This is a genomic window from Xenorhabdus sp. NBAII XenSa04 (assembly GCF_963866145.1).
GTDB lineage: Bacteria > Pseudomonadota > Gammaproteobacteria > Enterobacterales > Enterobacteriaceae > Xenorhabdus > Xenorhabdus indica.
Genome location: NZ_CAWMEB010000398.1, coordinates 57,672 through 104,426, shown reverse-complemented (window position 1 = coordinate 104,426; position 46,755 = coordinate 57,672). Strand labels below are relative to the sequence as shown.

Genomic DNA, 46,755 nt, shown 5'->3' with positions numbered 1-46,755 from the left:
AAACTATTGCCTGCTGGTTCAACGATACCATCGGCACAACACAATCAGCGAATTTCGGAGTTATCACGTTCACCTATGGGTTTCGGCTCGAATGTTTCGCTGTCTACGCTTCATCTCCTTTTATACCTGCTGATCTCCGAGGAAAAATAATTACTATTGTAAGAGGGTCTGGATTAACTGCACCTCAACAAGCAATAGCAGTACCTCTTATTAATGGTACAAGCGAACAGAAACTAACGGGTTTAGCTTGGATATGGTTAAAATTCAATTTTTCCAGTGATTCGACAACCATTGAAGTTGCAGATGGTAGCTATGCTAGTTTTACGCAATTATTTTATAAAATATAAGCAAAAGCCCTCTTTAAGAGGGCTTTTGCTTATCTTCTCTTTTACAAAAATAAAGAAGCCAATACTTTCAATATTTCTTTAACATCTAATTATTTTGCTAACTTCCTATTTCTCTTTAATCTTTTTTTCTTAAATTGAACTCCTGCCGTTTTTTTCTGATCTTTGCTATACATTTTTTACAACATACCATTTTCTGCTATTTAATAGCAATTAAATCACAGCCAACCAAAAATTATCATACCATTAAAAACCAATAATATTTATTATTTAAAAAAGTTTATTGTTAGTGGAATATAAAATTTAATCTATCGACATACCCTTTGCTATTTTACTGTTTAAGATATTTTTCTTACTAAGGAAAGAAATATGAAAAATAAACAAATAACGATTGATAAGGCAAAGGAATTTTTCTGCGATGGGATGACCATTATGGTGGGTGGATTTATGGGGGTGGGCACCCCTCCACGTTTAATGACAGCGCTATTAGAAACCGGTGTAAAAAATCTAACCCTTATTACCAATGATACAGCCTTTGTTGATACCGGTCTGGGGCCATTGATTGTTAATGGCCGAGTAAAAAAATTAATTGCATCCCATATCGGTGCCAATCCAGAAGCTGGCCGTCGCATGATCTCCGGTGAAATGGAAGTACAACTGGTGCCACAAGGTACGCTGGCAGAGCAGATCCGTTGCGCCGGTGCTGGTTTGGGTGGTTTTCTGACACCAACCGGCGTGGGCACCGTGGTGGAAGAAGGCAAAGAGAAAAAAGTCATCAATGGCCGGACATACCTTCTCGAATTGCCGCTGTATGCCGATCTGGCACTGATTCAGGCACACAAAGCAGACACTTTCGGCAACCTGACCTACCACCTCAGCGCACGTAATTTTAACCCACTTATTGCACTGGCCGCAGGTATCACGCTCGCTGAACCGGATGAAATCGTACCGGTTGGTTCACTCGATCCTGACTGCATTGTTACACCGGGTGCTATCATCGACCATCTCATTGTTCAATAAGGATAAAATTCCATGAACGCTAAAGAACTTATCGCCCGCCGCGTAGCCCTTGAATTGAATGATGGAGATATCGTTAATCTTGGTATCGGCCTACCAACTCAGGTAGTGAACTACCTGCCTGAAAGGGTACAGATCACCCTACAGTCTGAAAACGGCTTTCTCGGTCTGGGGCCTGTCACACAGCCGGATAAAGATCTGGTGAACGCTGGAGGACAACTTTGTGGTGTACTACCGGGCGCGTCTATGTTTGATAGTGCGTTCTCCTTTGCTCTGATCCGAGGTGGTCACGTTGATGCTAGTGTGCTAGGCGGATTACAGGTAGACCAGAATGCCAATCTGGCTAACTGGATGATTCCAGGCAAGATGGTGTCGGGCATGGGTGGCGCGATGGATTTGGTGACCGGCGCCCGTAGAGTGATCATTGCAATGGAACATTGTGCAAAAGATGGCTCAGCCAAAATTCTACGTCAATGCACTATGCCGCTGACAGCAGTGAATGCAGTAGATACGCTGGTTACTGAACTTGCGGTATTCCGTTTCGAAAACGGTCAGATGGTGCTATTTGAATACGCACCGGGTGTAAATATTGACACCATCAAGGCGAAAACCGAAGCCAAATTTATCGTTTCTCCACACGTGAAAGTGATGTCTCTTAATGTGACTGAGGATAGCGTATGATAGGCCGCATTTCTCGTGTAATGACACGGTTTGTGAGCCGCTATCTGCCAGATCCGCTGATTTTTGCAATGCTGCTCACCATGCTCACATTTATGCTCGCGCTGTCGTTGACATCCAGCACATCAATGGATCTGGTTAAAATGTGGGGAGACGGATTCTGGAACCTACTTGCTTTCGGGATGCAGATGGCGATGATTATCGTCACTGGTCACGCGCTGGCGAGCTCTGGTTCTGTTAAACGTATTCTGAGGCTATCAGCTTCACTGGCAAAAACACCCACACAGGGTGTGATGCTAGTAACCTTCTTCGGCTCCGTGGCTTGTGTCATTAACTGGGGATTCGGGTTAGTTGTAGGAGCTATGTTTGCCCGTGAGGTCGCCCGTAAAGTTCCCGGTTCTGATTACCCGCTTCTGATCGCCTGCGCCTACATCGGCTTCCTGACGTGGGGTGGTGGTTTTTCCGGCTCAATGCCGCTGTTGGCAGCAACGCCTGGCAATCCGGTTGAGCATATATCAGGTCTGATCCCTGTCAGCCAGACTATCTTTACCAGTTACAACATCTTTATCACTCTCTGTCTTATCGCCGTCATGCCGTTTGTTACCCGTATGATGATGCCGAAAAAAGAGGAAATTATGATTATCGACCCGGCTTTGCTGGAAGAAGAGCCGGATTTCCAGAAAAAACTGCCGAAAAACGCTCCTCTATCTGAACGCATGGAAGAAAGCCGTATTATCGCGTGGATCATCGGAATACTAGGATTCACCTACCTCGGTATATACTTTGCCAAGAACGGGTTCAACATTACCATTAACACCGTCAACATGATTTTCCTGCTGACCGGTTTATTACTGCATAAAACCCCAATGGCATATATGCGTGCAGTGAGGGCTGCGGCGAAAAGTACTGCGGGTATTCTGGTGCAGTTCCCCTTCTATGCAGGTATTCAACTGATGATGGAAAGTTCAGGGCTAGGCGGGCTTATCACGGAGTTCTTTATCAACGTCGCGAACAAAGACACTTTCCCAATTATGACCTTCTTCAGTTCCGCACTGATTAACCTTGCGGTGCCATCTGGTGGTGGTCACTGGGTTATTCAAGGGCCGTTCGTCATGTCTGCTGCTGAAGTGTTGGGCGCAGATTTAGGTAAATCAGTTATGGCTATCGCTTATGGTGAGCAGTGGATGAATATGGCACAGCCGTTTTGGGCATTACCGGCGCTGGCTATTGCAGGGCTTGGGGTACGCGATATTATGGGCTACTGCATCACGGCACTCTTTTTTTCCGCTCTGATATTTATTATCGGCCTCCTTCTATTTTAATGATAATAAGAATTAAGGATTTATTATGGAAAATATTGTGATTATCGGCGCTTAATGTGCCGTTATCGACAGTCGACCAATACATCAATAAATGAGAAACATCACCAGTCACAACAGAGTACAACCTTGAATTCAATTATAAATATAATCCAGTTATATCCACTTCATACAAAGACGCTTAGTCTCACCCGATTTTTTCAATTCAGTACCAAATTTTAATGAATCGTAACCTTCATACCAACTGATAATTTCATAGGGGACTGTACCAACTAAGCTACGTATACGTTTACCAAGGTTATATTTTTCATCACCGATTGTTATATGAAGCTCTTTATTTTTAAAGCAATTATCAATATCATTGTAATTTTCTTGACTATTATAAGTAAGAACAGAAAAGACAAGTTTCGGCGTAGTAAAGACATTTTGAAGCTCAGGATGTTCATTATTATCAAATTTAACATACTCATTCCATCCAAATATCATAACATAAGCAAATCCTGTGCTATTTTTTATTACATTGAAAGAACCATAATCTGGTACTGTTCCCTTTATTGGAACTTCCATCCTTGGTTTATTCAAGTATCCCCAAGAAATATTATCAACAAAACTATTTATCTTATACACTTTAATTCCTAAAGTAATATCAGCAACCAACATATAATCTGAAAAAGCAATTTTTTGAGCATTAATTTCTGACATAAATTCCTCACTTATGATTATTAAAATTTAAAGTAATTTCATCCTACCGTTAATCCAACAGATAATTTGACTTTACTGATATAAAAAGGCCGCGCGTCTGCGCGACCTAAAAGGTTTAAATTTAATTCAGTTTTTTTACCTGATAAAAATTATCTGTTATCCAGAACAAGGCCAGGCTCTGCGGCAATGTAACCCTGCAACATGCCTTCTTTATATATTCCCAAAATACACTCATAATACATTACACGCATAGTGCCCATAGGAGGCATCATGTTGACTCTGGTCATCAAATAGCAACTTTTCACTTTCTGCATATCCACATCCATTGGATTTCTTACGTCAACAACAGGCATGTATTTTGTGCTGGCAACCATTTTGTGTGGCTCCAGCATTTGAACCATGTCACCCTGCATGACTTTCATCATCGGATCCATTTTCATCATGGAGTCCATTTTCATCATAGAATCCATCTTCATCATGGAGTCCATCTTCATCATGGAGTCCATTTTCATCATCGGATCCATCTTCATCATAGCAACAGAATAGTCAGGATTATTATTTAATGTTATTAAATTCATGCGAATGACATCTCCCACATCGCATTTAACCATTAAATTACCTGAGCTATCAACAGAAGTCATTGTTTCATCTTCATGGATGTAAGTAACATATTTTTTGAAAACATCCGCAGACCACATTGAAACTGGACTATTAATATCTTTGCTAAGTTTACCAAAATCATTCATAATATCTTCGGTTCTTACACCCATTAATACATCAATCATTTTAGACATTATAGTACCCTCATTTGTTTATGGTATTAGTATGTTTTGCTACGCGACCAACATAGCACTGGGTCTGCGTTTTATTTATAAGCTTCTTACAGAACATATCATAACAAAATAATATAAAAGCCAAGTCTCAAAAAGTGTCCTTATAAAGAATTTTTTTATCACAATAAAGAAATGTTAAATTGTATTTTATATAGATTAATCACCAATAATATGCTGCTTAACTGCTAAACATAATAATTTACTTTACATGTTATAATGATGATTATTTATCAAAACATTTCAAAATAATCATGGTTATAAATTTTTAATTAATTTGTCATCATTAACTCGTTGACATTCCGGATTTAAAAAAAACAGATAAAAATAAATTCATCATAAAAATGATAACATAACCTCATTGATAGTTTTTTCGTAAAATAAAACAGAATAATTTTTCTCTTACCCGTTTCCTTTTAATATCTGACCGTCGAAGTTACATAGATATACAATTCTATTCGATGTATAATTACTGATTATCATTCCACCAGCTAAATTAAGCTAAATCTGGAGAAAATATGTTTGGTAAAAGTATCGTGATCAAAAATTATGTCAGCGCTTATCCAAATCCAATTCGCTTACAAGCTGGCGATGTTGTTGTAATCAGTCACAGTGATATAGAGTATCCTTACTGGGTTTGGGCGACAGATACATCAGAAATAAGTGGTTGGGTTCCGCAACAAATCCTCTGTTTCATCCAAACTAATCAAGCGATCTGTACAGAAAACTACATCGCTCACGAATTAACTGTACAAATCGGCGAATGTCTATATTTGGAAAAGTTATTAAACGGTTGGTTTCTGGCACATAAAAGATGTGGTGAAACAGGCTGGATACCGCAAGGTTGCGTGGAATTTTAAAAGAGTATTACTTCCCTATTCCGGTGGAAATTTCAACTTACAGTCATCTTTCTAACCGTAAATTAACAAGTAAATTAAGTAATTAGTAGAAAGATGAGGGTCTTTTCAGTTAATTTTTCCCCTGCGTCTGTTTCAGTCTCCGCCATAATGTTGTACGGCTAATCCCCAAATACTCTGCTGCTGCCTGACGGTTGCCTGAAAAACGTGCCACGACGTCATGTACTGAAATATCATGCTCTGACAACAATGTTTCCTTAAAGGGGAAAGCGGCTATCTGCGTTTGCAGGTTATTGTTTGTTGGACCAATATCAACCTGACGTTCAGGCGAAAGTGACAGTATTAATGCAGGAGTCAATACCTGCTCAGGATTAGCACTTATGTAGAGAACGATTCTCTCCATCAGGTTACGCAATTCCCTCACATTTCCCGGCCAATGATAAGATTGCAATATCTCATCGCAATGAGAAAGTTCATGTACTCTTGAAGCAGAAACAGGTAAATTGAGTGTCGCAAATGCCCGCCGTAAATATTCCAGCGCCAGCATACTTATATCATTTCCCCGCTCCCGTAATGCTGGAAGATTAATCCGCAATACGTTTAAGCGATAAAATAGATCGACACGAAAACGCCCTTCGCGTACCCATTGATCCAAATCACAGTGCGTTGCACAAATGATGCGGACATCAACCGAAATTGGACGATATCCCCCAACTCTGACGACAGATTTCTCTTCCAATACCCTTAATAAACGTGTTTGTAATGGCAATGGCATTTCACCAATTTCATCCAGAAATAAAGTTCCTCTGTGCGCAATCTCAAATAATCCTGCACGCCCACCCCGTCTGGAGCCGGTAAATGCACCTTCTTCGTAGCCAAACAATTCAGCCTCTAATAATGACTCAGCAATCGCCCCACAGTTGACGGCAACAAATGGCCGTGGATGCTTTCCCTTTAACTGACCATAACGCAAGGTATATTCATGATGAATAGCTTGTGCAACTAACTCCTTACCTGTACCACTTTCTCCCTGAATCAATACGGTAGCCGTTGAACGGGCATATAGCATAATTGTGCTGCGTACACGCTCTATTGCAGGGGAATTTCCCCGAATGTCATTGATAGTATGTTTGATCCGCAGTTTATCTTTAGTAGGATAAGGTGAAATCACGGCTTGATTAAGTTTGGCCATTTTAGCCATATCTAAAGCATCATGAAATGCCTGCCGGATAGAAGCAGCAGAATAGACAAATACACCCACCAGCTCAGCTTCATAAGCCAGATCGGTGATCAATCCGGCACCTACAATCACTTTAATTCCAATCGCTTTCAAGGCATTAACCTGTGCTCTGGCATCTTCTTCTGTCGCATAACTACGTTGTTCAATGCGCAGATTAAAACGTTGCTGAAATTCCTCCAAAGCAGGCAAGGTACTCTGATAAGTGATCACCCCAATGCGGGAGCTAATTTGTCGGGCACGAGCCAGTGCCTGCATAAAATCAAACCCACTGGCTTTGGCTATGATCACCGGCACTGATAAGCGGCTTTTTAGGTATGAGCCATTAGAGCCGGCACAAATCACGGCATCACAATGTTCATTTTCCAGACGTTTGCGAATATGTTGCACCGCTTGTTCAAAACCAAGATGGATTGGTGTGATATCAGCCTGATGATTAAACTCTGGTGTGATATCTCGAAAAAGATCAAAAAGGCGGGAGATGGAAACTGTCCAGATAACCGGCTTACTACTATCACGTTCTTCGATTTGTATCGGTATCATATCTTTCCCCTTCTGCGTTTTCTGCCCGTCCTTTCTTTACGATGTTTCATTTCCCCATAATGAAACAAAATTGAAACATCATCAGGTTCATTTTAAAACAAGTATATACTATACCTCATAGAAACTCAGAAACCACAACATAGGAAATACCAATTAATATATTGATTGTAAATATAAAATAAAAACCCACTCATTATCTGTCTCAATTACCCCCCCATTTTTACTTTTTGGCACAAACTTTGCTTTGCTAACAATTTAATACAAATTAGTTTCATTTTTATAATAATGGGGTTATACATGGGATTTTATTCTGCTGGTTTGACTTTTCGTCAGGCAATAAAAGAAGAATCTCCGTTACAGGTGGTAGGAACCATCAATGCGAATCATGCATTGCTGGCAAAACGAGCAGGCTATAAAGCTATCTACCTTTCCGGTGGCGGCGTATCAGCCGGTTCATTAGGTCTGCCGGATCTTGGCATCTCAACACTGGATGATGTGCTGACCGATACCCGGCGCATCACCGATGTATGTGATTTACCACTGCTGGTAGATGCAGATATCGGATTTGGCTCATCAGCATTCAATGTTGCCCGTACAGTTCGGTCTATTATTAAAGCAGGCGCTGCCGGACTACATATTGAAGATCAGGTCGGTGCAAAACGTTGTGGTCATCGGCCAAACAAAGAAATTGTCTCAAAAAATGAGATGGTAGACCGTATCAAAGCCGCCGTTGACGCCCGTAGCGACGAACATTTTGTCATTATGGCTCGTACCGATGCATTGGCAGTAGAAGGATTGAGTGCTGCCCTTGATAGAGCCGAAGCCTATATTGAAGCAGGAGCAGATATGCTGTTTCCGGAAGCAATGACTGAGCTACAAATGTATAAAACGTTTGCTGCAATAACTCAGGTTCCAGTACTGGCAAACATTACTGAATTCGGCGCCACTCCACTCTTTACTCTCGAAGAGTTAAGAAGCGTGGATGTCTCTATCGCCCTCTATCCCCTGTCAGCTTTTCGCGCCATGAACAAGGCCGCAGAACAGGTCTATACCACACTCCGTCGTGATGGCACTCAAAAAAATGTGCTCGGTATGATGCAAACCCGTAATGAACTGTATGAAAGCATCAACTATTACGATTTTGAACAGAAACTGGATGCCCTGTTTTCCCAGAAAAATAACAGAGGTGATACACATGAATGAACAAAATACAAAGATTGAAGCTACCCCATTTAAACCGAAAAAATCTGTTGCCTTATCGGGTATTACTGCGGGTAATACCGCACTTTGTACTGTTGGAAAAAATGGTAAGGAGTTACATTACCGGGGTTATGATATTTTCGATTTAGCAGCCCATTGTGAATTTGAAGAAGTTGCCTACCTGTTAATCCATGAAAAACTCCCTTCCCGTGCGGAGTTGGCCGCTTATAAAACCAAACTGAAAGCATTGCGCGGTTTGCCAAGCAGTGTTAAGGCTGCGCTGGAAGCCCTGCCCGCAGTCGCCCATCCAATGGATGTCATGCGTACGGGTGTCTCCGTTCTTGGTTGCACTCTACCGGAAAAAGAAGATCATAATCTCCCAGGTGCCCGTGATATTGCTGATCGTTTACTTGCTTCCCTCAGCTCCATACTGCTTTATTGGTATCACTATAGTTATAACGGACGCCGTATTGATGTTGAAACTGATGATGATTCTATCGGCGGCCATTTCCTTCATCTTTTGCATGGCAAAAAATCCCCCCCATCTTGGGAAAAGGCGATGCATACTTCTCTGATCTTGTATGCAGAACATGAATTCAATGCTTCTACTTTTACCAGCCGCGTGATTGCCGGTACAGCCTCAGATATGTACTCCGCCATTATTGGAGGCATCGGTGCCCTGCGAGGGCCAAAACATGGCGGTGCCAATGAAGTTTCATTCGAAATTCAGCAGCGTTATGACACACCAGATGAAGCAGAAGCCGATATTCTCAAGCGATTAGAAAAAAAGGAAGTGATCATTGGCTTTGGACATCCGGTTTATACCGTTTCTGATCCACGCCATAAAGTGATTAAAGATATAGCCCTGACCCTGTCCAAAGAAACAGGCACACTTCAAATGTTTAATATTGCGGATAGAATTGAATCTGTGATGTGGGATAAGAAAAAAATGTTCCCAAACCTTGACTGGTTTGCAGCCGTATCGTATCACATGATGAGCGTTCCCACCGCTATGTTTACTCCACTGTTTGTTATTGCCCGTACTTCCGGTTGGGCTGCACACATTATTGAGCAGCGTGTTGATAACAAAATTATTCGCCCTTCTGCCAATTATACCGGCCCGGAAAATTTGTTCTTTGTTCCAATTGAACAGCGCTGACACTGACTGATAATTACCTTTTAAATAGTACTAATTCATACCTTACATGCAATTTTTCGAAAAGGATTGATTATGTCTACCTCTATTCCTGCTTCTACACTAACTCCCGTTGTTAATGATCGTCCCGAATATGATCAGGTGATTGTAGATATCGTGGATTATGTCATGGATTACACCATCGTCTCCCCTATTGCCTATGTCACAGCCCAACACACATTTTTAGATGCATTAGGCTGTGGGTTAGAGGCATTGGAGTATCCCGCCTGTACCAAATTATTGGGGCCGATTGTGCCGGGTACAGTTGTCCCCAATGGTGCACGAGTGCCGGGTACTCAGTTCGAGCTTGATCCGGTACAGGCTGCGTTCAATATAGGTACTCTTATCCGCTGGCTGGATTTCAACGATACCTGGCTGGCTGCTGAATGGGGACATCCGTCTGACAATATCGGCGGAATACTTGCTGTCGCTGACTGGCAGTCAAGAAATGCTGTAGCCCGTGGGGAACAACCACTCACTATGTGGGATGTATTTTCCGCCATGATTAAGGCATACGAGATCCAGGGTTGCTTAGCACTGGAAAATGCTTTCAATAAAGTCGGGCTGGATCATGTCGTTCTGGTCAAAATTGCTTCAACCGCAGTGATTGCTCAAATGTTAGGGCTGGATCGTGAACAGATATTAAGTGCCGTTTCACTCGCTTGGGTAGACGGTCAATCCTTAAGAACTTATCGTCATGCTCCCAATACAGGTTCCCGCAAATCCTGGGCAGCGGGAGACGCGACTTCCCGTGCTGTGCGTCTGGCCCTGATGGCACAAAAAGGTGAAATGGGTTATCCCTCTGTATTAACAGCTAAAACCTGGGGATTTTATGATGTCTTGTTCAACAGCGAGCCATTTCAATTTCAACGCCCCTATGGCAGCTATGTGATGGAAAATATACTGTTCAAGGTTTCTTTCCCCGCTGAGTTTCATGCACAAACTGCGGTTGAAGCCGCCATGCAGTTGCATAATCAGTTGAAAAAATTCGGTAAAAATATCGAAGATATCGCCAAAATCACTATCCGTACTCATCAGGCTTGTATCCGTATTATCGATAAACAAGGCCCGTTACATAATCCGGCCGACAGAGATCACTGCATTCAGTATATGGTTGCGATTCCATTGCTGTTTGGTCGTCTCACCGCTACGGATTATGAAGATGATGTCGCTAAAGATCCGCGTATTGATGCCTTACGGGGAAAAATAGTCTGTGTTGAAGATCCTGATTTTACGAAAGATTATCATGACCCGGAAAAACGCTCGATTGCCAATGCCCTGACTATCTCCTTCAACGATAACAGCCAGTTTGATGAAGTCATAATCGAGTTTCCAATTGGGCACAGACGACGGCGTGCCGATGGTATCCCCACTCTGCTGGAAAAATTTAAAACCAATCTGGCCCGACGCTTCTCAGCAAAGCAACAACAAAAAATACTGTCAGCATCCCTTGAACTGAACGATATCAAAGACACCCCGGTAAACGAATATCTTGATTTGTACGTTGTTTAATCTGCCTATTTTCAGCGGTTCTTATTTCAGGAACCGCTATCCTTACGTTATGTTAGGAAAATACTGCGTTAGGAGAAATTATGTCATTCAAAGATTTTTACCAACGTTCGATTAATGAACCCAACGCCTTCTGGGTAGAACAAGCCAAACGAATTCATTGGCAGCACCCTTTTGCACAAGTTCTGGATCACAGTAATCCGCCTTTTGCCCGCTGGTTTTGCGGTGGAAAGACCAACTTATGTTACAACGCATTGGATCGCTGGTTGGAAAGACAACCTGATGCTAAGGCACTGATTGCGATTTCAACAGAAACGAATACTGAACAAGTCTTCACTTACCAGGAGTTATATCAGGAAGTTAACCGGGCCTCCGCTATCATGCTTTCTCTCGGTGTCAAAAAAGGCGATCGTGTTGTGATATATATGCCGATGGTGGCAGAAGCCTTATTTATCTTACTTGCCTGCGCCCGTATCGGTGCTATCCACTCTGTGGTTTTTGGCGGTTTTGCTGCCCATAGCCTCGCTACCCGATTAGATAATGCTGAGCCAGTACTAGTCGTTTCTGCTGATGCAGGCTCTCGTGGAGGAAAAATCATTCCCTACAAGCCATTGCTGGATGAAGCCATTGAATTAGCAGTACACACACCACGTCATGTATTGATGGTCAACCGTGGCCTGGCAGAGATAAATTGGGTCAGAAACCGGGATGTGGATTTTGCCACCTTGCGACAATCCTATCTGGATGCAAAGGTTCCGGTAACATGGCTGGAATCCAATGAAGTTTCTTGTGTTCTCTATACATCAGGAACAACAGGAACACCCAAAGGTGTACAACGTGACGTTGGTGGTTATGCAGTAGCACTGGCAACATCAATGGAGATTATTTTTGGCGGTAAAGCTGGCGGTGTATTCTTTTGTACATCAGACATCGGTTGGATCGTCGGGCATTCCTATATTGTGTACGCTCCGCTGATCGCGGGTATGGCAACTATTATGTATGAAGGTTTGCCCATCCGGCCAGATGCCAGTATTTGGTGGCAAATTGTGGAAAAATATCGGGTCAACAGGATGTTTTCCGCACCAACGGCCATTCGAGTTCTGAAGAAATATCCTACAGATAATCTCTCTCAATACGATATTTCTTCTCTTGAAACACTCTATCTGGCAGGTGAACCACTTGATGAGCATACTGCACGTTGGGTGACTGAAACCATTAACGTACCTGTGATTGACAATTACTGGCAAACAGAAACGGGCTGGCCAATTATGGCGATAGCACGAGCACTGGATGATAGACCAAGTCGTTTTGGCAGTACGGGATTCCCGATGTATGGTTTTAACGTCAAATTGATTAATGAACTGACCGGACAGGAGTGTGATGACAACGAAAAAGGCATGTTGGTCGTCAAAGGCCCTTTGCCTCCCGGATGTATCCAAACTATTTATGGTGATAATAACCGTTTTGTGAATACTTACTGGAAGCATTTTGATCAGCAAGTTTACTCCACTTTCGATTGGGGGATCCGTGATCGTGATGGTTACTACTTTATTTTGGGACGTTCAGATGACGTGATTAATGTTTCGGGGCATCGTCTGGGCACCCGGGAAATCGAAGAGTGTATCGCCAGCCATGAAGATGTTGCTGAAGTCGCGGTTATCGGTATCAAAGATGATGTAAAAGGACAGGCCGCAGTTTCCTTTGTCGTCCTCAAAGAAGGACGTGAAATTCAGAGTGCGGACCATTTTGCCACTTTGGAAAAATCACTGATGAGTCTGGTCGATAAGAAAATTGGCAGTGTTGGACGTCCGGCACGTATCTATTTTGTCACGCAATTGCCAAAAACACGTTCTGGGAAAATGTTACGCCGTACCATGCAGGCCATTTGTGAAGGTCGTGAACCCAGTGATATTGCTTTAATTGAAAATCCTGCTTCATTGGACGTAATACGAGATGCGGTATCTCATTAAAAATGAGATTAATAAAAGTGAAATTCATTCCAATAACCAACTTATTTTGTGGCAGGAAGCGAGATATTTACCTCTTTTCTGTCACAAATAATAAGGCTGATATTTTTTAGTTAAAACACTATAAGAGATAAAAATCCCCCATAATAAATATACACGATATTTTCAAAATCACTTCCTTTGTTGGTTACTTTCATTTATCTCTTTCATAAAAATCGATATTCATTGAATATATCATATATATTATGATATATTTTATGAATTTTAAAACTAAATATGTAGAACAGCATGAGTAAAATCATTATCAATGGCATTTCAGATAAAAATTTCATAGAAAAATATGCTTACGATTTTCAATATATAATAAATAGAAAAACAGATCTCGACAGCCTCTCAGAAAGATATTATCGTAAAGGAAAATCTTGTTGGGTCATGCAAACTTTAATTAACCTTAATTATTATTATGGAGATTGTCTAGACATTAGATTAACCAATAAAGCCCAAGATAATGCCATTAATATATTACACTATGATAACTTTAGTTCTAAGACTAAACCATGGAGAGGAAATACTATAGTTTGCCAGGCTGATCGTCCATCCGTTCACGGTGCTGATTATGTGATTGTGCAAAATCCCCTACAGGCTAAGAATGGAAAAATTTTCATCCCTCATTGGCCTCAGCCAGGATTAAAACCAAGGGCAAAAAATAATGGTGAAATAAAAACTATTGGTTTTTTTGGACATGAAGATGCATTACCCGATTTCTTTTCAGACAAAACATTAGAAAATGAGCTAAATTCAAGGGAAATTACTTTTATAAAATCGAACAAAGATTGGACTGATTATAGCAATATAGATATTGCTATAAGTTTTAGACGCGATTATACAAATATCATAAGAAAACCAGCCAGTAAACTCATCAATGCATGGAATGCAGGTTGCCCTGTTATTTGCGATGATGAACCCTCAATGAGAGCAATAAGGTTAAGTGAGTTAGATTATTTGATAGCAAAAACTCCAACAGAATTTATAGATGCAGTGGATAAATTAAGAAATCAGTCAAATTTATATTTATCGATGGTATCAAATGGAAAAAAAAGATTTGAAGAATATAACCGAGAATCTACTGCTCAAAAATGGTTTCGTTTAATACAAGAAGTTTATAACAACAATCAAAATTCCAAAAAAGCTTCTCGATTCATTAAGTTTTACTTTCACAAATTAATATCACGTTAAAACAAATAAATCAGAATAGGCTATTTGAAACTTTAACGATAAAAATGAATAAAAAAAGAGGGTTACCATATAACCATAGTTGAGGTTACCTTTATTCTTCTCATTTTAGCTTTTGTTTAATCGATGTTTAGCAGCACAGTATTACTATGCTCTTGTACTACATTTTCCCAGCTACTTTTACCCATTCCTGCTCCGTGCCAATGCGGAGCTTTTTTTTGATTCGCATCACGTTTAAGCCTGTCATCCTGGCATGCAAGCGCGGATCATTGATATGGCGATGAATAACGTCGGTGTCAGAGATACCGCTCGCGTCCTGAAGGTCGGCATTAACACGGTCATTCGCACACTAAAAACCTCACTCCCAGACAGATAACCACACTGCCTCTGGCAGGAAGTGATATCCAGATTATCTGTGAACTAGACGAGCAGTGGTCATTTGTCGGTCACAAGAAAAACCCACGCTGGCTCTGAATAGGAACATTCATTGAACGTGAATACTACTTTCTCTAAACGATCTAACCATTGGGTTCATGACCTTTTAAAGTTAATTTAAATTGAACTAATGATAAATTACTTAGTTATTAGTTGAAACATATTACTCACAAATAAATTAGCATTAACCTATAACTAATAAATATATAATGAAATGCAAATACCATTTGCAAAATTAATTCACCACCATAAAAGATTGAGAAATATGTGATAACGCTTAAATTATTTCACAATTAAAACTAACAACAATTTAAAGAAAATTTAACAGCATATGCGCCAACATATTTGTCAGAAATTCCATACAATAATGATGGAAAAAAATTAATATCAAAACTACATCGCGTAATTTTATCTGTTTTACTTTCTTCTCCATTGTCATTAGAGATAACACTAAAACAAAATATATAGAGATAATGCTGTTTCATTCGCTACAGTTGTCTCTAAAAGAGTCCTGATAAACTGGCTCAGGCTACAGAGATTTAATTAAAATCAAATCACTCATGCCTATAATATAATCAAAATTAAGTCACTTAGCAGTGCTTGACACCATAAAATTGCTATGTTATCTATATATCCATCAGTCACATAAACACATGTTTTTTATATTAAGTCATAATCATAAAAAAATGATTATCTAGTTACTTATTATTAAAATATTAGCACCTCAATTATCCGAGGTGTTTGTAAGGATATTATAGAGAGAAAATAAACTTGATAATTTAATTAAAGCAGTCAAAAAACCGTAACAGCGGAAATCAACGCTGCAATTTATATTAGTCTTTATTTCAATAAACGCCAACATAATGGGAAAGTACAATGGTTGAAAATACAATGGTTATAAAATCCATAACAACTTCGAGTGTAATACAATTAACGCCTGATGCTAGAGGTGAAGGTTATCCATCCGCTGAAAAACAAATAGCGGGAGATATAATACGTATACTAAACTTTAAGCAAACAGATGAAGGTCATACAGCAGCGTATGGAATTGAATATCGAGCTAAAAAAGTAATATTAGCTTACGCTTTAGCGGTAAGTGGTATTCATAATGTCTCTCAACTTCCAGATGACTATTATAAGAATAAGGATACCGCGGATAGCATTTATCAAGAATACATGTCTAATCTTTCATCTGCACTATTGGGTGAGAATGGTGATCAAATTTCTAAAGATATGGCAAATGGATTTCTCCAGAACGAACTGGATTTTGAAGGTGAATATCCTGAAAATACCTGGGATGTTCCTGGTCTTGAAAATAAGCCATTGAAAGATTATTTAGATGAAGATAAATTATTAGCGCTCTATTTCTTTGCTTCACAAGAAATCCCTCTGGAGGAAAATCAACAATCAAACGCGGCAAGATTTTTTAAATTAATTGATTTTTTATTTATCTTATCTGCTGCGACATCACTAGGAAAAAGGATTTTTTCAAGAAGTTTTTACAACGGACTAGAAACTAAATCATTAGAGAATTATATTGGGAGAAAAAAACTTTCTCAGCCTTTCTTTCGACCACCTCAGAAGCTACCTGATGGCAGAATAGGTTATCTGGCCGGTCCAACAAAAGGGCCTAAATTGGGTCCAGTAGCGTCGTCCACAACAGCACCGTCTAAATGGAAAGTTAGTTTGCAAAAACTTAGAGATAACAAATCCAAAAATGGATTTGCTAATATGGACGATGCTGCAAAGCAAAAATATAGCTCATTTATAAAAGAGGTACAAAAGGGTAATGATCCAATCACAGCAGCAAAAAATATTGGTACAGAAAGCGGCAGTAACTTCGAAAATTTGCAAGGTAGAAATTTATCTAGTATAAGGCTAAGCCAAAAACACAGGGTAACATTCATCAAAAATGATGATGCCAAAATAATCGAGATTCAAAGTGTTGGTACTCATTATAAAAATTTGTAGCCTGATTTATAGATGGTGATAAGAGAATACCTTTCATCAAAGGTGACCGTCCAGGCGGTCACCGAATTCGCTAATAAAACAGCTTATTGCCATTCGCCAGTTCAGTAGTGATATATCTATTTCTTAGCCACAACAGATTCTCCACTCAGGAATAAGTCTGTCAGATTTTCATGATCTTTCTGCCTTTTCTTTCCACAATTCTGTACTACGCATAATCTGGCTAAAACTACGCCAATCTTTAACCGACATACTATCCGATGCCACCCATAATCGAATATTAGGCCGATGGCGAAAACTTTCCGCTTGCTCAAAGGCACGTAAGGTGAGCATTATCCCATAACGGCTAAGCCACGGTGGTTGAGTCATTTTCCATCTTTCTTTTTGCCAGTATACCTTATTGCCACAAAACAGTATTAGTTTCCCCTGATACTGCATGATATTTCTCTGGCTCCTTATCCAACTCGCTACGATGGAGATAATGATCAACGGCAGAAGCCAGACATAAAAACTATTGGCAAACCACGGTGTTAATAGAGCAACCAGAAGAATAATTCCATGCACGCCAGAGGAAAACAGGCGGGTTCGGAGAGATACTCTCAGTTCACTGTGCCACAGGACCACGAGCTTGGTTTCTGCGTTGAATCAATTGCACCATGTTGAAAAGCGCCTCATCTTCCGGGCGGCCATGATTCATCAGCCAATTGAAAAGATCAGGATCTGAACATTCCAGCAAACGAACAAAAATGCGTTTTTCATTATCATTTAACGAGTCATATTCATATTCAAAAAATGGCATAATAGAAATATCCAGTTCACGCATCCCACGACGACATGCCCAGTGAATACGCGCTTTATTGTCAATATCCATGTTTAAAAAGCCTCTTGATTATTTTCATTCGTGCCATAGGGACGGCAATACCTATCATTGTAAAAACTTGTTACAGTAAGAACCTGTAATTATCAATGATTCTGGGCTGTTTTTCATCATTGGCAACGATTGAGCTGTTGGTAACTTTATAATATGCGAAAAGTATCGCAATAAAAGGTATCACACCAATCTGCCAATAAACCTTCAACCAGCAAATAACAAAAATAACTCCTTTGCATTGAGCTTCATCTCTTTTACCATTAACGTTATTTCTCAGATAGTTTATGGCAGGAGCTGTTATGGCTTACCAAATTCCGTTTTCTGCACAATCTCCATTATCTTCCACAACACTTCCACTGACATTAATTTCCCTTGATGATTGGGCAATGGCCACCGCAACCGGGACTGATACAGAAAAATATCTGCAAGGTCAGGTGACCGCAGATATTAACTCCCTGGCTGCAAATCAACATGTACTATGTGCTCATTGTGATGCTAAAGGAAAGATGTGGAGCAATCTGCGGCTGTTTCATCGTGGAGAAGGTTTTGCCTATATTGAACGCCGCTCAGTATTGGATACGCAACTGGCTGAATTGAAAAAGTATGCTGTATTCTCCAAAGTGTCCTTTATCAAAGACGAAAAAAATATCTTGCTTGGTATCGCCGGAGTGGGAAGCCGGGAAGCACTGGCAACACTTTTTCCCATTTTACCTGATGCAGAAGCAACCGTTATCCAACATGAAACAACAACTATTCTTCATTTCTCTCTCCCTACAGAACGTTTTCTTTTAGTTACAGATAACACGACTGCAACCAAATTAGCCGAAGTGTTAGTTGAAAAATTTCAGGCACAATTGAACGATAGCCAGCAGTGGCTGGCGTTGGAGATTGAAGCAGGATTCCCCGTAATTGATGAAGCAAGCAGCGCACAATTTATTCCACAGGCTACTAATCTTCAGGCCATCAAAGACAGTATCAGTTTCAAAAAAGGCTGCTATGCCGGTCAGGAAATAGTAGCACGTGCTAAATATCGTGGTGCTAATAAGCGGGCAATGTATTGGCTGGCAGGTAGCGCTTCTTCTCTTCCTGTGGCAGGTGATGAACTGGAATGGCAGTTAGGCGATAAATGGCGTCGGACTGGCTCAGTTCTCGCTGCGGTCAAATTGGCTGATGACTCCGTTTGGGTACAGATCGTTATGAGCAATGATATGGAAACAGATAATGTATTCCGTATTCGCAACGATGAAGGGCATTCTCTCTCTATTCAGGCACTACCTTATTCATTGGAAGAAAAATAATATTTGAGGTTTAGTTTCTTATGTCATCGACTGTATCTCCTGTTAATTTCGGCCCGTTTACCGATGTTATCTCCTTTATCATGGAGCTGGATAAATTAAAATATGTTCACCGTAAAACGAAAATTCTGAACAATCAGCGCAATGAAAATTCTGCGGAACATAGCTGGCACTTTGCTCTTGCAGTTATCAGTTTTGCTCCTTATGCCGGAGAGGTAAACATCAGCCGTGTTATACAGATGGCATTGATTCACGATATTGTGGAAATCGATGCCGGGGATGTTATCGCGTTTGATTTAGCTGCTCGTGAAGCTATTCATGAACAAGAAGTGCAAGCTGCCAAACGTATTTTCGGCTTGTTGCCAGAAACGCAGAGAGATTATTTTCTCGCCCTTTGGTACGAGTATGAAGACGGAGAAACACCTGAAGCACGTTTTGCCAAAATGCTCGACAGGGTTATGCCAGTATTTATGAACTTGCATAATAATGGGCAGAGTTGGGTAGAAAATGGTATTCGTTTTGAACAAGTCTTTAACTTGCTCCAGTTTATTTCTGAAAGTTACCCTGAATTTTGGAAATATTTGCTACCACAACTGGAAGCAGCAAGAGAAAAAGGTTGGTTAAAAGTGTAATTTTCTATTTCCAATTAAAAGCGTTCAGTTTATCGTCACGACTTAAAAACCGTCGTGACGATTATATCAATCAATTTAACTTCATATATTGGTTAGCCAATTTATCGAGAAAAACAAATAAATTATTATTCATCTCACTATAATCATGGGAACGTAATATTTCCGGTGTTTGAACAAAAGTATACTTATCCGCTTTACTAAGGTCTTTTTCTGAATTTTGGATAAGCAATTCAACTACCTCTGTAGTCAGTTCCATATGACACTGGAAAGCATAAACCAAACTTTGGTATTCAATAATCTGTCTGGGGCAACCTTCACTATAAGCAATAATTTTTGCATCCTGAGTCAAACCCGGCATATCGTTATGCCAATGCCCAACTTCAAGAAGTTCACCGAAATGAGTAAATTTATCATTTTTTAAACCCTCAGCAGTAAGCATAATTGGATACTTTCCTATTTCTTTCTCAGGACTATGCTCAAAAGCAGCCCCTAATGCTTCTCCAATTAACTGTGCACCAAGACAGACACCCATAACGACCTTATCTGATGCAATCGCTTTTACAATAAGTTGCTTTTCCGCTGCTGCATCAAAATGCGCACAGTCAGTCGTTGTGGTTGCAGGGCTTTGAGGCCCTCCCATTACTATCAGAAAATCAATACCCTCAACTGAATCTGGTAATTTATCGCCGAGATAAACCCGTGAAAATGTAGTCTGATATCCTCTTGCGTTAGCCCAATCTTCATATGCCCCAGGTGCTTCAAAATATTCATGTACCACAAAATGGATTCTTATCACTTTATCACCTTAGAAAAGGATTGAATTATTCCAACGGATGCCTCTAGCTGATATAAAAAAGCAGTGTGAGATGGCTCTCAACACTGCTTTTATTTCATTTTATTCTAAATCAATTCACAACACCATGATCCATGCTTAACGATAATCTTCAATTGGTGCACAAGAGCAATGCAAGTTACGATCCCCATACACATCATCAAGGCGTTTCACCGTCGGCCAATATTTATTTGCTTTTGTCTCTGCTGTCGGGAAAATGGCAATTTCACGGCTGTACGCATGGTCCCAGTCAGCAATCAGCTCAGCCTGAATATGTGGTGCATTCACCAGCGGGTTATCTTCCAGTAACCAATCACCTTCCGCCACTTTTCTGATTTCGCCGCGGATTGCCAGCATCGCATCAATAAAACGATCAATTTCAATCTTACTTTCTGATTCTGTTGGCTCAACCATCAGAGTTCCAGCGACAGGGAATGACATAGTTGGCGCATGGAAGCCATAGTCAATCAAACGTTTAGCAATATCCATTTCACTGATGCCGAATTCTTCTTTCAGTGGGCGAATATCCAAAATACATTCATGGGCAACGTAACCACCACGGCCGGTATAAAGGATTTCATAAGCACCTTTCAGACGAGCAGCAATGTAGTTTGCATTCAGGATCGCAGCCTGACTGGCTTGTTTCAACCCTTTTGCCCCCATCATGCGGATGTACATCCAGCTAATCGGCAGAATAGATGCACTGCCAAATGGGGCGGCTGATACGGCACCCGATGTGGTTAATGATCCCATTTCCACCACGGAATGCCCCGGAAGGAAAGGAGCAAGATGTTTTTTCACACCAATCGGTCCCATACCCGGACCACCACCACCATGCGGAATACAGAAGGTTTTATGCAGATTCAGGTGTGAAACGTCAGCACCAATAAAGCCCGGAGTTGTGATCCCAACCTGAGCATTCATATTTGCACCATCAAGATAAACCTGCCCACCATTTTGATGAATAATGTCGCAAATCTGGCGGATAGTTTCTTCATATACACCATGGGTTGATGGATAGGTAACCATGATACAAGCCAGTTCATCACGGTGTTTTTCCGCTTTTTCACACAGGTCCGCCAGATCGATATTGCCTTCTTTATCACAATTCACCACAATCACAGTCATGCCTGCCATATGTGCAGAAGCAGGGTTTGTGCCGTGGGCTGAGCTTGGGATCAGGCAGATATGACGGTGTTGTTCACCTCGGCTGGCGTAGTAATGACGAATTGCCAGTAAGCCAGCATATTCTCCTTGAGCACCAGAGTTTGGCTGCATAGATACCGCATCATATCCCGTCAGTAATACCAACCAATGTGAGAGCTGACTAATCAATTGTTGATAACCCTGCGCTTGTTCTGGCGGGCAGAAAGGATGCAGGTCAGTAAATTCAGGCCATGTGATCGGTATGATTTCAGCTGCTGCATTCAATTTCATTGTGCATGATCCTAATGGGATCATGGCCTGATTCAGTGCCAAATCTTTACGTTCCAGACTATGCATATAGCGCATCATATCTGTTTCGCTATGATAACGGCGGAAGGTATCATGTGTCAGAATTTCATCACTGCGCAGCATTGAAGCCGGTATGGATTGGCTGTTCTCTGATACTTCACTATCAAGAACATCAATATCTAACACAGTCTCAGAACCAGTTAAAACCTGATACAGGGTTATCAAGTCTTCACGGCTGTTTTTTTCACTCAATGACACGCCAACGGCACCAAGAATATCAGTCCGTAAGTTGATTTGTGCTTTTTCCGCTCGTGCCAGTACTAATGCCTTATCAGCGACTTCTACAGCCAATGTATCAAACCATGTTTTGTGACGTAGCGTTATACCCGCTTTTTGTAGACCCGCAGCTAAAATATCGGTTAATCGGTGAATGCGCCCCGCAATTCTTTTCAGACCTTCAGCGCCGTGGTAAACCGCATACATACCAGCAATATTTGCCAGTAATACCTGTGAGGTACAGATATTGGAGTTCGCCTTTTCACGGCGAATATGCTGTTCACGTGTTTGCATTGCCATACGTAATGCCCGGTTGCCAGCGGCATCGCGGGAAACACCTATAATACGGCCCGGCATTGAGCGTTTATATTCGTCACGGCAAGCAAAGAATGCAGCATGTGGGCCGCCGTACCCCATTGGGACACCAAAACGCTGTGCTGAACCAAAGACAATATCAGCGCCCTGTTTACCCGGCGCAGTCAGCATAACCAGTGCCATAATATCAGCGGCAACACTGACAATAATTTTTTGCTGTTTCAGTTTTGCGACAAGATCACTGTAGTCATGGATCTGACCTGTAGTACCAACTTGTTGCAGCAAAACACCAAAAATACCCTCTAGTTCCAGTACTTTTTCTGCTTTATCAACAATGACATCAAACCCGAATGTTGCCGCTCGCGTACGCACTACATCTAATATCTGTGGGTGAATATCATCAACTACGAAGAAACGCTCCGCATTTTTCAGTTTACTAACCCGTTTTGCCATTGCCATCGCTTCGGCTGCTGCGGTGGCTTCATCCAACAAGGATGCTGAAGCAAGATCTAATCCGGTCAGATCGATGGTGACTTGCTGGAAATTCAGCAAGGCTTCTAATCTCCCTTGAGAAACTTCAGGTTGGTAAGGCGTATATGCTGTGTACCAACCGGGATTCTCCAGTAAATTACGCAAGATAACTGGCGGTAGTATTGCGGGAGCATATCCCATACCAATGTAAGATTGATAACGTTTGTTCTGACCCGCTATTGCTTTCAGTTCAGCCAGTGCCTGTTGTTCTGTCGCACCTTCGCCTACTGCTGGTGGCTCTGGTAATGCGATATCGCGGGGAACAATTTTATTAGTGAGATCGTCAAGAGAGTTCGAGCCAACCATTGCCAGCATTTCTTTTTGCTGTTCAGCAGAGGAACCAATGTGGCGACGAATGAATTCACCTTGATTTTCAAGTTGGATTAGAGTCTGGATCATTGATAATAATTTCCTGAAACTAGCTAAAAACGGCACACATAAAAAACGCCCCACTCACTGTATGGCGTTGGCAACGTAGGTGATGTGGGGCGGTGATTACTACTCTTCTTCTTCCAATAGTGACCGATAACTTTCTGCATCCAGCAGGTTGGTCAATTCACTTTCATCAGTAACTTTGATGCGGAATAGCCAGCCTTCGTTATAAGGCTCGCTATTCACTAATTCAGGCGAACCTTCTAAAGCTGGGTTGACTGCGATAACTTCACCACTCAGTGGTGCGTAAATATCAGAAGCCGCCTTGACTGATTCAACGACTGCACAATCATCACCACTGTTTATGACCGCTCCGATTTCAGGCAAGTCAACGAATACCATATCACCCAATAACTGCTGAGCATGTTCGGTAATACCCACGGTATATTCGCCATTTCCTTCAGAGCGAATCCATTCGTGTGATTCGGTATATTTTAATTCAGTTGGTACATGACTCATCGGTTCCATCTCCTTATTTTTATTCATTAAAATGTTGCGACCAAAATCATCCTACAAGCGATTTTCCCATCCTGACAAAACCCGGCTTAACAACCTGAACCGGCATCTCGCGATTACGGATCTGAACAATCGCCTGCTCTCCAACCCCTTGCGGCACCCTGGCAAGGGCAATACTGAATCCTAATGTAGGTGAGAATGTTCCACTGGTAATAACACCAAAACGGACTTCACCCGTTTTATCTGTGAAACTAACTGTTAACCCACTGCGCAAGACGCCTTTTTCACGCATGATTAACCCAACCAATTGTTCTGTCCCTGCTTCACGCTGTTTCAACAGGGCTTCACGGCCAATGAATTGTCGCTCTTCCGGTGCCCATGCAATCGTCCAGCCCATATTCGCAGCCAAAGGTGAGATGGATTCATCCATTTCCTGACCATAAAGGTTCATACCGGCTTCAAGGCGCAGTGTATCCCGTGCGCCTAGTCCCGCTGGTTTAACACCTTCTTTCAGTAACTGCTGCCAAAAATTAACAGCTTGTTCGTGAGGCAATGCAATTTCATAACCCGCTTCACCGGTATAACCAGTAGTTGCGATAAATAAGTCACCAGATTGCACACCAAAGAAAGGTTTCATACCTGTAATGGATTGGTTTTGCTCATTATTTAACAAAGACTGAACTCTGGATTGTGCGTTAGGACCTTGAACTGCAATCAACGCCAAGTCATTACGAACAGTGACCTCAACAGGGTATTTTTCCGCATGTCGTTGGATCCAGGCTAAATCTTTTTCACGTGTCGCCGAGTTAACGACCATACGATAAAAATTATCAGTGAAAAAATAGACAATCAGGTCATCAATAACACCACCGGAAGCATTAAGCATACCGGTATAAAGCGCCTTGCCTTTTTCAGTCAGCTTAGCAACATCATTTGCCAGAAGATAACGGAGAAAATCACGGCAACCTGTACCGTGTAAATCCATAATGGTCATATGGGAAACGTCGAACATACCTGCGTCAGTACGCACGGCGTGATGCTCGTCGATTTGTGAACCGTAGTGAAGGGGCATCATCCAGCCATGAAAATCCACCATGCGCGCCCCGCATGTCAGATGCTGATCATATAGTGGGGTGTGTTTTGACATTATTTCCCTCTTTCCATTTTTAACATGAAAACGTTCTTGATCTGAGTAACATACATACGGCGTATTAACCGGCAAATGTTGGATCATGAAGCAAAGAAGCGGTTAATGACGCAAACGATACCTTGGACTAGAAGTTATCACTGAAAATAGAAATGAACCATAAAATAAATTATCAACATAACAATGACACCTTCAAAAACCCTTCACTATCATGCGGAATTTTTTTCTATTTTATTGTGTGGGAACGCTAAAAAATGGCAGTAATATGTAAAAAATATTCTTTTTTTTATTACAAATAGACTAAAGTGTGAAGCAAACCAACTGAATACACTTTAGCCTGTTATAAAAAAAACTAATCCCAAACAAGAGGAAGAATTAGATTTTTTCAACTGAGGAGGTTTGAGTAATCAACCAATCCGGCAGATCATGAAGCCCCATCGCATGACGGAGTAATTGTGGCTTTACTCCGGGGAAACGGTTAGCCAAAGTCAGCCCTACATCACGAAATAATTTCTTGACAGGATTATTCCCATCAAATAGCTGCCGAAACCCCTGCATACCAGCCAGCATGACAGCCGCACTGTGTTTACGGCGACGCTCATAACGACCAAGATAGAGATATTGACCGATATCTTTGCCTTGCTGGTTCAAACGAATCAATTCTCCGATCAACTCTGCTACATCCATAAACCCCAGATTAACTCCTTGCCCGGCCAATGGATGGATTGTATGGGCTGCATCTCCCAATAAAGCTAACCGATGTGCAGCAAAATTACGAGCATAACGTCCCATTAACGGGATAGTCTGACGGTCACTGATCAACTCACACTGCCCCAATCGCATGTCAAAAGTGGCACTCAATTGCCGATTAAACAACGCAGTCTCCATTGTCTTGCGCTGTTGCGCCGCTTCCGCAGGCAATGACCAGACAATAGAACATAGATGAGGATCAGAAAGTGGCAGGAAAGCAAGAATACCATCTCCATGAAAAACCTGGCGCGCAACCCCTTGATGAGGCTCCACAGTACGAATAGTAGCGACCAATGCATACTGTTCGTAATCCCAGAAAGTCAGTGGGATATCTGCATGCTGACGTAACCATGATTGGGCACCATCTGCACCAACAACTAGCCGTGAAGTCAGCATTCGCTCATCGGACAGGGTAATAAAAGCTTCGTTTTCTCCCCAGGCAACATGCTTAAGAGAAGCAGGGGTAAACATAGTTACATCAGATAAACTTTCAGCCTGTTGCCAAAGAGCCTGCCGGATCACATTATTTTCGATAATATGTCCAAGATGATTGAGGCCATTTTCCGCCGCATTGAACTGAATACGACCGAAGCTATCCTGATCCCAAACTTCCATCCCCTGATAAGGGCTGACACGCATTGCGAGGAGTTTATGCCAGACACCGAGATGGGTTAATAACCGTTCACTGGCTGCATTGATGGCAGAAACACGCAACGCATGTTCATCATCGGTATGAAAAATACTGGTTGGTGGATACTCTTCTACAATCGCAATGCGCAAGCCACTACCATGTAAACCACAGGCCAGCGCAAGGCCAACCATACCGCCTCCTGCGATCACCACATCAAATGATTGCATGTTTTTAATTCCTCTTAATCTGACTTATTCTGCCGTTGAACGATGGGCGCCCCAACCCAATGTCTGACGGGCCAGTGTGCCCTTTATCAGTGGCAACATTTCCATCACCATCAGGCCAAGATTGCGTCCGATTCTCAACGGAAAGTAGTCATTGGCAAACAGCCGAACCAACCCATCAGTAATACCGATAGTTGCCTCACGATCTGCAAAACGTTGCTGTTGGTAACGAGTCAGAACGTTATAAGAGCCGATATCGTGCCCATCAATCGCAGCAGCTGAAATAACCTGAGCTAATGCCATTACATCACGCATACCTAAGTTAAAACCCTGTCCTGCAATTGGATGCAGAGTTTGGGATGAATTACCTACTAATGCCAAACGATGGCTGATCTGCTGATTGGATGTAGATAAGGCCAGCGGGTAACTGTGCCGTTGACCTGTTTCCAACATTTTTCCCAGACGCCAGCCAAACGCTTTTTGCAGTTGATGGAGAAACTCGGCATCTTCCCACTGATTAATCTCCGCCCATTTATCTAATGAGTGACACCAGACTAACGAGCTACGCCCTTCTGACATTGGCAACAGTGCCAACGGGCCATGTTCAGTAAAACGCTCAAATGCCCGGCCTCGGTGATGTTCAGATGTCAGGACATTGGCAATGATGGCAAACTGACTGTAATCCTGCCGCTGCCACGGGATATTACAGGCTTTTGCTACGGAAGATTGGCTTCCATCCGCAGCTATCAACAGTTTTCCCGTAAGTTTTTTGCCATTATTCAAGGTAATAGAAACTGCAGTGTCCAGACGCTCAACAGCATTCACTTTAGCCGGACAATAAAGTTTGATATCCGGTGCTTGTTTTAATAAATCAAACAGACGGCTTCCGGCATCGTGCAACTCAATCACGTTACCCAATACCGGAATGTCATAATCGTCAGCCCGGATATTGACAAAACCGCTACAACCGCGGTCACTGACATGAACGTGAGTAATTGGGGTCACACAATCTCTAAGTGCAGGCCAGACACCAATCTGACTCAAACGCTGACATGTGCCATAAGCTAAAGCAATCGCCCTTGCATCAAAACCCGGATGTTCTTGTGTTGGCTCTGCTGCTTCAACTAAGGAGATTTGCAACTGCCCCCGGCTCAAAGAAGAAATAGCAAGCGCTAATGTTGCACCAGCCATCCCTCCTCCCACGATAATCACGCTCATTATGACTTGGCTTCCTGATGACTGTAACCCGGTTTTGCCTGTGCCATCAGTGCTTCAATTTCATCAGGATCTTTAACAACATACTCCGTCAAATTCTCATTGCCTGATTCTGTAATCACAATATCGTCTTCAATACGGATACCAATACCACGGTATTCCGACGGCACATCAGCATCCGGTGCGATATACAACCCCGGTTCAACAGTGAGTACCATACCAGGTTCCAGAATGCGATCACGATCAATACCGTAATGCCCCACATCGTGGACATCCAGCCCCAACCAATGGCTTAAACCATGCATGAAAAATTGGCGATAGGCATTGGTCTCAATCAAATATTCTACTTCACCATGCATAATGCCTAGTTTAACCAGCTCTTCAACCATGATGCGAACAACCTGCTCAGTCACTTCACGAATGCTAGTACCCGGCTTATAAAGTTCAAGGGAAACATTGATGGATTTCAGCACAATGTCGTAAATTTCTCGTTGAGGACGGGTAAATTTGCCATTGACCGGAAACGTCCGTGTAATGTCCCCCGCATACCCTTCATATTCACAACCTGCATCGATCAACACTAAATCACCATCTTTCATACGACGGTCGTTTTCTGTGTAATGCAGAATACAAGCATTTTCTCCTGCACCAACAATAGTGTTATAAGCAGGATATCGCGCACTGTGATAGGTAAATTCATGGTGAATTTCAGCTTCAAGCTGATATTCAAACATATTCGGACGGCAGCTTCGCATAGCTCTGGTATGTGCTTGAGCACTGATTTTCCCAGCTTTGCGCATGATTTCCAATTCAGCTTCTGATTTAAACAAACGCATTTCATGCAGCCACGGACGCCAGTCTGCTATTATTGACGGAGCACTGAGATTACGGCGGCTATTCTTACGCAACTTATCCAGAGCACTGAATACGATCTTATCAGCATATTCAAATTCCCCCTGAGAGTGATAAACCACATCTAACCCATTCAGCAAGAGGTAGAGTTGTTCATCAATATCATTAAATGGCAAAGCACGATCCACTGCCAGTTTTTCTGGAGCGGCTTCCTGCCCAAGCCGACGACCAAACCAGATTTCTGCAGTAAGATCACGCACTCGATTAAACAACACACTGTGGTTGTGAGTTTCATCGCTTTTGATAAGAATAAGAATAGCTTCTGGTTCATTAAATCCAGTCAGGTAAAGAAAATCACTGTGCTGACGATAAGAATATTCACTATCTGAGTTGCGTGTCGCAGGCGGGGCCGCAAAAATAATGGCCGCACTGGCCGGTGCCATTTTTGACAATAATACCTGACGACGGGATAAATATTCTTGTTTAGTCATACCCTCTCCTGCAATCTCGTTATTATTAATAATTAGTTAATTACCAATCAATGCAGCGTTGGTTTTTCATCTTTTTTCGTTGTATTACCTGCTTTTTTGGACGTCGCCAATGCAATGTAACAGAGCTGCACTGCAACACGGACATATTCCAATACTTCTTCCAGTGCCTGAGATAGCTCTTCTTGATCTTCGCCTTCGTCGTATCCCAACATACCTATATTGCGTAAATCAGTAATAACTTCCTGAATTTCTTTTTTTTCTGTTATTTTTGGATCTGCAACTCCCAATCCCAACAAGAAATGGTTTACCCATCCTGCCAACGCGTCAGCACATGCAAAAACACCAGCTTCATCATCAGGAAGCAGTAAATTAAAATTAAAGTTACTATCATCTAATGATTCGAAAGTGACTTCATACAATTCTCTGATTGACTGTGCGAGTATCTGTGAAAATGCAAGACCATCATTAGCGAGATCATGTACAAGAGTCTGCCAGCTACTGTCGTGATTTCCACCACATAATAAACCACTTATTAAGCCATGCATCTCTGCGGCTGTCAGTGCAACGGACTGTTGATGCAAAATTTCATCAAATGATTGATAATTAGGTAATGAGTTTTGTATAGACATGTATATTGATCATCGTTGGCGATATAAGTTCATGCTATGCTACCATCAAGGGGAGTCGCTATACCAGACAACATAATCAGGTTGTCTTTTGGTATTGTACGGTAATGATTGGTGTCGGCCTTATTTTTATACCAAAATATGTTTTTTTACCCCCAATAAATTTCGAGTTACAGCTAATAACATATAGCAACTTGAAAGCTAAAGGGTGTATATCAGAATTAAGGTATCAACAAAGGTTCGATACAGTAATAAATCAGGAAGGTGTCATGTCTGCACAACCAGTAGATATTCAGATTTTTGGGCGGTCATTACGTGTCAATTGTCCACCAGAGCAGATAGAAGCATTGCAAGCTGCGGCGGAGGAACTTGATCAGCGTTTGCATAACCTCAAAGAACGCACCAGAGTGACTAACACTGAGCAACTGGTTTTTATTGTGGCACTGAATATCTGTCACGAGTTAGCACAAGAAAAAATGAAAACCCGTGATTATTCCTACAATATGGAACAGAAAATTAAAATGCTCCAGCAGACTATTGAGCAAGCCTTATTAGAGCAAGGTAATAAAATTAGCTGACCATCTACCTGTCAATAAACAGATCTTTGTTGATAAATCAGGCAGTAGTCACGATAGATGAATATAACCAGTTGCTTTCTCCATTTAGTTACATACAATAGGTCACATGATGTTACTTAAAACCAAATAGGTAGGCTCCTGATTTAATGGTTCTCTGCCAATGGTTTAAGTGATAAAAAATTTTCTCTGAGGTGTTCGTGTGCAGGGAAGTCCCCTGAGCCGATATTTCATATCTATAGAATGTGGTGCTCCGTTTCTTGTGAGCATGCTTGGCCAGACCAAGAAGCCTAATAGGGGCGACTCCACGTTCACCTTGAACCAAGGGTTCAAGGGTTACCACCTGTAACGGCATCTTGGAGAATCCTATCTATCTGTTTTGTATCCTTTTCTGCACTACTAAATAGGCAGGTATCATGCAATCAGATTCTTTTTTTTCTCTCCGAAAAAGTATCAGACAAAAAATACGACAACTACGTAAAAACCTTTCTCCTGAACAACAACTGCAATTTGCTCTACAGGCTGCCGAGCGAGTCATGGCTCATCCCAAGATCCTTCAAGCGGAGAAAATTGCCCTGTATCTCTCTTTTGACGGAGAATTAGATACACGTCCATTGATTCAACAACTTTGGCAGCAAAATAAACAGGTTTACTTACCAGTATTACATCCTTTCAGTCAGAATCACTTATTGTTCTTACGTTATCAACCTGAAACTTCTCTTGTCCGCAACCACTTTAATATAGAAGAACCATCACTGGATGTCAGGCAGGTTTTACCTATCTCTGAACTGGACGTTATGTTTATTCCTCTGGTTGCTTTCGATCTTACAGGACAACGCTTAGGCATGGGAGGAGGGTTCTACGACAGAACGCTTGCCAAATGGCAACAGAAAAATTTTTATCCGATTGGGCTGGCACACAATTTTCAGTTAATTAATGCACTACCCAGTGCAAGCTGGGATATTCCATTACCAGAAATTATCACACCAGAAAAAATATGGCATTGGCCGGGATAATTGTAGAGGACTGAGTTTAGCAGATTAGTTTGAGGGCTATTGTTTCTTCAATAGCCCTTATTTTATTTGGTTACGTGTTTTTCACCTAATTCACTTGTTCATTCAATTAAGTACAGCTCGCCTTAGTAAAGCAGACGGGAGCGGATAGTACCTGGTAAGGCTCTGAGTTGTTGTAAAACTAATTCAGCCTGAGCCGGATTTTGCGTCATGATATCGATAACCACATAACCAATATCACCTTCAGTACGCAGGTATTGTGCTTCAATATTGATTTCCTGATCGGTGAAAACCTGGTTGATGCTGGTTAAGATACCCGGACGGTTTTCGTGGATGTGCAGTAATCGATTAGTATCCTTAGCGTGCACTGGCAGTGAAACTTCCGGGAAATTAACCGCTGACAGTGTAGAACCGTTGTCAGAATATTTGACCAACTTTCCAGCGACTTCATAACCGATATTCTGTTGCGCTTCTTGCGTGGATCCACCGATATGTGGCGTCAGCAGTACATTATCAAATTTAATTAATGGGGAGACGAAAGGCTCGTTGTTGGTTGCCGGTTCCACGGGGAATACATCAATCGCAGCACCGGCAATATGCCCAATTTCTAACGCATTAACCAATGCAGGAATATCGATAACAGTACCGCGTGAAGCATTGATTAAAATTGAACCCGGTTTCATCAGCTCTAATTCTGCCGCACCGATCATATTTTTGGTTGAAGATGTTTCAGGAACATGCAGACTCACAACATCACTCATATTTAACAATTCAGATAAATGATGAACTTGTTGAGCGTTCCCCAGTGGTAATTTATGTTCAATATCAAAGAAGTAGACATTCATACCGATGCTTTCAGCCAGGACACTAAGTTGTGAACCGATATGACCGTAACCGATAATGCCTAATTTTTTGCCGCGTGCTTCATAACAACCCGCAGCCTGTTTGTGCCATTCCCCTTTGTGAGCTTTGGCATTGACTTCTGGAACACGACGCAATAACAGCAGCAACTCTCCCAATACCATTTCAGCTACTGAGCGTGTATTGGAAAACGGCGCATTAAATACGGGAATACCGCGTCTTGCTGCGGCGTTCAGATCAACCTGATTAGTGCCAATGCAGAAACACCCAACTGCAACCAATTTTTCAGCAGCAGCAAAAATTTCTTCGGTTAACTGAGTACGGGAACGGATCCCCACAAATCTGGCATCGCGGATCGCTTCTTTCAGCGCTTCCGGTTCTAATGCGCCTTTATGATACTCAATATTGCTGTACCCTGCTGCCCGCAAATTGTCTACTGTGCTTTGATGAACGCCTTCCAGCAGCAGAAACTTAATTTTATCTTTTTCTAAAGATACCTTAACCATTTATCCGCCTTATTTGTACTAATTTTCGTAATGCCGATAGGTTTCACTAAAATAACAAAAAAAACGTCAACAGCAATACAATCGTTTGCCTGTAAAACAGCATAAGAAACAATAAAAAAGTTGTTACGCAAAGTAAAACTTTTAGTTACGAGATAAATATAGAACTTTGAGTAATAATTAAACAAATATACAATATATATATCTGAATTTTATTTTTTGAATATAAATCAGAAAATTTTTTAAGGGCAGAATATTCTGCCCTCAACTAATAATTACTCTGCAACCGTTTTTACACCATTAGCTGTACCAACCAGTACGACATTCGCACTACGGTTAGCAAATAAGCCAACAGTTACCACACCAGCAATAGCATTAATTTTGTTTTCTAATTCGATTGGGTTAAGAATGGAAAGATTATGAACATCCAAGATGACATTACCATTATCAGTGACAACGTTCTGACGGTAAACCGGAGTTCCTCCTAATTTCACCAACTCACGGGCAACATAAGCACGTGCCATCGGAATAACTTCAACCGGTAACGGGAATTTACCCAATATATCAACCAGCTTGGATTCATCAATGATACAAATGAATTTCTTTGCCACAGCAGCAATGATTTTCTCTCTGGTCAATGCTGCTCCACCACCTTTAATCATTTGCATGTTGCCATTAATTTCATCAGCACCATCAACATAAATATCCAAAGAATCAACTTCATTACAGTCAAACACAGGAATGCCAAGACTTTTCAATTTCTCCGTTGATGCTTCCGAGCTGGATACTGCACCTTCAATTTTGTCTTTCATCGTCCCCAACGCATCAATAAAATGAGATGCTGTTGAACCTGTACCAACCCCAACAATGGTTCCCGGTCTGACATACTCCAGTGCTGCCCAACCTACCGCTTTTTTCAATTCGTCCTGTGTCATATCAATTACTGCCTATAATTAATTACAAGAAAAATCCAGCCGCCAGTATAAACAATATTTTATCTTATCCTGTGAAAAAATATGGCATAGTGCTACCTAGACCCAAAAATCTTTTGAGCACACAATATATTTTTGAATCAACGACAATTTCTTAACACTCAATTTTAAACACACAATCTAGTGACCAGATATTCAAAGAGAAGAGTAAAAACGGAGAACCTGATTTTCGATGAAACGCCCTGATTACCGATCCCTACAAGCGTTGGATGCCGTGATCCGTGAACGCGGTTTCGAACGTGCAGCACAAAAGCTTTGTATCACTCAATCCGCAGTATCCCAACGTATCAAGCAATTAGAAAATTTATTCGGTCAACCGTTATTGGTTCGTACCGTTCCCCCGCGCCCTACAGAGCAAGGGCAAAAACTGCTTGCGTTATTACATCAGGTAGAATTGCTCGAAGCACAATGGCTTGGTGATGAAAATGGTAATGATACTCCTTTATTGCTCTCTCTTGCCGTCAATGCGGATAGTCTGGCAACCTGGCTCTTACCGGCACTTCATCCTGTGCTTTCCGATTTACCTATCCAGCTCAATATTCAGGTGGAAGATGAAACACGTACACAAGAAAGCCTGAGACGTGGGGAAGTTGTTGGTGCAATCAGTATTCAATCACACCCCCTACCAAGCTGTCTGGTAGATAAGCTAGGTGCTCTTGATTATCTGTTCGTCTCCTCTCCTAAATTTGCTGAACGTTTTTTCCCCAATGGAGTAACTCGCTCAGCTTTATTGAAAGCCCCTGCTGTTGCATTCGATCATTTGGATGATATGCATCAGGCCTTTTTGCAACAATATTTTGATTTATCACCGGGCAGTGTGCCTTGCCATATCGTTAACTCGTCCGAAGCGTTTGTTCAATTGGCAAAACAAGGATCGACATGTTGCATGATCCCCCATTTACAAATCGACAAAGAATTGAAGGCAGGTGAATTGGTTGATTTAACCCCCGGCTTGTGCCAACGCCGTATGCTTTACTGGCACCGTTTTGCCCCGGAAAGCAGCGCGATGAGAAAAGTGACTGACGCCCTGTTAAAACTAGGACGCCAGATGTTACGTCAGGAAGATGATGAAACTAATTAACGCTGTAACTCAAAAACTGCATCAACATGATCAGAAAACTCTATGCTCTGCGGTTCATAAGTTTCATCAGATGAATTTTCCGCAGAAGCCGCAGATATTAAAGCTGATTTGAATTGCAACCGACTCATTGGAAAAGGCACCGCTTCAGGCGGACGATAAGTGATGCTATATACGGAACCTAACTTACTGTTAAAACCTTTTGCTAATTCAGTTGCCTGTTGAATCGCATTCGCAATTGCTTTCTGTCTGGCTGCATCACGATAGCGCTGAGGATCGGCTACGCTGAACTGTACGGAATTAATTTCATTTAATCCCGCTTTCAAGGCTCCATCCAACAGTGTATTCAGTTGATCCAGCTTACGAACTTTGACTTCAACTGAGCGGGAAGCGTCATATCCCGTAAGCGTTGATTTGCCTGTTTTCTGATCATACTGATATTCTGGCTGAGTCCGTATATTGGCTGCATTAATATCTTTCTTTTCGATACCATTCGTTTTCAAAAAATCAAAATATTTTGCAACACGCTCATCCACTTTTCTCTTCGCATCTGCTGCACTTTTCTGACTCACTTTCACATGGATCAACAAAGTCGCCATATCTGGAGCCGCTTTGATTGTCGCATTACCAGAAGTTGATACATGCGGGGTGGACGGTAATTCCGCAGCCGAAGCTGTCATACATGACAAACTGCCTGCAGCTAACATAACAGCAAATATCAGTGAGTTACGTTTCACTAAAACCTCCTTTCGGATATACCCTTTATCTATTAGGTACACAGCAAATAAATAAGTATTTTCTACAGAATTCTCATATTAAGACAAGCTGCTTTCAGAAACATTAGCACACTATATTTATAAAGAACCATATTTATAAAGAACTATATTTATAAAAAACGGTTTGAATTATAAAGAAGTATTTAAATTATAAAGAAATGTTTAATTTAATTAAAAATTTGTAATTCTTGCTTAAACAAATTCCATGCGATATACCACATCACACAACCAACAAATAAGTTAATGATGCGCTGAGATCGTGGCTGATTAAGAATTGATGAAAACCATGCAGCCAGAATAGCCAATGCAAAGAACCAACTGATGGATGCGGTAACTGCACCGGCAGTAAACCACGGTTTGTGTTCCGCTGATAATTGTCCTCCAATGCTACCTAATACAACGAAAGTATCCAGATAAACATGAGGATTCAACCAGGTTACTGCAAATAATGTCACAATAACCCGCCAGCGGCTTTGAGCCAGAGTTTCTGTGCTGGAGAATGCAATATCCGTTGATAATGCCAGCCGAAAAGCCCCCCATCCGTACCATAGCAAAAATGCAACGCCTCCCCATGTTACAGCTTGCAACAGAAATGCTGACTGCCCAAGCAAGGCACTACCCCCAAAGACTCCTGCCATGATAAGAATAATGTCACTGATAGAACATAATGCGGCACTCATCAAATGAAAGCGTTTTTTACTACCCTGCTGCATCACAAAAACATTTTGTGGTCCAAGTGGAATAATCATTGCGGCACTGAGAAAAAAGCCCTGAATCAATGTTGAAAACATGCAAAAATTCCTAATATTTATTCAATCAGATAAGTTCTATCTGCATATTAGGAAAATTCATTCATTAGCAGAAATAAATATTTCTTATCTATCATTAAAGAAACTTATAGAGTAATTAAAAGGTATTGGGAGAAACAGAGTGGAAAGAGTGGCAAACCCAAGCTATTTAAGCAGTGCTGACTTGGTGTGAGAGTACTTCTACTTTCTCACACCAAGATTTCTCACACCAAATATATTGATTATTGCTCCGTTTTCTTCTGTAGAGCAACTTGCTGCTGATGCAGATAAACATCCATTTGTGGGAAAGGAATACCAATATTGTGTTTATCCAAATCTCGTTTGAAATTTTCCATCAGATCCCAGTAAACGCTCCAGGCATCTCCATTAGTTGTCCACACACGTACAATAAAATTGAGTGATGAAGGCGCCATTTCATGCAACCTAATAGTGACACCTTTCTCATGCTGAATGCGCTTATCCGCTTTGATAACGTCACCCAACACTTTCTTTACTTCATCGATATCAGCGTCATAAGCAACTCCGACCATTATCTGAGTACGGCGGTTTGGTTCACGGCTGGTATTGATAATACTGTCCGCAATAATTTTTCCGTTAGGGATCACAATAATACGATCATCCGCAGTACGTAATGTTGTGGAGAAAATTTGTACTTGTACAACCGTCCCTTCCACTGCACCAATAATGACATATTCACCAGTGCGGAGCGGACGGAAAACTACCAGCAACACGCCAGCAGCGAAGTTTGACAGTGAACCCTGTAATGCCAAACCGACAGCCAAACCTGCGGCACCAATAACGGCAATCACAGAGGCGGTCTGAACGCCTAATTTTCCAAGCACCGCAACAATAGTAAAGGCGATGATGGCATAACGAATTATTGCTGACAAAAAGTCAGAAATAGTCGCATCAATACCACGTAGCGTCATAACGCGTTTCACAGCTTTATTTGCCAGTTTGGCAACAGCCAAGCCTACAATCAGAATTAAAATGGCAAACACAATATTCACTGCATACTGGATCAGTAGATTTTGATTATTGACAAACCAATTTGCTGCCTTATCAATCTCACCTGATAGATTGATCTCTTCCATAAAAGCCTACCTTTTTTGTTGGAACCTGCCGGGAAGACACTCCCAGCAATATAGGCTCCTGTTTATAAATAAAAAGCCAGTACAATGTCACACAAATATGTTACACAAAAATGATGGAATATCGATTATGGCAGAAATCTGCCATTGGTTGAACATAAACACTTACCTTTAATTGTTTTGCAAAACAAAAACTCTGTAATTTGCCAACATATTAATAAAATCATCTGTACCACAAAGTGCCAGGCTCTCATTATCGTAATAGCTCATCCCCTCTTCTAACATCTCTGTATCAAACTGGAGTTGATTAGCTCTGATCATAATTTCTTCTTCATTCATTAACAGTGTGTATTCATGACCGTTCAATTGCCACTGACGTTCACTACCTTTTATATCCATCAATGCTGAAATTATCTTATCTAAAATACTTAAATCGCCTTTTACTTCCTCATTCAACCAGTGACCAATAGCTTCATGATCCATTGAAAAATTTGTCATCACCTGACCAGTGATATCCTGTATAAATTCATATTCCATCACTTACCTCCACCTTTTTGTTATATCAACCACATCTGGGTTTTAAACATTTCCGATGTCCACCCCAGAGTCTATCCACAAACTGACACAAAATTTGCCACAAAAAATAGACATAAAAAAGGGAGGACTCCGCCTTAATACTGCTCACTTAAGTAAACCAAGATGGTCCGTGTCTTAAATGGTTAGTTATTATGGCTTTTTAATGGTGAAACATGGTTAAAGTTGACGTCCATTATCGTTATTGTCGCAAATCAGAACATACTTACCCTCTTATCCCCTTTTAATATTCGGTTTTACTGCACGAATGATTATGTTGTTTATGACAACCTTCCCGAAGAAGAGCATCTGACGGAAAGACGTTTATCTCGATTAAAAAGATTGAATAGAAAAACTATTGGTTATTCAAAATTCGAAGAAATGCACGATAAGGTGATAGGAACTTTTATTGAGCGTGAACATTATTTTTAATGTTTAATCTAACCATTTAATACATGACCCGTATCAAACACCATTAATGCGACAGAACCTTTGTTGTTCCATCTGATTAAAATTCAGTCTCAGCATATTGGTAAGCATGATCCTTACAAAAAAAGCCCGCTCGCGTTTAAGCGAGCGGTATTAAGGCCTTCGCCTTCTCATTTCTTAGCAAGATATTTTTTACACAGCAGTTTGGAAGATCACATCGTCTGCTTTTTCGGTATATTGGTTCAATTGATCAAAATTGAGATAACGATAAGTATCTGCCGCTGTTTCATCCACCTTGGACATGAATTGCAGATACTCTTCTGGCGTTGGCAGGCGACCTAACAATGAAGCCACAGCAGCTAACTCCGCAGATGCCAGATATACATTGGCTCCCGCGCCCAAACGGTTTGGGAAGTTACGCGTAGACGTAGATACCACCGTCGCTTCATCTGCAACACGAGCCTGATTTCCCATACACAGTGAACAACCAGGGATCTCAATGCGCGCACCACTCTTACCAAAGACGCTGTAATAGCCTTCTTCTGTCAGTTGAGCAGCATCCATTTTCGTTGGCGGAGCAACCCACAGGCGGGTCGGTAACTGGCCTTTATGTTGATCCAGTAACTTACCAGCCGCACGGAAGTGACCAATATTCGTCATGCAGGAGCCGATAAATACTTCATCAATTTTATTGTTAGCAACTTCTGATAACAGACGAGCATCATCCGGATCATTGGGTGCACACAAAATAGGCTCTTTGATGTCATCCAAATTAATTTCAATCACTGCTGCATATTCTGCATCTGCATCTGCTTCCAGCAATTGTGGATCTTTCAACCAATTTTCCATACCGATAATACGGCGCTCTAATGTCCGGCGATCACCATAACCTTCTGCAATCATCCATTTCAGCAATACGACATTAGATTGTAGATATTCAATGATCGGTGCTTTATCCAGTTTGATCGTACAGCCTGCTGCGGAACGTTCTGCGGAAGCATCTGCCAATTCAAATGCCTGCTCAACTTTGAGTTCTGGCAAACCTTCAATTTCCAGAATACGGCCAGAGAAAATATTTTTCTTACCTTTTTTCTCTACTGTCAACAAACCTTGCTGGATCGCGTAGTAAGGAATTGCATGAACCAGATCACGTAAGGTTATACCTGGTTGCATTTTACCTTTAAAACGAACTAATACGGATTCAGGCATATCCAACGGCATAACCCCCGTCGCAGCGGCAAATGCCACTAACCCAGAACCCGCCGGGAAAGAGATACCAATAGGGAAACGCGTATGGGAATCTCCACCTGTACCTACAGTGTCTGGCAATAACATACGGTTCAGCCAGGAATGGATAATCCCATCTCCCGGACGCAGGGATACACCGCCACGGTTCATGATGAAATCAGGCAAAGTATGATGAGTTGTCACATCAACCGGTTTTGGATAGGCCGCTGTATGGCAGAATGACTGCATAACCAGATCAGCCGAAAAACCAAGACAGGCCAAATCCTTCAATTCATCACGCGTCATTGGGCCAGTTGTGTCCTGAGAGCCAACAGAAGTCATCTTCGGTTCACAGTATTCTCCCGGACGGATCCCGGTAGTACCGCAGGCACGACCTACCATTTTCTGTGCCAGCGAGAAACCACGACTGCTCTTCTCAACTGCTTTTGCCTGACGGAAAATATCACTGTGTGGCAATCCTAAAGATTCACGGGCTTTCGCTGTCAGACCCCGGCCGATAATTAATGGAATTCGGCCGCCTGCGCGCACTTCATCAATTAGTACATCCGTTTTCAGTTCAAAAGCTGCCAGCACTTCATTGGTATCGTGATGACGAATTTCACCTTTATAAGGGTAGATATCAATAACATCACCCATATTGAGTTTGGAAACATCTACCTCAATCGGCAATGCACCTGCATCTTCCATCGTGTTAAAAAAGATTGGCGCAATCTTTCCACCCAATACAACACCTGCACCACGTTTGTTTGGCACAAACGGGATATCTTCCCCCATAAACCACAATACAGAGTTTGTAGCAGATTTACGGGAAGAGCCTGTACCCACGACATCCCCTACATACGCCAGAGGATGGCCTTTTTTATTGAGTTCTTCAATTTGCTTGATTGGACCAACAACACCCGCCTGATCAGGTTCGATACCTTCACGGGCATTTTTCAACATTGCCAGGGCATGTAATGGAATATCCGGACGTGACCACGCATCTGGTGCAGGAGAAAGGTCATCGGTGTTAGTTTCACCGGTGACTTTAAAGACAGTAACTGTAATTCTTTCTGCCAGTTCAGGACGTTCCAGGAACCATTCTGCATCAGCCCATGACTGGATAATTTGTTGAGCATGTGGATTACCTGCTTTCGCTTTTTCTTCCACATCATAGAAGCTGTCAAACATCAGCAAAGTCTGGGATAGCCCCTTCACTGCAATTGGAGCCAATTTTTTATCATCGAGAGCATCAATCAAAGCATGGATATTGTACCCACCCTGCATGGTTCCCAATAACTCAATGGCTTTTTCCCGCGTAACAAGTGGTGAAGTTGTTTCACCTTTAGCGATAGCAGCAAGGAAACCAGCTTTTACATAGGCCGCCTCATCAACACCGGGGGGAACACGGTTTGTCAACAGGTCTAACAGAAAATTTTCTTCACTTTGAGGTGGGTTCTTCAATAATTCGACCAGCGCGGCTGCTTGAGCTGCGTCTAATGGCTTAGGGACGATGCCTTGCGCTTCACGTTCGGCTACGTGCTTGCGGTATTCTTCTAGCACGACTTACTCCTCGCTCTCATTGTCATTTATATGCCCGGCTGTCTGCACCCGGTAACGATCACCATGAAATGACCATCAAGGATGCCAGGTCAGAGGATTTTGCTCACATAACACTAAAATTATGCCGAGCTTCGGACAATTAGCATACCAAAATTTGAATGGCATGTTAATTCATTCACATAAAATCAACATTGAACCGTGATAAAATTCTGGATATATGAGCTTAAAAGATGTATTAAAGTACTAAATGCTGTTTGTTGCTATCTTAACCTAAAAAAGCAATCAATACCGTCAGGCAATAGTAAAAAACACCAAATGTTACACAAAATGCACCGTCATGGAGGGGGTTATGCCAAATACCCCAATAAGAAATGATATACCATCTACTTCTCATTCAAGTCCCATCCTTGAAGAAGGAAGTTATCCCGATTATAAAACGATTATCAAAGAAGTTTCCAAAGAAGACATGATATCAGCACTGAACGGATTAAAGCGAAATGAGGCATTGGCTCACCCCGATATGAGAAGACACCAATCATTTATCAGCACGGCAAATTCAATAAACAATATTTATACCAATACAAGTATCGGAGGAAATATAAATACGCATCGTTATTTTGCCTGTTTTTGTACTCCTGAACCAGTTGGCATCATGATATTCATTCCAGCATCATCAGTAATTTCTCACGATACCGCTGATCTAATAGGATATATATTGACTTATCCCGGTGGTCGAGGATATGGAAGTTTACTCATTGAATATGCCGTGAATTTCTCCATTTCGTTAAATCATTCAGGCATGTTGAAACTCTACGCTGAGCGCTATGCCATACCGATTTATCAACGATTAGGTTTTGTATTTACAGGCAATTCTAATTTTGGAGCCGTTGAAATGTGTTTGGACCCTAAAATAAGCAATCGCTGGAGTGTTATCCCTAATGGCTATCGATTAACTAAATCCCACTCTTTATTTAATTGGCAATGCCATATATTGTAAGTAACGGCTCCCATCTCTGAAAGCCGTTTAGTATCTTTGCTAACCTACTGCAAATTATAAAGAATTATTTCTTTTTTTTCGCCTTAGGATTTGGCAAGTCAGTAATGCTGCCTTCGTACATTTCCGCAGCCATACCGATTGATTCATACAGTGTTGGATGAGCGTGAACAGTCAGAGCAATGTCTTCTGCATCACAACCCATTTCGATAGCCAGACCAATTTCACCCAATAGTTCGCCACCGTTAGTACCAACAACAGCACCACCGATAATACGATTAGTTTCTTTATCGAAAATCAGTTTAGTCATACCATCTGAACAGTCAGATGCAATCGCACGACCAGAAGCAGCCCACGGGAAAGTTGCAGTTTCGTAACTGATGCCTTTCTCTTTCGCTTCTTTCTCAGTCAGACCAACCCATGCAACTTCTGGTTCAGTGTACGCGATAGATGGAATAACTTTTGGATCAAAGTAATGTTTCTTGCCAGAGATAACTTCTGCTGCAACATGACCTTCATGAACACCTTTATGTGCCAACATTGGCTGACCAACGATATCACCGATAGCAAAGATATGAGGTACGTTAGTGCGCATTTGCTTATCAACATGGATAAAACCACGGTCATCAACAGCAACACCCGCTTTGCCAGCATCAAGCAGTTTACCGTTTGGTACACGGCCGATAGCAACAAGAACAGCATCATAACGCTGAGGTTCTGCTGGTGCTTTTTTACCTTCCATTGTCACGTAGATGCCATCTTCTTTAGCTTCTACCGCGGTCACTTTAGTTTCCAGCATCAAGTTGAATTTTTTGCTGATGCGCTTAGTGAACACTTTAACAACGTCTTTGTCCGCAGCAGGAATAACCTGATCGAACATTTCCACCACGTCAATCTGAGAACCCAGAGCGTGGTAAACAGTACCCATTTCCAGACCGATAATACCGCCGCCCATAACCAGCAGGCGTCCCGGAACAGCTTTCAGTTCCAGTGCATCGGTAGAATCCCATACGCGAGGGTCATCATGTGGAATAAATGGCAGTTGAATTGGGCGTGAACCCGCTGCGATAATGGCATTATCAAAATTAATCGTTGTTGTACCGTTCTCGCCTTCTACTACCAGGGTGTTAGCACCTGTAAATTTACCAACACCGTTAACAACGTTAACCTTACGGCCTTTAGCCATGCCGCCCAGACCACCTGTCAACTGGGAAATAACTTTTTCTTTCCAGAGACGGATTTTATCAATATCAGTTTGTGGCTCTCCAAACACGATACCGTGTTGTGACAACGCTTTTGCTTCTTCAATCACTTTTGCAACATGAAGCAATGCCTTAGATGGAATACAACCCACGTTAAGACAAACACCACCCAGAGTAGAGTAGCGCTCAACCAGAACAGTATCCAAACCTAAGTCTGCACAACGGAAAGCAGCAGAATACCCTGCCGGGCCTGCTCCAAGCACCACTACCTGGGCTTTAATTTCAGTACTCATCATGACCTCTTAATTATTTGTCCGGCGGGTCAGACGAAAAAAACATATTCCACCGGGACGTACACACCGCGAGCAGTTTACAGAATTGTAAATAACCTGAAAAGCGCGTTAACGTGACAGAAATCGCAACCTGCCAGATACAAGTATAAAATACCTGTCACGATCATAATTATTAGGCCGGCATATTTACCGGCCTTCGCATTACATCACCAGATGACGAATATCGCTCATCAATTGATTAATGTAAGTGATGAAACGAGCACCATCTGCTCCATCGATCACACGGTGGTCGAAAGACAGAGACATAGGCAGAATCAGACGAGGAACGAACTCCTTGCCATTCCAGACCGGCTTCATAGAAGAACGGGACAGCCCCATAATGGCTACTTCTGGTGCATTCACGATTGGTGCAAAACCGGTTGTACCGATGCCCCCCAGGCTTGAGATAGTGAAGCAACCACCCTGCATATCGGAAGCAGTCAGCTTACCAGCACGCGCTTTCTTAGATACTTCTGCCAGTTCTCTTGAGAGTTCAACGATGCCTTTCTTATTAACATCTTTAAATACAGGAACAACCAGACCGTTAGGTGTATCAACCGCGATACCGATGTTGACGTATTTTTTCAGGATCAGCTTCTGGCCATCTTCAGAGATAGAGCTGTTAAAGCGAGGCATTGCTTCCAGTGCTTTCGCAGCCGCTTTCATAACGAATACCAGCGGAGTGATCTTCACGCCAAGCTGTTTCTTCTCAGCTTCTTTGTTCTGTTGCTTACGGAATTCTTCAACTTCAGTGATATCCGCTTCATCAAACAGGTTAACGTGAGGGATCATTACCCAGTTACGGCTCAGGTTAGCACCGGAGATTTTCTGGATACGGCTCATTTCAACTTCTTCGATTTCACCAAACTTGCTGAAATCAACTTTCGGCCAAGGCAGCATACCCGGCAGACTACCACCCGCAGGTGCTGCTTCTGCACGTTTGATTGCATCTTCCACGTAAGCCTGAACATCTTCACGCAGGATACGGCCTTTACGACCAGTCCCTTTCACTTTAGCCAGATTTACGCCAAATTCACGAGCCAAGCGACGAATCACTGGAGTTGCATGAACGTAAGCATCGTTTTCTGCAAACTCATTTTTGCTTTCTGCTGGCTGGCTGGCTACTGGTGCTGGTGCTGCTTTCGCAGGTTCTGCCGCAGGAGCCGGAGCCGCTGCCGCTGCTGGAGCTGCTGCAGGTGTTGCGCCGGCAACTTCGAATACCATGATCAGAGAGTCAGTTTTTACTTTATCGCCAACTGCGATTTTGATCTCTTTCACTGTACCCGCAAATGGGGCCGGAACTTCCATAGAAGCTTTGTCACCTTCAACGGTGATCAGTGACTGCTCTTCAGTGATGGTGTCACCAACTTTTACCATGATTTCAGTAACTTCAACTTCATCACCACCGATATCTGGTACAGCAACTTCTTTGCTCTCAGCCACTACTGGAGACGCTGCTACCGGAGCCGCTTCCTGTTGTACGGGTGCAGCTTCAAAAATCATAATCAGTTTGCCGGTTTCCACCTTATCGCCAACTGCAACTTTGATTTCTTTAACCACTCCCGCCTGTGGCGATGGAACTTCCATGGAAGCCTTGTCACCTTCAACAGTGATCAGTGACTGTTCTGCTTCTACTGTGTCACCAGCTTTCACCATAATTTCAGTAACTTCAACTTCATCTGCACCAATATCAGGTACGTTAATTTCGATAGACATTAATCTTTACCTCTTATGCCAGACGTGGGTTAACTTTTTCTGGGTTGATGTTGTATTTTTTGATTGCTTCTTCAACCACTTTCACATCAACGTTGCCACGTTTAGCCAATTCACCCAGAGCTGCAACAACCACGTAAGAAGCATCAACTTCAAAGTGATGACGCAGATTTTCACGGCTGTCAGAACGACCGAAACCATCAGTACCCAATACGCGGAATTCGCTTGCTGGTACGAAGTTACGAACCTGCTCAGCAAACAGCTTCATGTAGTCAGTAGAAACGACTGCTGGTGCATCGTTCATGATCTGAGCTATGTAAGGAACGCGTGGTTCTTCTGAAGGATGCAGCATGTTCCAACGCTCACAATCCTGACCATCGCGAGCCAGTTCAGTGAAGGAAGTTACGCTGTAAACGTCAGAACCAATGCCGTACTCGTCAGACAGGATCTTAGCTGCTTCACGAACATGACGCAGGATAGAACCAGAACCTAGCAACTGAACTTTACCTTTCGCGCCTTCTATGCTTTCCAGCTTGTAGATACCTTTACGGATACCTTCTTCAGCACCTTCAGGCATTGCTGGCATGTGGTAGTTTTCGTTCAGAGTGGTAATGTAGTAGTAGATATTCTCTTGTTTTTCACCATACATACGCTCCAGACCATCATGCATGATAACAGCCACTTCATAAGCGAACGCTGGATCATAAGAGATACAGTTAGGAATAGTCAGAGACTGAATATGACTGTGACCATCTTCGTGCTGTAGACCTTCACCGTTCAGAGTCGTACGGCCAGAAGTACCACCAATCAGGAAGCCACGAGCCTGCTGATCCCCCGCTGCCCAGCACAGATCACCGATACGCTGGAATCCGAACATGGAATAGTAAATATAGAACGGGATCATTGGCAAGTTATTGGTGCTGTAAGAAGTTGCAGCAGCCAACCAGGATGACGCAGCA

40 protein-coding genes, 1 other RNA gene and 2 pseudogenes (1 of these 43 cut by a window edge) are annotated in these 46,755 nt (G+C 42.0%); 20 read left to right on the top strand and 23 right to left on the bottom strand.

The genetic code is table 11. The features are described from left to right. The 4 genes from AAC147_RS13415 to AAC147_RS13400 all read left to right on the top strand — a co-directional run. A partial coding sequence (locus tag AAC147_RS13415) for a hypothetical protein (protein WP_231571423.1) occupies positions 1-347 on the top strand: 347 nt, incomplete at its 5' end. Positions 348-713: 366 nt separating this feature from the next. Beyond that, entirely contained in the window at positions 714-1,364 is a 651-nt protein-coding gene (atoD, locus tag AAC147_RS13410; RefSeq protein WP_047681910.1) for an acetate CoA-transferase subunit alpha, read from the top strand. Between the two features lie 12 nt (positions 1,365-1,376). Further along, positions 1,377-2,042 carry a 3-oxoacid CoA-transferase subunit B gene (locus AAC147_RS13405; RefSeq protein ID WP_047681908.1) on the top strand — a complete coding sequence of 222 codons (666 nt, stop codon included), beginning with the start codon at positions 1,377-1,379 and terminating at the stop codon, positions 2,040-2,042. Then, positions 2,039-3,361, top strand: coding sequence for a TIGR00366 family protein (locus AAC147_RS13400; RefSeq protein WP_047681904.1), 1,323 nt, complete (start codon positions 2,039-2,041; stop codon positions 3,359-3,361). Before AAC147_RS13405 ends, AAC147_RS13400 begins: the two co-directional genes overlap by 4 nt. 153 nt (positions 3,362-3,514) lie before the next feature. Here the strand turns inward: AAC147_RS13400 and AAC147_RS13395 are convergent, their stop codons facing one another. Both AAC147_RS13395 and AAC147_RS13390 read right to left on the bottom strand, forming a co-directional pair. Then, the gene (locus AAC147_RS13395) at positions 3,515-4,060 is read right to left on the bottom strand and encodes a DUF7823 domain-containing protein (RefSeq protein ID WP_047681903.1); all 546 of its coding nucleotides are present in this window, start codon (positions 4,058-4,060) and stop codon (positions 3,515-3,517) included. A gap of 149 nt (positions 4,061-4,209) precedes the next feature. Further along, entirely contained in the window at positions 4,210-4,854 is a 645-nt protein-coding gene (locus AAC147_RS13390) for an AidA/PixA family protein (protein WP_047681901.1), read from the bottom strand. A 554-nt stretch (positions 4,855-5,408) separates the two neighbouring features. Between AAC147_RS13390 and AAC147_RS13385 the strand changes: the two genes are divergently transcribed. Continuing rightward, complete coding sequence (locus tag AAC147_RS13385; RefSeq protein WP_047681899.1) at positions 5,409-5,750, top strand: SH3 domain-containing protein; 342 nt, start codon at positions 5,409-5,411, stop codon at positions 5,748-5,750. 109 nt (positions 5,751-5,859) lie between these two features. On the opposite strand, the gene prpR is transcribed toward AAC147_RS13385, so the two are convergent. Further along, positions 5,860-7,527, bottom strand: coding sequence for a propionate catabolism operon regulatory protein PrpR (prpR, locus tag AAC147_RS13380; RefSeq protein ID WP_052189554.1), 1,668 nt, complete (start codon positions 7,525-7,527; stop codon positions 5,860-5,862). Positions 7,528-7,824: 297 nt separating this feature from the next. Here prpR and prpB point away from each other — a divergent pair, with 297 nt between their 5' ends. From prpB to AAC147_RS13345, 7 genes and pseudogenes are all read left to right on the top strand, one after another. Then, complete coding sequence (prpB, locus tag AAC147_RS13375; RefSeq protein ID WP_047681897.1) at positions 7,825-8,730, top strand: methylisocitrate lyase; 906 nt, start codon at positions 7,825-7,827, stop codon at positions 8,728-8,730. Next, complete coding sequence (gene prpC / locus AAC147_RS13370) at positions 8,723-9,886, top strand: bifunctional 2-methylcitrate synthase/citrate synthase (protein ID WP_047681895.1); 1,164 nt, start codon at positions 8,723-8,725, stop codon at positions 9,884-9,886. The genes prpB and prpC overlap by 8 nt, the downstream gene beginning before the upstream one ends. A 72-nt stretch (positions 9,887-9,958) precedes the next feature. Beyond that, the gene (locus AAC147_RS13365; RefSeq protein ID WP_047681892.1) at positions 9,959-11,434 is read left to right on the top strand and encodes a bifunctional 2-methylcitrate dehydratase/aconitate hydratase; all 1,476 of its coding nucleotides are present in this window, start codon (positions 9,959-9,961) and stop codon (positions 11,432-11,434) included. Positions 11,435-11,514: 80 nt separating this feature from the next. Beyond that, entirely contained in the window at positions 11,515-13,401 is a 1,887-nt protein-coding gene (locus AAC147_RS13360; RefSeq protein WP_047681890.1) for a propionate--CoA ligase, read from the top strand. A gap of 285 nt (positions 13,402-13,686) precedes the next feature. After that, positions 13,687-14,634 (top strand): glycosyltransferase, encoded by a 948-nt coding sequence (locus AAC147_RS13355; protein ID WP_047681886.1) that lies wholly within the window; start codon positions 13,687-13,689, stop codon positions 14,632-14,634. Between the two features lie 235 nt (positions 14,635-14,869). Beyond that, positions 14,870-15,102: pseudogene (locus tag AAC147_RS13350) on the top strand (IS1-like element transposase); the annotation flags it as partial. Between the two features lie 840 nt (positions 15,103-15,942). Next, complete coding sequence (locus AAC147_RS13345; RefSeq protein ID WP_231571421.1) at positions 15,943-17,037, top strand: Txp40, insecticidal toxin (previously name A24tox); 1,095 nt, start codon at positions 15,943-15,945, stop codon at positions 17,035-17,037. Positions 17,038-17,205: 168 nt separating this feature from the next. Here the strand turns inward: AAC147_RS13345 and AAC147_RS13340 are convergent, their stop codons facing one another. Both AAC147_RS13340 and sdhE read right to left on the bottom strand, forming a co-directional pair. Next, complete coding sequence (locus AAC147_RS13340) at positions 17,206-17,658, bottom strand: protein YgfX (protein ID WP_047681883.1); 453 nt, start codon at positions 17,656-17,658, stop codon at positions 17,206-17,208. Beyond that, positions 17,639-17,905 (bottom strand): FAD assembly factor SdhE, encoded by a 267-nt coding sequence (sdhE, locus tag AAC147_RS13335; protein WP_047681879.1) that lies wholly within the window; start codon positions 17,903-17,905, stop codon positions 17,639-17,641. Before sdhE ends, AAC147_RS13340 begins: the two co-directional genes overlap by 20 nt. 299 nt (positions 17,906-18,204) lie before the next feature. On the opposite strand from sdhE, the gene ygfZ reads away from it, so the two are divergent. Both ygfZ and AAC147_RS13325 read left to right on the top strand, forming a co-directional pair. Further along, positions 18,205-19,203, top strand: a complete 999-nt coding sequence (gene ygfZ, locus AAC147_RS13330; protein WP_047681876.1) for a tRNA-modifying protein YgfZ — start codon at positions 18,205-18,207, stop codon at positions 19,201-19,203. 20 nt (positions 19,204-19,223) lie between these two features. Next, entirely contained in the window at positions 19,224-19,832 is a 609-nt protein-coding gene (locus AAC147_RS13325) for an HD domain-containing protein (RefSeq protein WP_047681873.1), read from the top strand. 70 nt (positions 19,833-19,902) lie between these two features. Here AAC147_RS13325 and AAC147_RS13320 read toward each other — a convergent pair whose 3' ends face one another. The 8 genes from AAC147_RS13320 to AAC147_RS13285 form a co-directional block, all read right to left on the bottom strand. Continuing rightward, complete coding sequence (locus tag AAC147_RS13320; RefSeq protein ID WP_047681921.1) at positions 19,903-20,625, bottom strand: type 1 glutamine amidotransferase; 723 nt, start codon at positions 20,623-20,625, stop codon at positions 19,903-19,905. Positions 20,626-20,763: 138 nt separating this feature from the next. Continuing rightward, positions 20,764-23,640: an aminomethyl-transferring glycine dehydrogenase gene (gene gcvP, locus AAC147_RS13315; RefSeq protein ID WP_047681870.1), complete on the bottom strand. Its 2,877-nt coding sequence runs from the start codon at positions 23,638-23,640 to the stop codon at positions 20,764-20,766. Positions 23,641-23,739: 99 nt separating this feature from the next. Beyond that, a complete protein-coding gene (gcvH, locus tag AAC147_RS13310; protein WP_038270074.1) occupies positions 23,740-24,132 on the bottom strand; it encodes a glycine cleavage system protein GcvH in 393 nt (130 codons plus the stop codon). Positions 24,133-24,178: 46 nt separating this feature from the next. Next, on the bottom strand, positions 24,179-25,276 hold the full coding sequence (gene gcvT / locus AAC147_RS13305; RefSeq protein ID WP_047681867.1) for a glycine cleavage system aminomethyltransferase GcvT: 1,098 nt from the start codon (positions 25,274-25,276) through the stop codon (positions 24,179-24,181). 375 nt (positions 25,277-25,651) lie between these two features. Next, positions 25,652-26,884, bottom strand: coding sequence for an FAD-dependent 2-octaprenylphenol hydroxylase (gene ubiI, locus AAC147_RS13300; RefSeq protein WP_047681865.1), 1,233 nt, complete (start codon positions 26,882-26,884; stop codon positions 25,652-25,654). A 24-nt stretch (positions 26,885-26,908) separates the two neighbouring features. Beyond that, positions 26,909-28,099, bottom strand: a complete 1,191-nt coding sequence (gene ubiH / locus AAC147_RS13295) for a 2-octaprenyl-6-methoxyphenyl hydroxylase (protein ID WP_047681862.1) — start codon at positions 28,097-28,099, stop codon at positions 26,909-26,911. Then, positions 28,099-29,439, bottom strand: a complete 1,341-nt coding sequence (pepP, locus tag AAC147_RS13290; protein ID WP_047681859.1) for a Xaa-Pro aminopeptidase — start codon at positions 29,437-29,439, stop codon at positions 28,099-28,101. Before pepP ends, ubiH begins: the two co-directional genes overlap by 1 nt. A 47-nt stretch (positions 29,440-29,486) precedes the next feature. After that, entirely contained in the window at positions 29,487-30,068 is a 582-nt protein-coding gene (locus tag AAC147_RS13285; RefSeq protein WP_047681856.1) for a YecA/YgfB family protein, read from the bottom strand. A 266-nt stretch (positions 30,069-30,334) separates the two neighbouring features. Here AAC147_RS13285 and zapA point away from each other — a divergent pair, with 266 nt between their 5' ends. From zapA to AAC147_RS13270, 3 genes are all read left to right on the top strand, one after another. Further along, a complete protein-coding gene (gene zapA / locus AAC147_RS13280; protein ID WP_038270060.1) occupies positions 30,335-30,643 on the top strand; it encodes a cell division protein ZapA in 309 nt (102 codons plus the stop codon). Positions 30,644-30,823: 180 nt separating this feature from the next. Then, positions 30,824-31,007, top strand: a non-coding RNA gene (gene ssrS / locus AAC147_RS13275) — 6S RNA. Between the two features lie 49 nt (positions 31,008-31,056). Continuing rightward, positions 31,057-31,656, top strand: coding sequence for a 5-formyltetrahydrofolate cyclo-ligase (locus AAC147_RS13270; RefSeq protein ID WP_047681851.1), 600 nt, complete (start codon positions 31,057-31,059; stop codon positions 31,654-31,656). Positions 31,657-31,778: 122 nt separating this feature from the next. Here AAC147_RS13270 and serA read toward each other — a convergent pair whose 3' ends face one another. Together serA and rpiA are read right to left on the bottom strand one after the other, a co-directional pair. Beyond that, positions 31,779-33,020, bottom strand: a complete 1,242-nt coding sequence (gene serA, locus AAC147_RS13265; RefSeq protein ID WP_047681848.1) for a phosphoglycerate dehydrogenase — start codon at positions 33,018-33,020, stop codon at positions 31,779-31,781. A gap of 272 nt (positions 33,021-33,292) precedes the next feature. Then, positions 33,293-33,952, bottom strand: coding sequence for a ribose-5-phosphate isomerase RpiA (rpiA, locus tag AAC147_RS13260; RefSeq protein WP_047681845.1), 660 nt, complete (start codon positions 33,950-33,952; stop codon positions 33,293-33,295). A gap of 229 nt (positions 33,953-34,181) precedes the next feature. On the opposite strand from rpiA, the gene AAC147_RS13255 reads away from it, so the two are divergent. After that, positions 34,182-35,090 (top strand): LysR family transcriptional regulator ArgP, encoded by a 909-nt coding sequence (locus AAC147_RS13255; protein WP_047681842.1) that lies wholly within the window; start codon positions 34,182-34,184, stop codon positions 35,088-35,090. Here the strand turns inward: AAC147_RS13255 and AAC147_RS13250 are convergent. The 4 genes from AAC147_RS13250 to AAC147_RS13235 form a co-directional block, all read right to left on the bottom strand. Then, positions 35,087-35,824, bottom strand: coding sequence for an oxidative stress defense protein (locus AAC147_RS13250; protein ID WP_047681839.1), 738 nt, complete (start codon positions 35,822-35,824; stop codon positions 35,087-35,089). The genes AAC147_RS13255 and AAC147_RS13250 overlap by 4 nt on opposite strands. A 206-nt stretch (positions 35,825-36,030) precedes the next feature. Beyond that, positions 36,031-36,654, bottom strand: a complete 624-nt coding sequence (argO, locus tag AAC147_RS13245; protein ID WP_047681836.1) for an arginine exporter ArgO — start codon at positions 36,652-36,654, stop codon at positions 36,031-36,033. A gap of 239 nt (positions 36,655-36,893) precedes the next feature. Then, a complete protein-coding gene (mscS, locus tag AAC147_RS13240) occupies positions 36,894-37,766 on the bottom strand; it encodes a small-conductance mechanosensitive channel MscS (RefSeq protein ID WP_047681833.1) in 873 nt (290 codons plus the stop codon). A 168-nt stretch (positions 37,767-37,934) separates the two neighbouring features. Next, positions 37,935-38,300: a YacL family protein gene (locus AAC147_RS13235; protein WP_047681830.1), complete on the bottom strand. Its 366-nt coding sequence runs from the start codon at positions 38,298-38,300 to the stop codon at positions 37,935-37,937. A gap of 252 nt (positions 38,301-38,552) precedes the next feature. Here AAC147_RS13235 and AAC147_RS13230 point away from each other — a divergent pair. Beyond that, positions 38,553-38,768, top strand: a pseudogene (locus AAC147_RS13230) (IS1 family transposase); the annotation flags it as partial. A 189-nt stretch (positions 38,769-38,957) separates the two neighbouring features. On the opposite strand, the gene acnB reads toward AAC147_RS13230, so the two are convergent. Continuing rightward, entirely contained in the window at positions 38,958-41,555 is a 2,598-nt protein-coding gene (acnB, locus tag AAC147_RS13225; protein WP_047681827.1) for a bifunctional aconitate hydratase 2/2-methylisocitrate dehydratase, read from the bottom strand. Between the two features lie 349 nt (positions 41,556-41,904). Between acnB and AAC147_RS13220 the strand changes: the two genes are divergently transcribed. Further along, positions 41,905-42,552, top strand: coding sequence for a GNAT family N-acetyltransferase (locus tag AAC147_RS13220; protein WP_047681824.1), 648 nt, complete (start codon positions 41,905-41,907; stop codon positions 42,550-42,552). A gap of 64 nt (positions 42,553-42,616) precedes the next feature. Here the strand turns inward: AAC147_RS13220 and lpdA are convergent, their stop codons facing one another. The 3 genes from lpdA to aceE all read right to left on the bottom strand — a co-directional run. After that, positions 42,617-44,044: a dihydrolipoyl dehydrogenase gene (gene lpdA / locus AAC147_RS13215; protein ID WP_156115366.1), complete on the bottom strand. Its 1,428-nt coding sequence runs from the start codon at positions 44,042-44,044 to the stop codon at positions 42,617-42,619. Between the two features lie 201 nt (positions 44,045-44,245). Then, entirely contained in the window at positions 44,246-45,799 is a 1,554-nt protein-coding gene (gene aceF, locus AAC147_RS13210; RefSeq protein ID WP_047681820.1) for a pyruvate dehydrogenase complex dihydrolipoyllysine-residue acetyltransferase, read from the bottom strand. Positions 45,800-45,812: 13 nt separating this feature from the next. After that, on the bottom strand, positions 45,813-46,755 hold the 3' end of the coding sequence (gene aceE, locus AAC147_RS13205) for a pyruvate dehydrogenase (acetyl-transferring), homodimeric type (protein ID WP_047681817.1). It continues 1,721 nt past the right edge of the window; 943 of the gene's 2,664 nt are visible here — the last part of the coding sequence; the start codon falls outside the window, past its right edge; it ends in the stop codon at positions 45,813-45,815.

Coding starts and splice junctions, on each gene's coding strand:
- AAC147_RS13365 (WP_047681892.1), top strand. CDS start 9,959: ATGTCTACCTCTATTCCTGCTTCTACACTAACTCCCGTTGTTAATGAT.
- pepP (WP_047681859.1), bottom strand. CDS start 29,439: ATGACTAAACAAGAATATTTATCCCGTCGTCAGGTATTATTGTCAAAA.
- AAC147_RS13270 (WP_047681851.1), top strand. CDS start 31,057: ATGCAATCAGATTCTTTTTTTTCTCTCCGAAAAAGTATCAGACAAAAA.
- sdhE (WP_047681879.1), bottom strand. CDS start 17,905: ATGGATATTGACAATAAAGCGCGTATTCACTGGGCATGTCGTCGTGGG.
- atoD (WP_047681910.1), top strand. CDS start 714: ATGAAAAATAAACAAATAACGATTGATAAGGCAAAGGAATTTTTCTGC.
- lpdA (WP_156115366.1), bottom strand. CDS start 44,044: ATGAGTACTGAAATTAAAGCCCAGGTAGTGGTGCTTGGAGCAGGCCCG.
- gcvP (WP_047681870.1), bottom strand. CDS start 23,640: ATGATCCAGACTCTAATCCAACTTGAAAATCAAGGTGAATTCATTCGT.
- AAC147_RS13235 (WP_047681830.1), bottom strand. CDS start 38,300: ATGGAATATGAATTTATACAGGATATCACTGGTCAGGTGATGACAAAT.
- gcvT (WP_047681867.1), bottom strand. CDS start 25,276: ATGTCAAAACACACCCCACTATATGATCAGCATCTGACATGCGGGGCG.
- AAC147_RS13255 (WP_047681842.1), top strand. CDS start 34,182: ATGAAACGCCCTGATTACCGATCCCTACAAGCGTTGGATGCCGTGATC.
- ygfZ (WP_047681876.1), top strand. CDS start 18,205: ATGGCTTACCAAATTCCGTTTTCTGCACAATCTCCATTATCTTCCACA.
- gcvH (WP_038270074.1), bottom strand. CDS start 24,132: ATGAGTCATGTACCAACTGAATTAAAATATACCGAATCACACGAATGG.
- AAC147_RS13325 (WP_047681873.1), top strand. CDS start 19,224: ATGTCATCGACTGTATCTCCTGTTAATTTCGGCCCGTTTACCGATGTT.
- rpiA (WP_047681845.1), bottom strand. CDS start 33,952: ATGACACAGGACGAATTGAAAAAAGCGGTAGGTTGGGCAGCACTGGAG.
- aceF (WP_047681820.1), bottom strand. CDS start 45,799: ATGTCTATCGAAATTAACGTACCTGATATTGGTGCAGATGAAGTTGAA.
- mscS (WP_047681833.1), bottom strand. CDS start 37,766: ATGGAAGAGATCAATCTATCAGGTGAGATTGATAAGGCAGCAAATTGG.
- AAC147_RS13220 (WP_047681824.1), top strand. CDS start 41,905: ATGCCAAATACCCCAATAAGAAATGATATACCATCTACTTCTCATTCA.
- AAC147_RS13395 (WP_047681903.1), bottom strand. CDS start 4,060: ATGTCAGAAATTAATGCTCAAAAAATTGCTTTTTCAGATTATATGTTG.
- serA (WP_047681848.1), bottom strand. CDS start 33,020: ATGGTTAAGGTATCTTTAGAAAAAGATAAAATTAAGTTTCTGCTGCTG.
- prpB (WP_047681897.1), top strand. CDS start 7,825: ATGGGATTTTATTCTGCTGGTTTGACTTTTCGTCAGGCAATAAAAGAA.
- AAC147_RS13285 (WP_047681856.1), bottom strand. CDS start 30,068: ATGTCTATACAAAACTCATTACCTAATTATCAATCATTTGATGAAATT.
- zapA (WP_038270060.1), top strand. CDS start 30,335: ATGTCTGCACAACCAGTAGATATTCAGATTTTTGGGCGGTCATTACGT.
- prpC (WP_047681895.1), top strand. CDS start 8,723: ATGAATGAACAAAATACAAAGATTGAAGCTACCCCATTTAAACCGAAA.
- AAC147_RS13390 (WP_047681901.1), bottom strand. CDS start 4,854: ATGTCTAAAATGATTGATGTATTAATGGGTGTAAGAACCGAAGATATT.
- AAC147_RS13385 (WP_047681899.1), top strand. CDS start 5,409: ATGTTTGGTAAAAGTATCGTGATCAAAAATTATGTCAGCGCTTATCCA.
- ubiI (WP_047681865.1), bottom strand. CDS start 26,884: ATGCAATCATTTGATGTGGTGATCGCAGGAGGCGGTATGGTTGGCCTT.
- ubiH (WP_047681862.1), bottom strand. CDS start 28,099: ATGAGCGTGATTATCGTGGGAGGAGGGATGGCTGGTGCAACATTAGCG.
- argO (WP_047681836.1), bottom strand. CDS start 36,654: ATGTTTTCAACATTGATTCAGGGCTTTTTTCTCAGTGCCGCAATGATT.
- AAC147_RS13400 (WP_047681904.1), top strand. CDS start 2,039: ATGATAGGCCGCATTTCTCGTGTAATGACACGGTTTGTGAGCCGCTAT.
- AAC147_RS13360 (WP_047681890.1), top strand. CDS start 11,515: ATGTCATTCAAAGATTTTTACCAACGTTCGATTAATGAACCCAACGCC.
- AAC147_RS13405 (WP_047681908.1), top strand. CDS start 1,377: ATGAACGCTAAAGAACTTATCGCCCGCCGCGTAGCCCTTGAATTGAAT.
- prpR (WP_052189554.1), bottom strand. CDS start 7,527: ATGATACCGATACAAATCGAAGAACGTGATAGTAGTAAGCCGGTTATC.
- AAC147_RS13355 (WP_047681886.1), top strand. CDS start 13,687: ATGAGTAAAATCATTATCAATGGCATTTCAGATAAAAATTTCATAGAA.
- AAC147_RS13345 (WP_231571421.1), top strand. CDS start 15,943: ATGGTTGAAAATACAATGGTTATAAAATCCATAACAACTTCGAGTGTA.